The sequence below is a fragment of the Thermicanus aegyptius DSM 12793 genome (assembly GCF_000510645.1).
Lineage (GTDB): Bacteria > Bacillota > Bacilli > Thermicanales > Thermicanaceae > Thermicanus > Thermicanus aegyptius.
Window position 1 is genome coordinate 1,951,763 of sequence record NZ_KI783301.1, and the last position, 57,671, is coordinate 2,009,433.

At 40.2% G+C, this 57,671-nt stretch carries 48 protein-coding genes (2 of these 48 running past the window's edge); 4 read left to right on the top strand and 44 right to left on the bottom strand.

Translation table 11 applies throughout. The annotated features are described in order from the left end of the window. A protein-coding gene (locus THEAE_RS0110355) for a hypothetical protein (protein ID WP_028987410.1) crosses the window boundary here: on the bottom strand, positions 1 to 530 show its 5' portion. The gene continues 385 nt to the left of window position 1, outside the view; the window shows 530 of its 915 coding nt (coding positions 1-530); it begins with the start codon at positions 528 to 530; its stop codon lies beyond the left edge, outside the window. Between the two features lie 435 nt (positions 531 to 965). After that, entirely contained in the window at positions 966 to 1,868 is a 903-nt protein-coding gene (locus THEAE_RS22045) for a stalk domain-containing protein (protein ID WP_028987411.1), read from the bottom strand. Between the two features lie 280 nt (positions 1,869 to 2,148). Here THEAE_RS22045 and THEAE_RS22615 point away from each other — a divergent pair, with 280 nt between their 5' ends. Next, positions 2,149 to 2,397 (top strand): helix-turn-helix domain-containing protein, encoded by a 249-nt coding sequence (locus THEAE_RS22615; protein ID WP_039944426.1) that lies wholly within the window; start codon positions 2,149 to 2,151, stop codon positions 2,395 to 2,397. Between the two features lie 64 nt (positions 2,398 to 2,461). Next, complete coding sequence (locus THEAE_RS23005) at positions 2,462 to 2,671, top strand: hypothetical protein (RefSeq protein WP_156920598.1); 210 nt, start codon at positions 2,462 to 2,464, stop codon at positions 2,669 to 2,671. A gap of 363 nt (positions 2,672 to 3,034) precedes the next feature. Here THEAE_RS23005 and THEAE_RS0110375 read toward each other — a convergent pair whose 3' ends face one another. The 10 genes from THEAE_RS0110375 to THEAE_RS0110420 form a co-directional block, all read right to left on the bottom strand. Beyond that, the gene (locus THEAE_RS0110375) at positions 3,035 to 4,066 is read right to left on the bottom strand and encodes a DUF262 domain-containing protein (protein ID WP_028987414.1); all 1,032 of its coding nucleotides are present in this window, start codon (positions 4,064 to 4,066) and stop codon (positions 3,035 to 3,037) included. A gap of 110 nt (positions 4,067 to 4,176) precedes the next feature. Then, positions 4,177 to 4,497 carry a hypothetical protein gene (locus THEAE_RS0110380; RefSeq protein ID WP_028987415.1) on the bottom strand — a complete coding sequence of 107 codons (321 nt, stop codon included), beginning with the start codon at positions 4,495 to 4,497 and terminating at the stop codon, positions 4,177 to 4,179. 16 nt (positions 4,498 to 4,513) lie between these two features. Then, positions 4,514 to 4,882, bottom strand: a complete 369-nt coding sequence (locus THEAE_RS0110385) for a hypothetical protein (protein WP_028987416.1) — start codon at positions 4,880 to 4,882, stop codon at positions 4,514 to 4,516. Between the two features lie 165 nt (positions 4,883 to 5,047). Further along, positions 5,048 to 5,410 (bottom strand): hypothetical protein, encoded by a 363-nt coding sequence (locus tag THEAE_RS0110390; RefSeq protein WP_028987417.1) that lies wholly within the window; start codon positions 5,408 to 5,410, stop codon positions 5,048 to 5,050. Between the two features lie 183 nt (positions 5,411 to 5,593). Continuing rightward, positions 5,594 to 6,430, bottom strand: a complete 837-nt coding sequence (locus tag THEAE_RS0110395) for a hypothetical protein (RefSeq protein WP_028987418.1) — start codon at positions 6,428 to 6,430, stop codon at positions 5,594 to 5,596. Positions 6,431 to 6,617: 187 nt separating this feature from the next. After that, complete coding sequence (locus THEAE_RS0110400; RefSeq protein WP_028987419.1) at positions 6,618 to 7,223, bottom strand: hypothetical protein; 606 nt, start codon at positions 7,221 to 7,223, stop codon at positions 6,618 to 6,620. A gap of 180 nt (positions 7,224 to 7,403) precedes the next feature. Continuing rightward, on the bottom strand, positions 7,404 to 8,579 hold the full coding sequence (locus tag THEAE_RS0110405; RefSeq protein ID WP_028987420.1) for a restriction endonuclease subunit S: 1,176 nt from the start codon (positions 8,577 to 8,579) through the stop codon (positions 7,404 to 7,406). Positions 8,580 to 8,582: 3 nt separating this feature from the next. After that, entirely contained in the window at positions 8,583 to 10,136 is a 1,554-nt protein-coding gene (locus THEAE_RS0110410; protein ID WP_028987421.1) for a type I restriction-modification system subunit M, read from the bottom strand. Then, positions 10,133 to 10,723 (bottom strand): restriction endonuclease subunit S domain-containing protein, encoded by a 591-nt coding sequence (locus THEAE_RS0110415; protein ID WP_028987422.1) that lies wholly within the window; start codon positions 10,721 to 10,723, stop codon positions 10,133 to 10,135. The genes THEAE_RS0110410 and THEAE_RS0110415 overlap by 4 nt, the downstream gene beginning before the upstream one ends. 110 nt (positions 10,724 to 10,833) lie before the next feature. Continuing rightward, positions 10,834 to 13,587, bottom strand: a complete 2,754-nt coding sequence (locus THEAE_RS0110420) for a type I restriction endonuclease subunit R (RefSeq protein WP_028987423.1) — start codon at positions 13,585 to 13,587, stop codon at positions 10,834 to 10,836. A 225-nt stretch (positions 13,588 to 13,812) separates the two neighbouring features. Here THEAE_RS0110420 and THEAE_RS0110425 point away from each other — a divergent pair, with 225 nt between their 5' ends. Both THEAE_RS0110425 and THEAE_RS23550 read left to right on the top strand, forming a co-directional pair. After that, the gene (locus THEAE_RS0110425; RefSeq protein ID WP_028987424.1) at positions 13,813 to 15,996 is read left to right on the top strand and encodes a hypothetical protein; all 2,184 of its coding nucleotides are present in this window, start codon (positions 13,813 to 13,815) and stop codon (positions 15,994 to 15,996) included. A 239-nt stretch (positions 15,997 to 16,235) separates the two neighbouring features. Continuing rightward, complete coding sequence (locus tag THEAE_RS23550) at positions 16,236 to 16,442, top strand: hypothetical protein (RefSeq protein ID WP_245605549.1); 207 nt, start codon at positions 16,236 to 16,238, stop codon at positions 16,440 to 16,442. On the opposite strand, the gene THEAE_RS23890 is transcribed toward THEAE_RS23550, so the two are convergent. The 32 genes from THEAE_RS23890 to THEAE_RS0110610 form a co-directional block, all read right to left on the bottom strand. Beyond that, on the bottom strand, positions 16,428 to 16,715 hold the full coding sequence (locus tag THEAE_RS23890; RefSeq protein ID WP_425426428.1) for a WG repeat-containing protein: 288 nt from the start codon (positions 16,713 to 16,715) through the stop codon (positions 16,428 to 16,430). The two genes, THEAE_RS23550 and THEAE_RS23890, sit on opposite strands and share 15 nt — an antisense overlap. Before the next feature lie 265 nt (positions 16,716 to 16,980). Next, entirely contained in the window at positions 16,981 to 17,562 is a 582-nt protein-coding gene (locus THEAE_RS0110435; RefSeq protein ID WP_028987425.1) for a hypothetical protein, read from the bottom strand. 131 nt (positions 17,563 to 17,693) lie between these two features. Beyond that, positions 17,694 to 18,278, bottom strand: coding sequence for a hypothetical protein (locus THEAE_RS0110440; protein ID WP_028987426.1), 585 nt, complete (start codon positions 18,276 to 18,278; stop codon positions 17,694 to 17,696). Positions 18,279 to 18,621: 343 nt separating this feature from the next. Further along, entirely contained in the window at positions 18,622 to 19,299 is a 678-nt protein-coding gene (locus tag THEAE_RS0110450; RefSeq protein ID WP_028987427.1) for an EAL domain-containing protein, read from the bottom strand. Positions 19,300 to 19,804: 505 nt separating this feature from the next. Beyond that, on the bottom strand, positions 19,805 to 20,308 hold the full coding sequence (locus THEAE_RS0110455) for a hypothetical protein (RefSeq protein WP_028987428.1): 504 nt from the start codon (positions 20,306 to 20,308) through the stop codon (positions 19,805 to 19,807). Positions 20,309 to 20,320: 12 nt separating this feature from the next. Continuing rightward, positions 20,321 to 20,644, bottom strand: a complete 324-nt coding sequence (locus THEAE_RS0110460; RefSeq protein ID WP_028987429.1) for a hypothetical protein — start codon at positions 20,642 to 20,644, stop codon at positions 20,321 to 20,323. Positions 20,645 to 20,690: 46 nt separating this feature from the next. Next, positions 20,691 to 21,011, bottom strand: coding sequence for a hypothetical protein (locus THEAE_RS0110465; protein ID WP_028987430.1), 321 nt, complete (start codon positions 21,009 to 21,011; stop codon positions 20,691 to 20,693). A gap of 33 nt (positions 21,012 to 21,044) precedes the next feature. Continuing rightward, positions 21,045 to 21,632, bottom strand: coding sequence for a recombinase family protein (locus tag THEAE_RS0110470; protein ID WP_028987431.1), 588 nt, complete (start codon positions 21,630 to 21,632; stop codon positions 21,045 to 21,047). A 1,221-nt stretch (positions 21,633 to 22,853) separates the two neighbouring features. Further along, positions 22,854 to 23,258, bottom strand: coding sequence for a hypothetical protein (locus tag THEAE_RS0110480; RefSeq protein WP_039944428.1), 405 nt, complete (start codon positions 23,256 to 23,258; stop codon positions 22,854 to 22,856). A gap of 405 nt (positions 23,259 to 23,663) precedes the next feature. Continuing rightward, the gene (locus THEAE_RS0110485) at positions 23,664 to 25,160 is read right to left on the bottom strand and encodes a CAP domain-containing protein (protein WP_028987434.1); all 1,497 of its coding nucleotides are present in this window, start codon (positions 25,158 to 25,160) and stop codon (positions 23,664 to 23,666) included. A gap of 383 nt (positions 25,161 to 25,543) precedes the next feature. After that, a complete protein-coding gene (locus THEAE_RS0110490; protein ID WP_028987435.1) occupies positions 25,544 to 26,209 on the bottom strand; it encodes a hypothetical protein in 666 nt (221 codons plus the stop codon). A 42-nt stretch (positions 26,210 to 26,251) separates the two neighbouring features. Next, entirely contained in the window at positions 26,252 to 27,295 is a 1,044-nt protein-coding gene (locus THEAE_RS0110495; RefSeq protein ID WP_028987436.1) for a Kiwa anti-phage protein KwaB-like domain-containing protein, read from the bottom strand. 104 nt (positions 27,296 to 27,399) lie between these two features. Beyond that, positions 27,400 to 28,389: a hypothetical protein gene (locus tag THEAE_RS0110500; RefSeq protein ID WP_028987437.1), complete on the bottom strand. Its 990-nt coding sequence runs from the start codon at positions 28,387 to 28,389 to the stop codon at positions 27,400 to 27,402. A gap of 392 nt (positions 28,390 to 28,781) precedes the next feature. Further along, positions 28,782 to 32,744 (bottom strand): InlB B-repeat-containing protein, encoded by a 3,963-nt coding sequence (locus tag THEAE_RS22055; RefSeq protein WP_084213525.1) that lies wholly within the window; start codon positions 32,742 to 32,744, stop codon positions 28,782 to 28,784. A gap of 275 nt (positions 32,745 to 33,019) precedes the next feature. Then, positions 33,020 to 33,211: a hypothetical protein gene (locus tag THEAE_RS0110510; RefSeq protein WP_028987438.1), complete on the bottom strand. Its 192-nt coding sequence runs from the start codon at positions 33,209 to 33,211 to the stop codon at positions 33,020 to 33,022. Positions 33,212 to 33,234: 23 nt separating this feature from the next. Beyond that, positions 33,235 to 33,507 carry a hypothetical protein gene (locus tag THEAE_RS0110515; protein ID WP_028987439.1) on the bottom strand — a complete coding sequence of 91 codons (273 nt, stop codon included), beginning with the start codon at positions 33,505 to 33,507 and terminating at the stop codon, positions 33,235 to 33,237. A gap of 146 nt (positions 33,508 to 33,653) precedes the next feature. Further along, a complete protein-coding gene (locus THEAE_RS0110520) occupies positions 33,654 to 34,142 on the bottom strand; it encodes a gamma-glutamylcyclotransferase family protein (protein ID WP_052329921.1) in 489 nt (162 codons plus the stop codon). Positions 34,143 to 34,209: 67 nt separating this feature from the next. Continuing rightward, complete coding sequence (locus THEAE_RS0110525) at positions 34,210 to 35,172, bottom strand: amidoligase family protein (RefSeq protein WP_028987441.1); 963 nt, start codon at positions 35,170 to 35,172, stop codon at positions 34,210 to 34,212. A 342-nt stretch (positions 35,173 to 35,514) separates the two neighbouring features. Next, entirely contained in the window at positions 35,515 to 41,046 is a 5,532-nt protein-coding gene (locus THEAE_RS0110530) for a hypothetical protein (protein ID WP_028987442.1), read from the bottom strand. Positions 41,047 to 41,088: 42 nt separating this feature from the next. Continuing rightward, the gene (locus THEAE_RS0110535) at positions 41,089 to 41,490 is read right to left on the bottom strand and encodes a hypothetical protein (protein WP_028987443.1); all 402 of its coding nucleotides are present in this window, start codon (positions 41,488 to 41,490) and stop codon (positions 41,089 to 41,091) included. A 1,013-nt stretch (positions 41,491 to 42,503) separates the two neighbouring features. Next, positions 42,504 to 43,214 carry a hypothetical protein gene (locus THEAE_RS0110545; RefSeq protein ID WP_028987444.1) on the bottom strand — a complete coding sequence of 237 codons (711 nt, stop codon included), beginning with the start codon at positions 43,212 to 43,214 and terminating at the stop codon, positions 42,504 to 42,506. Continuing rightward, the gene (locus THEAE_RS0110550; protein WP_028987445.1) at positions 43,195 to 43,968 is read right to left on the bottom strand and encodes a hypothetical protein; all 774 of its coding nucleotides are present in this window, start codon (positions 43,966 to 43,968) and stop codon (positions 43,195 to 43,197) included. Before THEAE_RS0110550 ends, THEAE_RS0110545 begins: the two co-directional genes overlap by 20 nt. A gap of 16 nt (positions 43,969 to 43,984) precedes the next feature. Next, positions 43,985 to 44,434, bottom strand: coding sequence for a hypothetical protein (locus tag THEAE_RS0110555; RefSeq protein ID WP_028987446.1), 450 nt, complete (start codon positions 44,432 to 44,434; stop codon positions 43,985 to 43,987). Between the two features lie 1,343 nt (positions 44,435 to 45,777). Next, positions 45,778 to 46,521 carry an HNH endonuclease gene (locus tag THEAE_RS0110560; RefSeq protein WP_028987447.1) on the bottom strand — a complete coding sequence of 248 codons (744 nt, stop codon included), beginning with the start codon at positions 46,519 to 46,521 and terminating at the stop codon, positions 45,778 to 45,780. A gap of 29 nt (positions 46,522 to 46,550) precedes the next feature. Next, entirely contained in the window at positions 46,551 to 47,243 is a 693-nt protein-coding gene (locus tag THEAE_RS0110565; RefSeq protein ID WP_028987448.1) for a hypothetical protein, read from the bottom strand. A 29-nt stretch (positions 47,244 to 47,272) separates the two neighbouring features. Continuing rightward, entirely contained in the window at positions 47,273 to 47,827 is a 555-nt protein-coding gene (locus tag THEAE_RS0110570; protein WP_028987449.1) for a recombinase family protein, read from the bottom strand. Between the two features lie 16 nt (positions 47,828 to 47,843). Continuing rightward, positions 47,844 to 48,050 carry a DUF5348 domain-containing protein gene (locus tag THEAE_RS23275; RefSeq protein ID WP_039945062.1) on the bottom strand — a complete coding sequence of 69 codons (207 nt, stop codon included), beginning with the start codon at positions 48,048 to 48,050 and terminating at the stop codon, positions 47,844 to 47,846. Positions 48,051 to 48,135: 85 nt separating this feature from the next. After that, positions 48,136 to 48,327 carry a hypothetical protein gene (locus THEAE_RS0110580; protein ID WP_028987451.1) on the bottom strand — a complete coding sequence of 64 codons (192 nt, stop codon included), beginning with the start codon at positions 48,325 to 48,327 and terminating at the stop codon, positions 48,136 to 48,138. Between the two features lie 1,482 nt (positions 48,328 to 49,809). After that, on the bottom strand, positions 49,810 to 50,832 hold the full coding sequence (locus THEAE_RS0110595) for a DNA adenine methylase (protein ID WP_028987452.1): 1,023 nt from the start codon (positions 50,830 to 50,832) through the stop codon (positions 49,810 to 49,812). Then, a complete protein-coding gene (locus tag THEAE_RS0110600) occupies positions 50,825 to 51,778 on the bottom strand; it encodes a hypothetical protein (protein ID WP_028987453.1) in 954 nt (317 codons plus the stop codon). Before THEAE_RS0110600 ends, THEAE_RS0110595 begins: the two co-directional genes overlap by 8 nt. Before the next feature lie 738 nt (positions 51,779 to 52,516). Further along, entirely contained in the window at positions 52,517 to 52,855 is a 339-nt protein-coding gene (locus tag THEAE_RS0110605) for a hypothetical protein (protein ID WP_028987454.1), read from the bottom strand. 166 nt (positions 52,856 to 53,021) lie between these two features. Further along, positions 53,022 to 57,671, bottom strand: partial view of a hypothetical protein gene (locus THEAE_RS0110610; protein ID WP_028987455.1) — the 3' portion only. Its footprint extends 297 nt past the window's final position; 4,650 of the gene's 4,947 nt are visible here — the last part of the coding sequence; its start codon lies beyond the right edge, outside the window; it ends in the stop codon at positions 53,022 to 53,024.

Here is a 57,671-nt window from a genome sequence, read left to right on the forward strand (position 1 = left end):
AATAGCCCCGCATATTCGTCCCTTATGATAAGAAATAGAAACTCATACAAGGACAAACTAAAGTATTCGTTGGCTTTTATTTCTCTACTGCCAACATCTCTCTTTGGATCAATATATGTAGGGGGCTCATCTGATCTTTTCTTTCTCATTAATTCTTTTACCAGTTCCATTTTAATTACTGGAACAGTTATGTCCACATCGGATATTAACTCAATTCCAACAGGTGTTGATACCTCTTGATCACGATCATTGTTGTCACCATCAATCTTATACCCTTTAAGTGATCTGTAACTCTTTTTAGATGCCAAACCTAATAAACGAACAAAATGTAAGGTGCCTGACATATTACCAAGCTTTTCCCGCTCGACATCGGTTAGATTATTATAAATCTCTGTTCCGAATGCAGTAATTACTTTATTAGCTTCGGTTTCACCATAATATCTTCCTTGTGATCTTCCGTATTTATCTTTTTTGATCTTTATTGAGGTTGACTTCCCAAGACTAATAGGCTTTTTTTCAATTTCGGTCAATCTTTTCACGCTCCTCGTATACCTTAAATGCATTTCATTCAATTTAAAACTTGTTTGATCGCAATAAATATTGTTCGATTATTAATCCTAATAATCCTTTTTTCTATAATCTAGCAGTTTTGAAATCATCCAAAGTGCCTATTTGAGCTTCATTAATAACCTTTATGACCCTCAACGGAACTGCTACTTCAAAGAGCAACAGAAATCGGCGTTGTTACGCTTCCAAGCGATATAAAGAAAACAACCCCAAGAGTTAAGGACTCCTACCAAAGCACACTAATGCCGAAAAATTTGACGATACCTACTGACGGTGCCAGTTTTTTACCGCAGGGTTATTCATAACTGTGATTTTTTAATCAATCTTTTACTGACTCAACCATCTCAAAAAGAAAATCCTCAAAGGAAAAACCCTCGCGGCTCTTCAATACCACCTGATTACTCTTCAACATATCCAGACGAGGAATCAATCCCAACGGTGTTAGTAACTCCATCCCACGTTACTCCAAAATTGATGACCGCCGCTACATCACGCAACTTGAAATAATTGTTACCGTTGATCAGATAAGCTGTCAGTTTGACTTCCTTACCATCAAGATAAATGGTCGAAGTGGAAAGTTTCGCTTCCGCCGTTGCAGGTTTTTCGGTAACTACCAACTCGCCTCCAACTGCCGTATACGCTTTACCCGATTCGAGAGAGATCGCATTCTTCTTCCCGTCCCATCCCACTTCAAAGCTTTTTTCGGTTCCATTCAGAACCATTGCAAGGTCACGAAGTTTGAAGTAGTTGTTACCATTGATGTTGTAGGCTTGGAAGGAAATTTCCTTGCCATTGACCAGCACTTTGGAATTGGTTGGTTTTGCAGTCGCAGTCGCCGGGATTTTCTCAGATGAAGAAGCCGGTTTATCTGCCGATCCTCCAACTACTTGAATAACGAAGGTTGCAGTACTGGAAAAAGAGAAGTCACCACCAAAGTAAACAAATCCGGAATAATATCCTGGCTCAGTTAAGGTAACACTGTTGCCGGTTATCTCAACAGATTTTCTTTCGCCTGCAGGTACGAAGAAACCATCCTTTATTTCCGCATCTGCATAATAATTAATAGTAGGATGCGGGTCATCACCTACGATTTTTAAGGTGACTGCACCATCAGAAATATAAGCCTTATCACTTCCTTCAGGATCTTCTCTAATCAGTTCAACTTCTTTAACAATATTAGATAAAGTCACATATCCACCTTGTTCAGTTTCAATCTTGGTCTCACTTGCTGCAAAAGCAGATACCGATGCGAATAAAGAAATCATCAAGGTGAAAACTAGAATAATAGAAATTCTCTTCATCTTTTATCGACTCCTTTTCTCCATTGTTAACAACAGTCCTGATTTTCAAAAATACTTCAAATTATTATTGAAACAACTAAACTACACCCCCCCCCCAATGGATACATGACTTTTGAACCACACTCTCACGACAAAATTCTCAACCCGTATTTTAATGATTACCGATACATTTGTCTATTGACTTTAAGTCACATTATCAACTGAAATTGTACAATTTTTGACTCCTTATTCCGATAAAATTAAATAGATATGTTTTTGTAAGGTAGGAGGTTATATTTAAGTGGACATTCGAACAGAATTTGGTCAAAGGGTTAGGGAACTTCGAGCCAGATGCGGAATGTCACAAGAAATGCTGGCTCATCGAGCGGGGCTGGATCGAACATACATCAGCGGGGTGGAACGCGGGGAACGAAATATCAGTATCGTCAATATCGAGAAGATCGCGTCAGCACTCTGTGTATCAGTCGAATATCTGTTCTTCAACGAAAGATTTTCGACAACCTCTACATATCAACCCAAGGATTTTTGATATACGGTTCAAACAAAGATTTAAATATCATATTGACAGCGAAAAGAAACTACTTGCATTTCAGGTGAAAGGGTTATTTTCAGATCAACGTGATGTTGATTATCTATCTTCAGTTATCATCGGTGTTTGCACTGCGTTTGAGACAGAAGAATTGAACTTCTTAGTCGATCATCGGGATATGAAAACACCTGACGGTGAAATTGCCGTTTATTCTCCAGAGATTGCAGAACGTGCAGTTGTATTCCAACAGGAACTTTTAAAAAACAGTAAATGAGTCGTTGCTTTATGCAATTCGGGATACATGGTTCAGGGTTTGAACCATGTAGCTACACAAAGTGGGATTATCTATAAAGCTACTCATCTCTATGGGCAAGATAAAGAAATGGTCGATACGGCTTATGAGCTTCTGGGTATCCACGATAATGAATTAATCAAAACCAAAGCTCAACGAGTTACCCCCAAGAAGGGCTTGCAAATCCAAACGAAAAAATACCACTTCTTGATTCAACAGAGGTTTACCAATCGCCTTGCATCTGGGTAACTCCAAATAAAAAAGGGATATTGCTGACCTCCAGTCGCAATGTCCCTTTAGCAAATATGGTCAAACCGTTCCCATACTGTCGTATGACTCAAAAAATCATTTTCCTTGCGCTAAGGAATTGGCAAAGGCTTCTAAATCTTGAACCATAAGATCCGTTCGTCTTTGTATAACTTCTTTGTTAGCCGTTTTTCTGCTTAAGGTCTCACCAAATTCAGAATCCTTGTCGTATTCATCAATCAGGAATTTTTGCGCCCACTGTCCGAACTCTGCCGCTGATAAATTCTTTTCCTGCGCTTTTCGTGCTGCAACAAAGAGGGAGGGAACAACCGATTTCTTTAGTCTTTTGAACATTTGCAATGTCCAATCTTGGAAGCCCTCAATCATGTATTCAGCACTTTTTTCAATCTCGCTAACAATCACTGGATCAATTGGCGTCTTCCCAATCTCACGCATATACAACTTCATATCCTTGCCGGAAAAAGACATATCTCGTCCAGAAAGAAGGGCGATAACTTGGACAACCGTTTTCCGATCAACATACCTCTCGATATCGGCTTTGGTAAAATTGATTCTTTGGAAAAGCTCGGATTCCGTGATGCGTTTCAGAATTGAACGGTTATCCTCACCAAGTAGGACTTGAGACTGTTCAATATCCGATAACGGCTTGGTTTGATTAACGCGGTAGAAAATCTCCTCTACTTCCTCAAGGGAATACGATTCATCGAAAATCGTTACGGAGAAGCTATACCCCATCACTGCTTGCTTGAGGTCTTCAGGCAACTCGCTAAACTTCAAACCTGAAACGGATATGTCTCCGACCATCGGAGTGTCATCGGACAAAGCAAAACCGTCATCAACGAATAAAAACAAAGTGTTCAAACGTTGGAGACAATCAACTACATAATAGATGTAATCGGGCTTACTTGCATTGCTATCCAGAACGTCACCGTTTTTCCAAACCAATAAGTTCGGAATGTAACCATCGGTCAAGACCGTGTGCATTAAGAGGCTTTGCCAACTGCGATCCTTTCGACGAACGTATCGACGCTGAAACGGAAGATCAAAATTAATTCGATCTTTCAATTTGAGTAAATTATACGTAGTCCACTGAACTGTTGATCTTGCCAAAATTATCCCACCTTTGAGAGGAACTTTAATTAAAAAAACTACTTATTATTTTACCACTTATCCGAGCAATCGTATATTGCGTTTAGCCATCCAAACAGGAAATCGAAAAATTAAGTAGAATGATACGCTTTGTAGAAGCTGATCCCTTGCTTGACCCCGCTAAAAAACATAAACTCCTTAACGAATAATGACTTCCTGTCCATCACTTCCTGCAGGGCAGTTACCAGTTCAAGCTGGTCATCAAACAAGGATTTTTTCAGATCTGCTATAAGCTGCTGCTCACGATGTTGATCTTCCTCAGGTACATCTTTATCCCGATTGTCTAAAACGATCAATCTCATCTCATTTAAAAGTGCAGTTCCAATACAAGCAGGTAAACCAATGTCCTCCGTCAAGGTCTTTTGAGATACATTCCGATAGTGACAGTTCAAGAAGAATACCCTCCTTTTAACTAATGCTTTCGCATTGTTTGGCAAACTTGATCCCGATCCTGGCTCCAGCCAGATAGATCCCTTCATACCTTCGAGACATGTTGTCTTGGTTCACTTTACACCAGATCTGCAACTGCTCGTATTGGGAAACGGTCAGGCTATCCTTCAGCTGCTTCATGATCTTCGAAAACTGGTCTTCCAAAAGCGAAAAATCATCGGTGGATTTTGCATCAAGCTCAATAACCCGACTATCCTCGAGAGACTGCCTTATTAAAGCAGGTAATTCGTCCTGATTTTGAGCTTCTTTAGATGGTGACCAAGGCAATGGCTTAAAGCTGTCCAAAGCCAAAATCTTGCCGGCATGTGAGACACCATTTCCTTGCAATTTCATCCCTCCTTTGCAAATTGTGCTTGTACTTTACCGTAAATATTTAGTAATTGCAAGGAGTTTTATGATTGATGGATAGGGGAGGGGAATAGAAAAAGCCGTTCGATACCCCTGAAGGGAGGGAACGGCTTTAAATTGGGATTAGCGGTTTACCAAAGATGCTCAAGATGCTTGCTCGTTGATGTAATTAATAAACGCGGCAGGCGGTTGCTTCATCATCCCAAGAAGCTCTTTCAATTTAGATAGGGAAGTCGGATTAGCCCACTTCAATTGCTCGCCAACAAGATCATTTAGAATAGTGACTTTAAACAGCCCACCTTCATCTTCATCATCGTAATCGATGTAGACATCAAGGTCATCCTTTTGAAATCGAATGCTCTTGTAGAATCCAGAACTCTGCGTGTAGCTGCCGTATTGACCATTGTGATACCCTTTGAAAACAGGCGTAATATGGTTCTCCCTAGCCAAGTCAGATACCCACTTGTTTACCAACAAAATCATATCTTCCGTTGAAAGCTGAAGCATTAGATCGCCTCCTGATTTTTGCTATGCCTATGTAAATCTGATGGCGATCCGGCTCCAAAAAGTAAAAAGGTCAACCCCTAAATACGAAGTCGACCCCATATGGGGGATAAGACATGAAGAACCTTGGTTACTCTTCAATTACTAACCAATCCAACAGAATCAAGTTGTACTGATTTTAGCGAGCTACTCCATAAACTCTTCCTCTCGCTCTTCCGCCATTGATACCCCATAACGACGATATTCATCATAAATAACGGTTCCCTCTAGATCAATAATACCAAGGTTCGTTTGACCATTCACTTGATTTTCGAGAGCCGTTAAACTCGGGTGGAAAATAACCCCTTGCTCCACCCAATAATTCAAGATTGCTGTGACCTCTTTATCAAAATTATAAGAGGACTTCACCCCAAGGACTCGAACATCGAGGTTTTCCCTATACGTGTAGGGAATTACATAAAGATACACGTAGTTCCCGTTTTGTAAGGCTAACTTACAACCCTTAAAATAAACTCTACGCTTATTTGGAGTTAAAATTAAGGCACACATGTTTAGACGGTAAACATATTTTCTCGGAAGAATATAGATGTACTTACGTCCAAAACTGGTATCAACGTAATCCACGTACTTAAACCCCTCGGAGGGCTTATGCTCCCTTCCATCCACAAATCTTCTCAAACCAATCGAAATCTTACTGACCACCGCTACACAATCATGACTAACTGGAATTTGATCATAAACATAATTACCCGAACTATCCCGACGAAATGATCCATCCGAAAGAACTTGACGCTTCTTCAGAGTCGTTCGACCCACTAACTGAACTTCTTGCTCATTCAAACGATCAAAAAACATCTCCGTTACCCCTTTAACGAGAGCCATACGACCCTTCGGAATGCCGTTAATCATAGTATCCAATCGAGGTAATGGCAAATCCGTAATCTTAAATGAATGTGCCATACTTCTACGACCATTCATCATATCTCTAAACTCTTTCGCAAAGACTGCATCGTTTGTCTGCATAAAACTCCCACCTCTTTATAAAAGAAGGACTTTAATCACTAAATATATTAATTTATGAAGAAAAATATAATAGGCTCCGTTCAAAGCTTTGTGGGTATACCCCCAAAAGAATGTAAATTTGAGGACGCATTGTGATCACCAACTCAATTACCTTCGAAAAGAGTTACCTCATAAAGGTATTTACGAGCTATTTTATAAATACGATATAGACCTTGTCCAACGTCAGCGGCTGATCTTTCTCGTAAATCGTTACCGTGTCTTTCAAGTCTGCAGGTAAATTCTTAATTAAGTGCTGCGCGGCGGATAAAGTATGGTCGCCAAAGTCATAGATCACCAAAAATTTATAAGCTTCGGTCGGATCAAGCGACTTCATTTTGGTTTTGCCTGTAAGCAACCCCTTAATATCATCAATGATACCCCTTTTCTGGTTGGAACCAAATACGTAACCGTTATTAATCGGTTTATTACATTTGATCTCGGCTACGATCTTTATATCTCCGATGACCATTAGATCATAACCATTATTGCTTGGCTTGGTGTTAAGCACCTGATCCAAGTAAACCTGATATTTCTCCTTAACGAAAGGGAATCCGTCGCTAAGCCAGTCAAGGAAGCGAATCGTTGTCTTGTAAGTAAGGATGTTATGTATGTCTTTCAGAGTGGTCTTGATGTCCTCGAAATCCTCAACTGATAGCCTGGAATAGTAATCGTTGTTACTGCCGGTTATTTTGTCCGCGATGAATCGGTTGAAGCCTTCTTTCAGTTCGGTTTCCCGATTATATGGCTGGCTCATGAATAACAACCCCCAATGATCAAATTAAGACCATTATACAAGAGAAGCAAATTTCCTGTAAGTAATTGGGGTTTGTGACTGGAGTGTTGTGAGTCGTAGTATAGTTAAAAAAGATCGACCCCTATTGAGATCGATCTTTCTTTAAAAACGTTTGACTTCCACCAATACCGTTTCCTGATATCAAACGAACATCTGCTGCAACAAACCATTTTTCAACTGTATGAGGGATTCGAATTTCGATTCTTCCTTGGAGATTTTTTCTTCTAAGGTAAACAGAAACGAAGCAATCTTCTTCTGTTCCTCAATCGAAGGCAGAGGGATCTCAAGACTTCTGATGGAATCCCACTCAGTTCTCGGCATCTTGGAACCTGACGATATATTCGCTGCCTGTTGAAAAGTATCACTTTGAATTATAAAATACAAAAATTCATTAGTAATTCTAGGACTTTTTGATGTCAAAACCCAAATTTCTGATGAGCAAATCCCATCAAATGTTGCATACCAATACTTCTTAAGGTACGGTCGTAATTTCCCAAATAAAACGGAGCCTTTAGCAAACTCATTTTTAGTACTTTGTTGCTCCTGTGATAAGTAAAAACCGTTGATTCGCCCCCTATTACCGACAATATTCTCCAGTTCAATACATGGCGCGTTCGTCTTACTTTGTGGAATGATCTTATTAGAATTGTTTGTGGCAACTTGCTCGAACAATTCACTGTCCCATTCAGGAAAATCCTGTCCATTCTCATCTTTGAACCGAATTTCCTGCGAGAAAATCTTCTGGAGCATACCTTTCTTGAACAACTCCAACTGCTCGATCTTCTCCTGTTGCTTCTCGATCTTTTGATCGAGGAGGGAGAAGAAAGAAGCGATTTTTTGTTGTTCTTCGATGCTTGGTAAATGTATTTTTGTATCCAACAAATCTTTGTTATACAACCTCTTAACAGTTCCGCCTTCCAATTTACTCCAAACAATCGTCTGGTAGTAATAATAGAGATATTTGTTTAATAATCTATCACTTGTAACGTTTAACCAAACAATATTTGAATCTTGGTAATAGGCATCCTCACCCTTATATTCAACAATTCTCCCGATTGTTCCAGCTGCCGATATCAGAATATCCCCTTTTTTGGGATAAGGATACTTTTCTTTGTACTCAGAAAATAACTTTCTAGAAATAAAAGCGTCCGGAGTTCTACCAAACGTCCCTATTTTATAAAATGGAACCTCTCCAGTACTACTTGTTTGGTGTTCAAATATCCGTCTACACATTAAAACCGTCCCTAGATCTCCAAGTGTAGCATTATCCCATTCATCTTCAAACCCTTTAAATCTTAACTTTGGAACACAAGCCATCCTCTATTCCCCCAATTCCCTGAGGTACTTTTCAAGCTCAATATCGATTTTAGTAATCTCGGCGTCGATTTCTTTTAGACGAGCCTGAATCAAATCCAGATCAACTGGCTCTTCTTTTTCGAAGGTATCTACATAACGTGGGATATTGAGGTTATAATTGTTTTGTCGAATATCCGCTAGCGATACTGCATTGGAGTACTTTTCAATGGTCTGACGTGTCTTATAGGTTTCTACAATCTTCTCAACATCTTCGTCACGCAAGCGGTTCTGGTTCTTCCCTTTCTCAAAATCGTTGGAAGCATCAATGAACAGAATATTATCATTCGCTTCTCGGCATTTTTTGAACACCAAAATGCATGTTGGAATCGTTGTCCCGAAGAAGATATTGGCAGGTAAACCAATCACCGCATCCAAGTAGTTCTTCTCTTCAATCAAGTATTTGCGAATAACCCCTTCAGCCGCGCCGCGAAACAATACCCCGTGAGGAAGGACAACTGCCATTGTTCCATTATCGTCAAGGTGGTGAATCATATGTTGAACAAAGGCGAAATCAGCTTTGGACTTGGGAGCTAGCTTACCATAAGCACTGAAACGCTCGTCTTGCAGGAACTTCTCATCCGCACTCCATTTAGCAGAGTAGGGGGGATTCGCTACTACAGCTTCGAAGCGCATACCAAGATGTCGCGGCTCCTCTAAACTATCAGCATTCTGGATGTCAAAATTATGGTAAGACACACCATGCAAAAGCATGTTCATTCGAGCCAAGTTATAAGTAGTTGAGGTTTTCTCTTGCCCGTAAAACTTCCGTACATTCGCTTCTTTGGCAACCCTCAAGAGCAATGACCCCGAACCACAAGTCGGGTCATACACATTTCTCAAATCCTTCTTCCCCAATGTCACTATCTTGGCAATGATTTTTGAAACCTGTGGTGGAGTATAGAACTCACCAGCTTTTTTACCCGCATTAGCTGCAAATTGCCCAATCAAATACTCATATGCGTCTCCCAAAACATCTATGTCCGCATCATTATGCATGAAAGGAATGTCATTAATATTAACCATGACCTTAGCGATCAGCTTGGAACGAGACTTAACATCACGACCCAATTTTGAGGAACTCAAATCCATATCATCGAACAGATTTTGGAAGTCTTCCTGACTCGCCGCTCCAAGGGTTGATTCGGTTACTTTGTTAATTGCTTTCTGTAACATTTCAATGTCAAACTTACCTTGCTCACCTTTACGAATTTCTTCAATCATACTCGAAAACAGGTAATCGGGCTCGATGACGTAACCTATTTCCTGAATGAGTTGATCTTTTAAGGCGTCACGGTAAGTTTGATCCTTCCAAGCATCCCTGAAAGAAATATTATCTTTTTCAAGCAGCATGTTAACCCGATCCTCAGTTTTGTCCGATAAGTAACGATAAAAGATCAACCCGAGAATATAGTTTTTGAACTCATAAGCTTCAAGTTGACCTCGAAGATCATTCGCCATATCCCAAAGCTTCTTATGTAATTCGGCTTGTTGATGACGCTGCAACTCAGTCGTTGTCATCTGCTTTCCTCCTCTAGATACCCCATTAGTAACTGTTTGATATACTGCTGTTCCCATACCATTCTCTCCTGAAGTAGTCGATTTTTTCGGTGTAATAATCTGTGGATAATACCAATCTTCATTTGAACGTCCATAGGTGGCAAAATAATATCTAAAGTCCTAAGCATTTGAATTGATAAGGCTGTTACACTCGAGCCTTGCGTGGCGATCTTTAATTGCCTGCGACAATCTGGATGCTCGTTAATAAACCACTCCAGATAATCAGGGTGCAACTCGCTTGAAGGTTCAATAATCGCAAAGTTTGATGGAATCAGTTTGCCAACATGCTCCTGTTGTAACGCCACTGCCCTTTGTCCAGTCAAACTGATTAAGACTAACCCCTCTTTGGCAAGCGGTAAAGACCCTAAACGATCCTTAGCAACATGAATATCTTGCTGGTATTCTGACGATATTGGATCAGGACTCAACCACTCATTCATTTCCTTCAACGTGTAGACTGGAAGCTTGACTGCTTCCATTGAAGGCGATGTCTGGATACGAGATAGAAACACCCCTTGCACTACCGATGCACATTGTTCTAAATTCAAACCAGCCCTCCCCTTTGCTATTTAAGTAAATAGCATCAATTCAAACATCTCCATTATAATAAAAAACAGTAGAAAAGGCAATTCCTTTTCTGCTATTTCTCCAAATAGCATCATGAAAATCGTTTGGTATGTTCAGTGATGAATTCAATAATCCGTTGAATCATCGCTCGCTTTTGAAGGAAGGGGAGCTTGACTGCATCACTGATCTCTTGTTGATTCACAATCCCACAATACTCATATTCCTGCACAAAGCCTTGGATCTCTTCAGGTGATAACCCCACTTCATCAGCGAATGCCTCAATTTCCTTCATACGTTCTTCCTGCTCAAAAGCATTATAGTTATCATCGACTGAATCAGCATTGGTTAAGGTCGGTACAACTTTCCTCAAGAAGTCCTTCAGCAAGTTTGCCTTGAGACGGAGTTGCTCATTATCCGCCCGATCAATCTCAGCCTCAATGTCCTTTATCGACTTGTCTCGCTCTTCCTGATTATCGAAATCGATATTGCGGATCAAATTCATAATATAGCTTACATTGATCCGGTCGGTATGCATCAACTCGATCAGGAAGTCCACATTCGCTAAGATTGATTCTTTACCCCCGCCGCGCTTAACTTCGTCATAAATACGAAGATACTTGCTCCTGTAGTCCTGGTACTCCTGTTCGGTAATACCCAGTCGCGCTGGATCGAATTCAAACTCGGTAAACGTTTGTAATCGGGTCAACAGTTTGGTTAGATCTCGAAAGCTAATAACAAACTCCTGTTTTTCTTCCTCTCGCTCCAAAGTATCTACTATTGCAGGTGTAGAAGCGAGAGCTTTTACTTTCGCCAACGCTGCTCTAAACATTTGAAGGTACTCTTCATAACTTTTCATTAAAACGTCATCAACATTGTCTGTCTTCGAGAATAATTTAATCGCTTCATCCGTATCTTCCTTCAAGTTACGGAAACAGACGATATTACCATAAGGCTTAGTCGCTTTCTCCGTCCGATTGGTACGGGAGAAGGCTTGAATCAAATTATGATACTTCAAGAAACGATCAATGTAGAGAATATTCAAGGTTTTGCTGTCGAATCCTGTCAAAAAGATGTTGACCACCAACAGAATATCGATTTGAGCAGTTTTGACTCGCTTCGAAACATCGGCAAAATACCCCTGAAACTTATCTGTAGAGAAATTGGTACCGAACATAGCATTGTAGTCCTTGATAATACGTTCAAGACTATCCCGCGAATGCTCGTCTTGTCCGTCACCCTCACTATCTTCATTCTGACCATAAGTGAAAATAGCAGCAATCTTGAAATTATGAGACAACGATTTGAAAGTGTCGTAATACTTGATCAGCATTGGAATGCTGTCAACAGTAAATAACCCCGTATACCCCTTACTTCGAGACTTCCGATCATGGTGGGTGATGATATGTTCGGCAATCATACGGATACGATCATCGTGCATCCAAACTTCATCGGTCAAAATGCCTTTTACACGGGTTTGATCCCTTTCATCAATCGAGACATCAACCGTTTGGATATACTCCACCGAAAACCCCAAGACATTACCATCATGAATAGCATCCTTAATCAAATACGTATGTAAGCACTTCTCGAAAATATCGGCAGTTACCCGACCATCTTGACTTTTATTCACTTCGAACAGAGGTGTCCCCGTGAAACCAAAGTATTGAGCTTCTTTGAAATGCTTATTGATCAAAGTATGCATCTTACCGAATTGACTACGGTGACATTCATCAATGATAAAAACAACCCGTTCATGCTGATACGGCTTCATGATGTGCTCATAACGTGGATTTTTAATAGCGTTCGCCATCTTTTGAATCGTAGTAACGATCAACGGCTTCGTTAAGTCCGAAATTTGTGCCACCAGTTTGTCCGTATCATCCGTCATATCTACTGAACCGGGTTCAAACTTGTTAAATTCAGCAAGGGTTTGGCTGTCCAAGTCCTTGCGGTCAACGAGGAAGAAAACCTTCTTGATATGCGGTTCATTAGCAAGAATCTGACTCGCCTTAAATGAAGTTAACGTCTTACCGCTACCAGTGGTGTGCCAGATATAACCGTTGTTCTTGGTTTCTAAAGCCCGCTTAATAAGTGCTTCAACAGCATAAACCTGGTAGGGGCGCATAACCATTAACAACTTTTCGGTCTCATTCAATACCATGTATCGAGCGATCATCTTCGCGATGTGACATCTTTCCAAAAAGCTGGCTGCAAAATCACTTAGATTCGTGATGCGATTGTTTTCTGCATCCGACCAAAAGAAGGTATGCGAAAACAGGATGTCACCATCCGAGTTGGCAAAATATTTTGTATCAACCCCATTACTGACAACAAATATCTGGAGATAACGATATAACCCCTTAAAGGAATGTTTTCGATACCGTTGGATCTGATTGAACGCTTCTTTAAAGTCTAAGCCGCGGCGCTTTAATTCAATTTGAACCACAGGTAAGCCGTTTATAAGGATAGTCACATCATAACGATTTTTATATTTGCCTTCAACAGTGGTCTGATTAGTGACCTGAAAAATATTCTTACACCATTCACGAGTATTCATTAACTCGAGATAAACTTCAGTTCCATCATCTCTTTGGAATACTTGCTTATCCCTAAGAATCTTCGCGGACTCAAAAATACTCTTACCGTCAATCTGTGTTAGGAACCGGCTAAACTCCGAGTCGGTTAACGGTTGTCCATTCAGTTTTTTCTCATTGAACCTGTTCAATTGCTGTTTAAAGTTTTCGAGAATCGAATCATAGTCATTTAGGGTCACTCGCTCGTATCCTTGACGAACAAGTTGCTCAATTAAATTCTTCTCCAGTTGGGCTTCCGATTGATAGGACAATTACAGAACCTCCTTATATGATCTATGTCCCTCTTACACAGGTTTCTTACATTATTCTACAAACGCTTCCCGGTATCCTTCAAAAGCCCAAGATTAAAGGTTATATCAGTATCCTCGCAAGCAAAAAATCGCGTTCAAATCGACCTTTCATGACACCAGTCTCCACTTTTCTGAAAATGTGATACAATGGTCTTACTATTCAAAGTTATTTTGAGGGTGATAACAATGTCTGATAAACATGCGGATAAACTACTTCATGTTCAAAACGGGGCAATTCGCCATCTGCTATATTCTAAAGTAGACGAAAAAGACTTGATCAATCGCTACCGCACAGTTGTAAAGCGGGAAGTTAAAAAAGATCTGAAAGCTGCCATTGAGCGATTAGATAAACAAAAACTGGTGGAGCTCATAAACATCTCCCCTGAAATATCTGCATCAGATATCGAAACCTGTTTTGAAGATAATAGATATAGCCGTCGACCAAATTTTCGGCTGTTTATTCTGCGTCCGCATAACCCTCAAGTAAACTCAGCATCTTTTATCTCCGATCATAAAAATAATTTAGGCGTTTCCAAAATGAATGAATTGCTTAAGCCAATCGTATATCCCAATGATAACGTATTTGGACTTGTCGCGATTGATCAAAACGTTATCAATCATGAAACCCTGGAAATCGCATTACAATATCAAGAGAGATACAATTATATCAACCCCGAAACAGAACAGTCCGATTTTATTTACGAATTGAAGTTCGGTTTCTTCTGGATTAACTTTGACCAACGCTTTGTAAGCATAAGTATACCTACCGAATCCCTAGTTGGGATAATATCCAGAACCATTCAAGAAGCTTTTAACTGCTATGTATCAGCAGTGAATATTACCAAAAAGATTGTCGACAGTGTATTTAGTAAAGAAGCTATGAAACGAACCACTTTAAGCAACCCTAACCCCGATTCAAGTAAGCCAAGCAAAGTTACCTTGGCAGATAGTAATCTGGGCATTAAAGTTAGGCAATTGACTGAATTTGACGGGTATGATTCACCAAGTTCAGTTTATCAGGAAGCCATCAACAAAGACGGTGACTTCTTCTCAACTCTTGGGGTCAATAACGACAAAGGTAAAATTTATTTAACCCGTCATTTGAAAGCCTCCGAAATGAGACATTGGGGAATTTGGCGGATTGGTCAAATTATGAACCACCTTAACTCCATACAGGACAATGGTGAGATCGACGAAAAGTTTGAATCTTTTGATCTTAATGAAGACCCGGATCTTGTCGCCTTCACCACCTCAAATGACGAGAAAAAAGTCATTTTGGAAGTGATTAAGGCAGTCGTTACCTGTAAGGTCAAAAAGATCGAGAGCTTCAAACTCCACGACTTAAATGTAGATAAAATCGTAGGCTCTCTGAAGAAACATACTATTGCTCGGTTTTACCCCTATTGCGAAAGCTGCGACCACTATGCAGATATTACCTGTAATCACTGCGGAAACACCGATTTGTTAATGGTTTCTGTAAAGAGAGGACAAGCTCCGCAGGTCGTATGTTCATTCTGTTACACTGAACTTCAAAAAGATAACGTCCGCTGCATTATGAATCATAAGATTAGAATCGATTCCTGGTATGATGGAGTAGTGATCAACCCAAAATTAGCATTAGTCGCGCTAGCTGAAAAGATAATTAACAAATATTTTCCGGATGAAGGATTTTCACATGAAGAAGAATCCTTCTATCTTCAAAACAATGTCGTTCACTATTCTTCCAAAGTCGCATCAAAAGTCATGTTCAAAGTTAGAGAACTGCAACAGTTTAAGCCAGTTTGGGATCGGAGAATTACCCAAAAGCGCCGCGAAGAACTACATGAAGTACTTAGTCTGCTTACTGAAAAATGTTCTAGACATAGTGTGGATGCTTGCCAAGCCTGTCAGCACGAAAAAAGTGTCCGCTGCATCATGAAGCCATTTGTAACTTTTACAGATCATAAGTTACATCCACATCATGGACAAGAATATGGCGATATCAGCTTTACAATTCAAATGCTTGGTATGGACGATGCAGTCTTTGTTGGCATCGCCAAAAGTTTTGAGAAAAGACCGATAAAGTCAACAGATAATAAAGGTCATGAAATACTTCAACAGTTTGTTTATAAGTGCAAAGATTCTACGGTCAATGTTTTAGGAATTGTGGTAGCAGGGGAACTCGAGCAGGACTTTTCCGCCATATTGCAAGATCTTGCCGGAAGGTACAGAAAGAAAATCGTAATGTGGACTTACGAGGAATTGATGTTAGTGGTCGATTTCGCAATAAGGAGCTACAGTCTATCAATCTCAGAAGTTGTAGAAGACTTGAAGGCTGATCTTGAAAAAAGGAAAAAGAAATCTTCAGAAAAGCGTAAATCTGCAAGTTAGAAACTCTGTACAATGGAATTGGGTCTGCAAAAGAGGATTATTTGCAGACCCAAAGTTTAAAGCCCTAACCCCCCAATACTATCAATGAAAAATATTACATTCTCATAAATCTCTTTGTCGGCTCCAGCCTAACATACTCTCTGTATCCCGTACCAAATACTCTTTTATTTCTAACCAGTACATAACCACTCTTTCTCAAATCCGTTATCTCCTCACCATACTTGAAGGGAGTCAATTGCTTGCCCGTTCGGTCAATGAACCCCCCACTTTCCATCGAAATTCTGCACCGCCGCTATACCATTACGAAAGTAACCTGCATTGACGTACTGGAGTGGGATGACCTCGTTCCCTTGGCGGTCGATGAAGCCATATCTCAACGGCAGGTATGCCCCTCTGACCAATGCACGACCGTCTTGGAAAAAGCTAATCGATTAATACCCCCTTGAGAAGGGAACAACGAGATTACCAGCTTGATCGAGGATACCGACTAAACCGAACTTGTTCTCGGTACGAATTAGACCATGTTCGATTGGGATGAAGTACTGACACTCGCAGGGGGCGATCTCTTTTCCTTGATCATCGATCAGTCCGAAGAAATCCTGACCAAATCCGAACTCGTTGATCTGGAGTTGCTTGATGACCGTTAAGCCTTCCCTAAACTGAACAGTCGAATTGGAAAAATACTGCTGATTAGTCTTACTGTTCTTCCTCCCCGAAATGAATTATTGGATTGAGGTGCTATTTCTATTGCTATATCGATTAATTCAAGTCCCTCAATTGCATCAACTTCGCGTGAATGTCTCAAATTCCATCAAAACAACCAAATCCGGTTACACCTTAGTCAACAATCACACCTCAGAATAGTGTGTGATTGTTGACTTCGATCAATTTCTACTCACGTTATTTACCGATATTTTCTTGTTTAAGCTTTACCGACAATTAGACAATGATAACAAAGTAAGTTAGGTGCTAAATTTCCGTCATTTAACGCTTGGAGTCTTTAAGGAAATCCATCAAATTTGAACTCATCACTGAATGTTTAAGGATCTTACCCTTGCAAGCATCGGTTAGGATCTTATAAAAGTAAGCGATGATTTGCTGACTATTTATCCGAAACTTACCTTTCGGATTTTCAAACTGCATAATGTTGGTCGGAAGGTAATAATAGGTCAACATATCGAAATAGACATCATTAATCTGGAAAAGAGTGCTGCTGGAAACAAAGTATACCCGACAACCTGATTTTGAAAATTTCTCAACCACCATTTTATCTTGTTCAGAAAGAAAGTCATGATCAACCCCATATTCATCAACATGCAATTTGCCCGGCATACCTTTCTTAAAACCTTCAACGAAAAAGTCATCCAGACCCATGACCTTCATAATGCCTACTGCCAGTTCTTTACTAAGATTTTCTCCAATTTTCTTTAACTGTGCCTTGGACGGGTATTGTGGTACAGTGTCCAGATAGTCGATCAGATTAAGTAACACTTGATACATCCGCTTGTACTCTGGCTGTAACTTCTCGGCATTGATATTTCTCAAATCGTTAAAAATAGCTTCCATTTGTTTTCCTCCTCGGGATAGTAGTTGCCGTTACAGGCACATCTTTATATCTCGACCTCTTAAAACAACTCAATCCGGCACTTTCAGGTGAGCTAACTGCCTCGAAAAAGGCAGTTAGCCCCTAACCCTAGTTACTTGCCAAGCGTTACCTCCAGTCCAATCTTCAAGGAAGGCGGCTTTGCATACATACCCCACATTTCCGGTAGGGGAGGGAGGATGTTCATGGCAATAGCCTTCGCTCCATCAAACTCAGCCATCGTCCAAGGCTTGACGTTTGCAAGAACTTTTAGATAGTCCTTAAAACCATACCGAACTGAATTCTTGGCTTCATAGGCTGCTGCAATATCGGTTCCTTCATCGAGTAATATTACCGGGATGTACAGGTGGCTTGCTAAACCTTCAAAGAAATCTTTTCCGATACCCCCTTCTGCATGGTAATTCAACCATGATTCTAAATAAGAATTGCGTCCAATCTTCACCATCAGGGAAAAGAGATACACATCATTCAGGGCAAAGGTAGCTACTCGAATACCGATTTGTGGGTTTGAACCAAAGCTGTCACGCATGCTCTTCGTAGTCTTAACAAAGGCGGCTGGTCTCCAATTGATGCCTCCATCAGTCGATACCATGTCCAACCCCATTGAGCCGGGCGGCACTTGCTTGTACAAGTCAATCATGTTAGTACCTTCGCCTTGCATAACCTCAATCTTTACCATTGTCATACCTCCAATTTGAAATTTTCCTATATCGCCGCGCCTCTTCGTTCTACTGATTTTTCATACTGATCTTCCTCCTTGAAATTGGTTGTTGTATTTTGAATCTACATATATTTTTCAGCATCTCTTAATTCAGATCCGTAAGTGGTTTTCAACTCCATCACGGTTCAAAAATCTGCCGTTCATTTCAAATAAACAGACCATAAACAATGAACCGATCATGAAATAATCATCCGATCTTCTGTAAGTGCAAAAAATATTTCCATCTCCAATCGATACCCCGAATGAAGGCAAATAAAAAGATGGTGCCATTGGACACCATCTCCTTTGATAAAAAACCTCATTATTTAAGCTTAGAGGTCGCCAATCTCCTTGGGTGAGCAATCCAATACCCCTGGAAGGCATCGGCAATGGACTGCATCTGTTCAAACTGTTCCCCGGTTTCGATACCTTCTGCGATGATATTAACACCCATCTCCCTGAATGGTTCGGTGAGTCTTTTCAACACATCCAAGGATTTCTCATTATTGCAGGAATGAACAATTTCTTTAGCCAGTTTAATATAGGTTGGTTGAATGTTAAGGATAAATGGTAAGGAGAAATGGCCAAATCCAAAATCATCAATGGCGAAATGGACACCTCTGGCTACTAGTTGTTCGACATGGATCGACAAACTCGGTTCATCGTGCAGAAAAGCTTGCTCGGTAATTTCAATGACCAGATCATGCTGTTTTGGGAATGGCAATGTAGGTGGGAACGGATTAACTGAGTACGGGTGCGAATTGAGAAACAGGGGAGTATCGCTCGTGTATTGCTCTAATGCCAACTGCTTACATAGCGTGTCCATTGAAACGATCTGATTCATCTTATCCAATGAAGGAGAAGTGAAGCCTTCTAACACCTGTTTTGCATCGTTACCTCTGATAAAGGACTCGTATCCAATCACTGATAAATCTCGATCCACGATTGGTTGGTAAACTGGAAATAGGTTGGGAGTTGATAGAAGTGAAGATGTCTCCATTATTCAAAACCTCCGTAACCGATAAGTTTGATTACTGCAGTCGACCACTTGAGAGTGGGATGAGTGGGTAGAGTGGTCGGGGGTGGAAAAATCTCGATGGGGTGACTTCATATCAAAATTGGTCACAGAGCCACATTACTGCAACTACCTGATTGATTTCGTCTATCCGTTAACTATATATGAGTACTAGATGTTATCGTCAGTGATTAGACTTCTTCTCCTTTATTATGTATTTGCTCTTTTACCTACTCCAAAAATGATTTCTTATTCACCCTTAGAGCAAAAATATCTATTTGACCATCAGCAGTTCAATCCCGAGCTAAACAGAAACACCTAAGCTGGATACAGAACTCCAACTTAGGTGTTTCATGTTGGCTGCAAAACATAAATTCAACTCCCAATTGACCTAATAGAAATAACGTTTTTCGCCGTTGCAACCGGTAAATTGTCCATCCAATGAAAATTAACTGTAAATTACTTAATCTTGTAAAAAGAATCAGAGTGCTCAGCGACCCCAAACACTTTTTAAGAACCGTCCTAACTCGATAGGAACATAATGATTGGGTGAAGTAATACGCTTTATATCGAACTTACGTTCAAATTCCGATAGCTGACACTTTATTTTTAACGCCTCCCATCTAATCCGATGATAGACGTCTGCATACTTCAATTTACCGTATTCGTTAATACGGGTGTAGGTCTCACAGAGTTGGTACAGATCAAAAAAGATCGACTCCATATTGATGATGATCTTTTCATCTACACAGAAGTTGTAAAACTGTTTGAAATCTTTCAATGTCCTTAAGCAATTTTGCAAAAATACCAACCGATGTCCGCCTAAATCCATATAGTTCTGAGCTATATTCCTTGGATCTAATGTATTGATTTCAGGAAGAAGCTCACTATAATGACCAACAAGCGTTCGAATATGCACCTTATTCCGAAGATCAATGATAAGTGCCACCAAGAAATGATCAGGACTGCGCAGAGTTGTTGATGCAGTCGACATAATACTCATCTCCTATTCATCATCATTTAGAAAAGCTTCTTCATACTCCAAAATCGGGCATGAGCTACATTGAAAAAACATCATCAGCGAATTGGGCTGAACAACCTTCTTACAACAAATTGAGCCACAGGAACGCATTAGTTCCGATAATTTATGAAAATGACCGTTAGCTTTGAAGGTCATAAGATCAAGTGATTTATGAATCTTATCGATCTCTGTTTTAAGCTCCGATAAATCCTGGGGAGCGCATAAGCCATGCTCAACCCCGATGGCTTGTAATGACTCCACTTTCGCTAATGCCTTTTGAAAGGATTGCCTTACTTCCTTAATTTCCATGTTACCCCTTGCCAATGTCTACACCACCCTTAAGGACACATCTACTTCACCGCCTAACATCGATGAGTAGTAACCCCTTACTTCGGAGATCAATTGATGACTCCAGATCTCCGTAATGCATCACCCCTTGAAAACGACCTGAATCAGCGTCATGAATTAGGTGACCCCATTCTAATCTTGATCCGGCTCGGTCAATATAGGAATCGATGATTACGATGTTACTTGTGGAGTACTTGAACTCGAACACCTTGTTGAGCATCATCGCGATTTCTCGGTCAGAATCAGCTTTATTGGTTGAAGCAGAACACAGATAGACCGCCGCGGCGAAGATATCTCCGTATTTTTCAAGTTCCTCGTAAACATCCACTTCAATCAACTCCGATTTATCAGACTTGCTCCCTTATGAACTTCCGTATCTTCTCTTGCGAATCTCGCGTTTAATGGTACTTTCACTGATGCGAGTAATACTTACGACTTCCTTCATACTGTGGGTTTGGAGCAAGCTAATCGCATGATCCAGTTGTAACTTTGTAAACTTAGGTGGGCGTCCTTCTCGAAAACCGGATTTCTGCTTAGCGATGGCTTTACCTTCAGCGGTACGCTCAATAATCAAATCGCGCTCGAACTCCGCAAAGGCAAAGAAAATATTTCTGATCAATTTGCTCGTTGGTGTGTTATCCAAAATACCGATGTTCAAGATATGAATCCGAACACCACGTTCGATTAACTGATTGACGATCTTTACTCCCTCGATCATCGAACGAGCAAACCGATCCAGCTTCGTTACGACCAAGGTATCGCCAGCTTTCAGCAAACGAAACAGTTTGGAGAATTCAGGGCGATCCATTTTTGAACCAGTGAAACTATCGACAAATATAAAGGATTGGTCAACCCCTTCAGCGAGCAGTAAATTGACCTGATGTTCAAGGCTATTACCGTGCTTAGACTGTCCAACCGTACTTACTCGGGCATAGCCATATTTAGGCATTTATTAGACCACCACCTACAATTTTCGGATTCACTTATGACCCCCAGTTTTGACACTGGGCAAACCCGCATTCTACCGTTCCGAAATCGAACGGACTTGAGAGGGGCAATACTTAAGAGATATGAACCCTTGGACAACCGTTTCAGAACCGACTCAGCTGAAAAGAAGGATAAGTGTGCTTTACACCTCCTGTTTGCAGATGCTTCAATCGTGTTGCCATGTGGGGATGCAGTATGGTTCTAATATCGAAAGGAGAAGGAGATTGATTTGAAAGCTATACCCCCAATAAGGGGGATTATTACCAGCCACCATACCGCATCCTTACTTGGTGTATTATTAATCCAAAACTGACTGCCAAAGTAGAATAAGATCACCTACATTCGAGTAACTATTTTTCAAAATAATAAATAATCGGGATAAAAAAAGCGGGTAGTAAAGAACTCGATCAGCGAATTCGATACTGCCAAAATTAAGCTGCTATTTGATCAGGCAAATTATTCTTGAAACCACCCTCCAAAAAAGGATATTTGAGATCAATCGCAGACCCCATAAAGGCGAAGATATAATCTATTGTGCGTAATCTTGCTTCTGCAACCTCTAAGTCATATCGGTCATAAAGGGTTTCAATGGTTTTATATCGTTCTCTTCTTTCAGCATGACAATGATTTAAACACCTCTGTAATTTGAAAAAGAACCTCATTTGATCAAATGCGTTCACGCTACCAATTTGAAAAGGATACGGTATGCTTACTTCATTTAGAAGGGATGATGAAGAAGTATTACCCCCGATGGGGATGAACATCAGGCGTATACTGTTACAGCAATACCGTATCCTTATTTATGTATTCTTTGTCTAAAACCGACTGCCAAATTTGATATGAACTTAGTCGATTGAGTAATTATGAAGCCCAGAGAAATCACAAAGAAAAAAAGGCGACCCATCGCGGCTTTCGGTGGTATCGCCTAAAACGAGTTTCTACTAATGTAAGCAAAATAGCCAGCATTGGAAGTGTGCTTTTAACGCGCCAATGGGGAGTTTTTGGGACACGTTACCGGCAGAGCATTTTCGTTCAAGATGAAAGAGAGCTTACCCCATTTAAGTGTGAAACGGCTTGTAATCGATTTTTCCCTGCAGACCGAACAACTGATACAATAAAATCGATTGTAGAGCCACGTAAGAGCGAAAAGGATGGGGGAGTGGGTGGGGCAGGCAAACCCCCGTCACCCCCGAAATGTTTCTCTCGCCTGTACTCTTCGTAATTTCGGAATTTCAATACCAGATACATAAACCCCATCTTGGCGAATACGATAAATGTATTCCGCTCCAATTCTAAACTGATCCCACAAAGCCTTGATTCCGGATTTCTTAGCAACTTCGACTTGCTCGGGTGTAAGGATACCAAACTTATTGTTCATATTCGGCATCGGATAACCCGTCTGTGCTACAAGTTGACGGGTACGCTCTGTCCGCATTTGGACAAGTTCATTAAAGATCTGCTCAATGCTCTTGTCTTTAGAGAATAAATTCCTCAAGGTTACCCCAAGATCAGCAGGATAACCATCTTCATAAACCCAAAATCCTTTACCATCAACTCTACTATCGATGACAACTGCTCTTGTACTCATGCGGTTCGCCTCACTTTTGGAGAATAAAATCTTACAATAAAGGTGTTTTTTCTCACCTACAAAGTGCAATAGTAAAATCAACTCTGGTTATGGAGAATATATCCCCTATCGGTTTAGACAATCTACCATTCGGAAAATTAATCAAGATAATCGACCTCGGCAACTGCAAATCATTGTGTATTGAAACGATGAATAATTTCAATTTCAAACATTAAAGGCAGTATAAAAACTCGATGCACAAGTTCTATACTGCCGATTTTTAGGATATCTCTGCTGATTCCAGTTACCTTGCATTTTCAGGTTTCACTTCTCAATGGCTCCAACTCTCCTCGGGTAGCCCAAAGTGCCTGACTCTTCTAAGAAACAAAAAAGCCGGATGCCTAAACACCCGGCTTAATACCCCATTTACATACCAAATTTGTTTTTCAAGTAATTATCATAGTTGCGCATGAAGGTTACAACATGCTCCCTCAAAAGAATATTTTTTGTACCATATGACTCATAAGTCTTCGGCGTGTTACCATTAGCATCGGGGTATCCATTGGATAGCCCCATATCGTACATCATTTGGACAGCTTCACGCTCATTTAAGGCTTTTCCACCATTATACTTAATATTATAGTAGGAAGCCAAGATAACCGCCATCTCGCCCCTTGTCATAGGAGCATTAGCTTTATTTTTATCCTTCAAAGAACCCTTGGTTGGAACCCCCAATTTCTCTGCAATCTGATAAGGAACTGAAGCCCACCATTTCGGATCTTTAGGCGTAGTAATCAACATTTCGCTTGACTCACTATATCGAAACAAGATCGTTAAAAATTGCGCCTCGCTGAGTTGTCCTTGCGGTTTCAACAACTTCTCGACCTTGCCCGTCTTAGGGTTCTTCTCCTCATACCCCGCAATTAACCCCTCTTTGATTGCCCAAGCCATATTCTCCGACCAGTACTTATTTTCTTGGAAATCAGCATACCCCTTAGCTATAGTTAAATCAACGGGATCATTCTTAGGGTTATCAGGATTGGAACCTACAGGAGCTTTCTTAGTGGTGAAAGACCACGTAAGACTACGACCCTTCGTATACTTAACATTTACCGTGTACGTTTCACCATATTTCAAAGGTTCCTTTGGAATAATATATGCATACTTATTAAAATAAAAAGGTACAGCATTACCCTTACTATCAACCAATGAAGGCTCCATATCCTCAGAATCTATATAAGGTTCGCCCAACTCTTGATCAGGATTAAAAGTAATAATAAAACCTGAAGTCTTTAGACCAAACTCTTCCACAGGATTCGGAATTTCACGACCCCAATAGGATATATCAACGTCAGTCTGACCATCATAAGGATAAGTGTATGCTGGAGGATCAGTTGGCTTAAATATATAAGCTACATCAATTACAACAATATCACCTACAATAGCAAAACCTATTTTTTCTAAAGAATAATTTAACAATAAATTTCTATGCCCTGGGGCATTAATTAAATAATCTATACCATTCTTAATAGAAGATGCACCAAAATGTATTGCCTCCATAATAGAATGTTTCTTATCCAAACCAGCCGAATAAGCCCGATCCCAAGAACGCTCACCAGTAAATCCATCTCTTTTGGAGTCTTCAAAATGTCCATCTATTAATTTGTACTTACCCTTATTCTTATAAAGATAATTAGCATGATTCTCAGCCGCCTTAGTTAAGTAAGGATCAAGCTTGACCTCCTGAACCCCTACATTCCTGCGAATTTCATTGTAATACTCTAACGCCTCAAGATGCGTCTTCGGGTACTCAAATCCATCCACCATCACCTTATCCGACTCGGCACTTGCTTGGACTGGAACAAATGACATGCTCCCTAATACCAACGTGAGAGCGAAAGCAAAAAGAAAAAACTTACGCATCGAAATTCCTCCTATATCCCTCTACAGACTAAACCATCTTCAAATTAACTTAATATTAGCAAACAATTACTTTGATTGTCTATCGATTATCAGTCACATCGTTGGTATGCAGTTTTACCCGCAAAAGCAACACCTGACCTTTCATTCGATTATAAAAATTCGACAAAAACCTCATTAATCCTGCCTTTTCCAAAGGGTTGTTATTATTTTAGCGTAACTGAATAAGGAGTTCCAGTCCTGAGGTAATAAAAAAAGGCGACCCCCAAGGGCTACAAGATAGGGGGAGCCTTACCGAGTTTCTACTATAGTATAGGGGAGATTTCATTCAAAAAACATTTGGTTGAATGGGTGAAACGTTCAAATGGTTGACGATTACCTAATTATTACTCGTCTATAGAGTCCTCATTTTTGCTGTTACTTGACAAATAATAAATGTTGCTTATTAGATTCACTGTCCTAAACTTATTGTTCAAATTTAGCGACTTCTCTCGGGTTATGATTATAACATCTTTCCTTATCGATGGATCAGTTGCTTCCGCCTCTTTACTCTGGTCTGAAATAGTTGCCTTATAAACTTGTCGACCAGACATAAAGAACACAGGACAAACACTTATAAAATCCGTCTTAACGTATATGACAATCACGATCACTACAATAGTCAATGTCACCATCAAATTTATCGCTGAAGCTTGATCTATAGATATCAATGGCAACAGCAAGGTCATTAAAAAAAATGAATAGTCATTTACACTTAAACGTTCATACTTCCTGACCGAGACACTCTTACCTATTTCCTTATCCTTTAATTGTCGATCATAGTCACTGAAAAACCACATGGCAACCAAGCGATAGATGAGCAGTGATAAGACGATTATCCCTGCAATAACGATTACGTCAAAGACCGTCTTATCAATATGCATGGCTAACCATTTCGCCCATTCAGCTTTCTTGAAAAAGTCGTTACTGTCAACAAATCTATAGACCATGATAAGGACTAAGGGAAGGTATGCTGTCGCCCATAAAATGACCTGTTCTCGCTTGCCCCACATTTTACTCTCCCTCCCAGAGAGGACAATCATACCCCCTAACAATTATTGTTCATAAGCAATCGCTACCTTGTAGTTCTCGGTCACGAAGGACTTTACGATCTTGTCCGCAAAGAAATGTATTAGCGGTTTGGGAGATGAATCCTCAGTAAAAATAATTTTTCGATTCTCCAAATCAATATATTCAAATAAACCCCACAGTGAACTGTACTTCGCCATGTACTGTTCTTTCGCATCTTGATCTTGTGGTTCATTAGCTTTAATTTGAGATAACTCATCACATCTTGCATCAAAATTATCCTGAATAGCCGCCATTGTTTCAGGTTTAATTTGCGCCAATGTTCTCGAATAAATATGCTTCTTACATGACTTTTCAAAAGCTTCTCTATTGGAATCTTTACCATGAAAGAACGGCATCGAAATAATTCGTGCAATGTTTTGATCTCGACGCTCGGTAATATGATCTTTATATTCAAATGCGTATTCAAAACTCCGAACATTGATGATAAAGATGCAGTTTTCAATTATAAAGAAATCAATGTTACCCCCAAGATCAATTACAGTATCCTCAGCAAACACAAATTGATTGGCATTCTTTATTACCATCAACTTCTTGGAGGATCGCATACTATTTTTCTTAACCCCTCGATAATAGCAGAAATATGCATTTTTTTCGCCCAAAGTTAACTTTACAATTTGAAACTTAGTATGCTTCTCTGGATACTCAGGATCAGGACTTCGCAAGGCTTTGATAAGTTTAGTCACTTTATCTATAAGACCTTGATCGTCATCATCTAAAGCAAACTTCGCAATGCGGTCATTTATTTTTATTTCATGATTATAGTCACCAACAAGAAACACTTGTCTTTCAGCATCATCAACTTCCTTCAACTCTCGCAAGGAATTAACAATACTTTTCTTGAGCCACTTAATAACATCAGGTGCAAGTTGAATACGTGTCGATTGGTAGTACGAATCAGATTCCTTTTGTATCCTTACAAGGTGAAATGATAAATCTACCTCGGTTAAAGCATCATCGGGCATATTACTAAGCTTATAAATTATATTTTCATGGTGGTTTATATCCATTCAATATCGCCTCCCACACATTAATAATTCGACAATAAGAAGGGTTTTCCTCTTTTAATTTATCGAATTACACATGCGGGCTGATAAAAGCTTACTTGAGCAATTCAATTATCTTTACCCCTGACTTCGGAGAAAATGTCATTATACAGGGTTACTATGATCTTCTTGATCGCCTCATAATGTTGTATCGCCATCTCGTAGGGTGAAAGACCAGAGTCGGAATAATGCGCAATTATGATGTAAATACCTACTGTGGCAACAGTACTGATTAAAACGAATTTCAGTAAACTGCCGATGAAGCCAATGAAGTTAACTATCCCGTTATGCAAGGCTCGGAATAACCCCTTCACTGGCGAAACGATGAAGGTATCGGTCAACCAATTGACTGCTTTACCGGCTCGGTCGGCTGCTGTTACCTTATCGACTTCAACTGTAACGATCTTCTCTTTGACTGGCGTGGCAAGGTCTCGGTACTGCTCATCCAACTTGTCCGCATCATCGATTATTGGAATGTCTGCTTCGACATCAGGTAAGGTCAATAAACCAGACTTCTGACTCTGAGGATGAGTATTGAAATTGATCTCCGGCAGGTTTACTTGGTGATTCTTCATCCAAGATTTTGTTTCCTCGAGTAGCTTAGCACTTCTTTCGATTATGTCAGCATCTATATTGTCAGTGAGCGGAGGTTCAGGTTCAGTATTGGATTGACCATCCTCGATTTGAAGCATCGGTTCTGAGAGAGGAATATCGAGGTTGGTATCCTCCTTATTTGTTTCGGAATCGGTATTGTCCTCATCAGAAAAAATCCCTGAATCAATAGCAATATCAGGCTCATCGGTACAATCGGCTTCAATCGGCTCATCATCTGCAACGGGTTCAAGTGGTGCAACTGGCTCAGGTTGCTCCTGGTCATCATTGTGTGCTGCTGAGGACTCAATCACGACACTTGGGCTAATCTCCGTGCCGATGCCAATATTAATGGTGTCGCCATTACCATCATTGAAGAAGGAAATGGAGATATCATCAACTTCTAGTGATTGACTAGGTACGTTCGTTTCTCTCTTTTTTGTTACAGGTTTAGCTGTTGTACTCATTAACTCTTCACCCACCTCTCTTGGTATATGTATTAAATCTCAAATTCAAACTGCAAAAGAATTTCCAACTCCCTAACGACAGTAAAAATTATCCCTTCTTAGCTAAAATCAAAAAAGCACAATTACCCTGATTAAAGGTAATTGTGCTTAATACATCATACAAAAGATATTGAAACTCTCGACTCCTACTCTGATATTCATAAATTCGACATCATTCAACAGAATCCTTCGTACTCCAAAAAATACTTCATCAAAATTTTAGAGCCAAGAAAAACTCATCATTGGAAGTTTAAAGTGCCATTTTATCGAACTTCTCATTAACATATCCAGTATTAACCTCATGACAGAAGCACCTCGTAATGTACGAGATGCTTCTTAGTCTTTATTTTTCATTATAATTCAAATTCGATATGACTTTGACCATCCTGCATTTTAACAGGTGTTAAATCATCCCTGTGTTTGACAAACAACTTCACTTCTCTGAAGGGGGCTGGATTTTTGAACTGGATGATAAAGGTTGATGCTTCTAAGCTCGTAAGATCAATGACAGTTTCCGGCTTGGCTTTCAATCTTAACTTCTTAATTACGAGTCCATCTTCATTCATAATCACAACGTTCTTCCGTCTAAAATATACGATCACTGCAACGATGAAAGGTAAGCTCGTAACTGCTATCGGGATGATTGGCAACTTACTTTTCGGTTCAATCGGCTCTGGTTGTTGAGGGATTTGTGGAACAGAGTCTTCTGATTTGATAGGTTCAATAATAAAGTCGACCCGTCTCGTATTTTCCAATTCATTTAATTCAATTACCGTTCTTATCTCGCTTGCATCCTTTAACGATACGGTCCGGGAATTCTTTTGTTCAATGTCCTGATAAACAACAATTTCCACTTTTCCAATTTCTTCTTTGGTGAAAGGATTCTTCAAGATGACGGTATGCTGACCAAGTTCCACATTCTCAAATTTATACTCCCCATTGGCATTCGTATACGTGACACGCGGGTCAGAATGCAGTTCAACTTGAATACCTTCCATTGGATTGCCGTCTTTGTCCAAAACAACCCCATAAACCGTTCCAAACTGATTCAACTTATGATACCTGAACTCGACAACCAACTGGCGACCTTGAGCTTCAACTGTTACATTTTGCATTGAAGGATCTAGAGCTTCATACCCCTCTACAGCTGGAGCAGAAATCTCATGCTTGCCGAGTGGTAAATCCCGCAGAATCTCTTCTGTCAAGACTTCATCCGTTTCAACGTCAATCGCAACAATACGAACCTGATCCAATTCTGGAGCCTTTTCTACAGGTTGGTCAGCAACTGGAGCTTCGACAACCGGCTTTTCATTGCCAATAGGTTCCTTCAGCTGCTTAACAACAGGAGGTTCTTCAACCACTGGTGGTGTAGGTGGTTCCTGAACTACGGGCGGATCAGCAGGTTTTTTAACCACTGGTGGTGTAGGTGGTTCCTGAACTACGGGCGGATCAGCAGGTTTTTCAACCACTGGTGGTGTAGGTGGTTCCTGAACTGCAGGTGGTTCAACTGGATCATCATCTGCAGGTGGAGTAATAACCTTTTCTTTGTAGAAGTAAGTAATCTTTTGGATTGGCTCGGCTACGGTCAGCACAACCTTTTTCAAAGCTTCACCCACAAGTTCGTATACCCCGATTTGTGTTTCGGCAATATACGAATGCTCGCCAAGATCTAAATCAGTTAAGACTTCATCTTCCTTAATCTTCTCATTGGTTACCGAATCTCTGAACTCGACCGTTATTTTGCCCTTAATAACTGGTGGTGGTGTTACCTTTTCAAAATAAGCGGTCGCGGTTTTATCCTTGTCCATTTTAATGGTGATTTCAGCGTCCGTATATTCTTGACCATCAACAACCCACTTCACAAATTGATATCCATCAGCCGGTTCAGCGTTTAACACAACTTTCTCGTTTTCTTTATACACCAATTTTCCATCACTCGAACTTGGTGTGATCGTCCCTTCTCCGACCTGGTTTACTGTCAACGTAAACAGGCGAGGTTCTTTCGGAGGTAGCGGTTCAAAATAAGCAATCGCCGTAGTATCCTCCACCATCGTGAGAGTAAAGTTAGCGTTCAAAACATCTTTCCCATTAACGACCCATTTTACGAATTTATATCCGTCCGCAGGGTTAGCAGTCAACTCAACTGTTTCAAACTCATAAAATTTTGATACCCCTGCGGGGGAGACGTTTCCTTCACCGACCTGATTAACACTTAAGGTGAGCTGAGTCAGCAGCTCGAAGTAAGCAGTTGCAACCGTATCGGTATTCATGGTAATCGTCAGTACTGGATTGTAGAACTCAACACCATTGACCACCCATTTAACAAATTTGTTACCGGCTGCAGGATTGGCTGTTAATGTTACCAGATCAGCAGGGTTATGATAAGATACCCCTGTAGGAGAGACATTACCATTTCCGATCTGATTAACAGTCAGCGTATACTGAGCAGTTAAAATCGGCTTAAAAACCGCTTGAGCCACATGGTCACGATCCATCACAACATCTGGATTAGGATAAAATACATCCTCTCCATCAATGACCCATTTTTCAAATGCGTATCCTGGAACGGAATCGATGGCTGAATTGATGGCTGATAACGAAACTGTCTCTCCGGCAAGATATTCATGTGTGCCAACAGTTGGAAAGACGGAGCCTTGTCCAAGTGGCTCAAGAATGGTCAATCTATATTTTGAATCAGGCTCTTCCGGTGTAGGAACTGTTGGAAAACTAACTAACTCGCCATCTGGTTCTGGGAAGTCTGTTATAGGTACAGGTGTTATCGGTGTTAATGGAAGATCATATTTATCACTTGGATCTGAATCATTCGGCATCCTATTAATAAAAAAGTGGGCTTCTGCATATGCCCCTCTATCCCTGAACTCGTAATAAACATCAGGATATGGTTGAGCAATATACGCACCCGGTAAAACAATTCGATCACCTTCAACAAGCTGGATTGATGTATCAACAGGATAATCAACCCCGTTGACTGTAAAATGATCTGCGCCAACGACCATTTCTATCCTTACTTTCATCTCCGATTCCTGACCTGGGTTTGCAAGACGATCAATTGTCGCTTTTTTACTGTCCTGATCCCACCAAACTTCTGCACCCAATTTTTCATTAACAAACCTGATTGGGATCATGGCTCTTCCTGTTGTACTTAAGAAGGGTTGTACATCTGGAAATTCAACCAACTCATAATTCACATAAACCTTTATTTCCCTTGGAGGAAGTGCGACAAACGAATAGTTGTATAGATTGGCATGACGCTCTGCCCACGTTCCTTTATAACCGTAGATGGTTAGGTCACTTGGATTTACCTGATTTCCAAGAAACGGGCTATAAAATGGATCAGTTTTAGGATCAAAGTACTCCTCTATATAGACAACAGTTTCAGGTATTGTAACGCTGACTAGCTTGTTATTTTGAAAAACGCCCATCTTAAGCATATCGACCCCAAAAGGAATATCTATTTCGGTTAACTCATTGTCAGCAAACGCCCAATTTCCTATATCCAAACTTATATTAGGTAAATCAATACTTGTTATTTGATTACGTGCAAATGAACTCTCTCCAATATGAAGGTAGTCCGCATTTTGTGGAAAACTCACAGATGTCAGCTGGTTATCTGAAAATGCTGATTTTCCTATTTCTGTACTGATATCAGGAAAAGAAACGGTCGTAATTCGATTTCGCGTAAAAGCGTAGTCACCTATACGAAAGGCATAATCAGAGGAGTTTATACTGGGTAAGCTGATGGCAGTTAACTGATTATCAGCAAATGCCCATTCTCCAATATACTCTACGCTGTCTGGAATCACAACGGTTGTTAACATATTATCAGCAAACGCATAGTTACCAATATAAGTAATGCTATTCGGAATAATTACACTCGTAATTCCTTTGCCACCAAAAGCACTATCGAGACTTATAATGGTATCCCCACTAATTGTTGCACTTCCATCTTCTATAGCTGTTACTTGATACCCGTCAATGGAATCTGGAATAATTACATCTCCACCTGGACCTGTATATCCGGTAATGGTAGCACCGGAACCAGAAATGCGATATGTGAAATGACTCGGATCGGAATCGTATACTGCGCTGGTGACCGAAACTCCTCCATAGACACTATCGGTGACACTACTATCACCATATACAGCATCCGCCACGCTGCTGTCGCCATATACAGCATCCGTTACGGTTGCTCCATCAGCGAATACCCCAAGCGGGAATAAAGATGTCATTAAAGCAATGACTAGTAGTATTGCAATACCGCTAAACAACTTCCTCTTTTTTGACACTTCAATCATCCCCCTCACGATAGAATAAACATTTCACTGGTCTATAAAGGTGTGAAATTTATCAGTTAATAACTGCAAAAAACGTTCTTATTCTCTGGTATAGCTCGGAGCATCAAGGGGATCTTTCGATGAGGTTTAGACAATAAAAAAGTGCTGCAACTCCAATAAGAAGTACAGCACATTACTATTATTTTTACTTTTCATGATAATATGAGATGCTTACAATCGAAGTCGATCTTTTGTAACATTATAAAGGGATGTATTGTTAGACTAGGTTGTCCATGCTACTCAACTTCAACGTATTCCATGATGATCCGTAATGCTTCATCGTAACTGCGTGCTTCGGTAAAGACCTTTTTCTGCATCTCGATTGCTTGCTCATCTAGTCCGGCACTTCTTAAAGCTTTAGAAGCGATACCGAGTAAGTTGTAGATGTTCCCATTCTCTCCAATTAAACGAGCAACAGGTTTTGTCAAATTCATTACCCCCACATAAAGATTTAATACTCACTCGGAAGCATGATGGTGAAGTATTTGGTCTTCCCATCGTCACCGTAGATCGCCCATACTTTCTCAGAAAATAATTGCTTGTTATCGACAGTAACCAAATGGTTGTCGTCCCCATCTGTGATGACCGTGTTGCCATCAACATTTTTGAAAGAGATGAATTCATTACCTTGCTTATATAATTGAAAAATAAGAAATATCACCAAGTCCCAATCGTTACACCCGATTTCGTTGACCCCTTGGGTCATAAAGATTCTAAAACTCAACTTCTTATCTCCTCTCATACTGAACATATCCAAGATGAGTATTATACTGCACCATACAACTCATAAATTTAGACATTTGTAATATTCGGAAAAGAAAAGTAATCCATCCGAAACATATAAACTCAAAAATTTCTCTCAAATGGACACTAGGTACTAGGATTTGCTTCATCGATGAATTTAGCTCCCGACAAGATCGCTGCAACTGCAAGTGGACGAGGATGTATTCCGTGATGCATGTAACCTTCTCGGATGACCTCGTAGTAAAATGGACTCGGTGGTGCGATGGGTCTCGATTCATCAACATTCATGATATAAACCATCGCCGCTACTTTCTTAAACTGTTGACTTGACCCTTTCTTTCCAAGTTCCTTAATCACCTCAAGCGTCTCTTTCCGATATAAACCGCTGGCAACCCCTTCATAGCGATCCAATGCTACTTCGTCCTTTTGGGAGATACTCCATAAAACTACCGGAACTTTTTGACCTGGGCTAGGTTTAATGGTGGCAAAGTCTCGAAATTCCAACTCATAATCATCAATGTAACCTTGTCCGATAACGTAAGCATCGGGACATCTCCGCCTCATTTGATGGATATGTAAATTCGAACCGTAAGCTGCATAGATCTTCCTTCTCATTTCCAACACCCTTTCTGGCTTGATATGTTACTTTACCGTACTCTTCGCAAAAAAGTATAGTCCCAATTCAGGTTAAACTCGCCTCTAATTCCGGATCTTCTAATTCCGCACGTCTTAATGGATCTCTCCAAGCCGAATCACCTTGGAGGAACTTAAGTAGATGGAGCCGCATGGTTTTGAACTCATCCGATATCGCTCCCATCCGCAATAACCAAACTCTCATGGTATACTTGTCATTCCCATAACCTGAAACAGTCACTCGACTGGTAGCCTTTCTTTGATTCAAGGCTTGATTAACAATAAGCAAACTCAATTGGATATAGGACTTGACTTTACCGGCATGCAATGTACTGTTGAAAAGTCTAAATTCTACGGTCTTGAGTCTTCCGCTTAACAATTGGTGTAAATTCAATACTTTATACCGGCTTTGGTTATAGCGGTCAGATCTGCTTCCGCTAACCCCGTGATACCAACAATCGGAGAGATGATTCATCGTCTTTGGCTTCTTCTTATTTAGCCTTCGAATGAAATCTTCAGATAGTTTCTGGCAATACCGCTGACGTTCACTTCTGACTTGTAAGGCTTTGATCAATAAATCTTGCTTAGCGTATACGATATTGCATAAGATTCGAAGTTGATTCGGTGTGAACATCTCCGCTCCAATATGAACATGCAATCCACATGATCGATTTACTCTGGCTCCAGCTGTTCTAAGTTGACGAATAAGCTCTTGAACCATTGGAAGATCAGAATAATTCAATATGGGTGAAACTAGCTCACATTGATAGTTGTCATCAGCGATAACAATTTCACCTCCGCTCGTTCTCTCGGGTTCAATTGAAGCATCACGAATGATTTTCCATATTCGTCCTGACCGATCTTGAATATCATAGACCTCATATCCCCACATCATTCGAGAGATCGGACTGGTGTCAAAAAAGTCCGCGATAACTCTAGCGGCAAAATATCTTTGGATACGAGTGAACTCGATCTCCAAGCCAAACGTAAGACTCGAGAGATCAACTGGCACATTTCAAAGCTCCTTTCATAGAAAATTCCTTCCTATATGTTGTAAAAAAGCTCTGATTTCATATGCCTTTTTTAAGCCATCTCAAGAGGATTTTGAAAAAATATCTGAAGAAATAGAGGATTCTTCGTTGAAACAGAATAGAGATCAAGTTAGAGAAATGGTAATGGCGGAAAAAAAAACAATAAAAAACCGCCCTAAATAAGGCGGTTAACCAACAAAATAATGATATTGACACAATCACTTATCCGATTTCTTTTCACTATCTTTTTACTGACAAGTTTACGCTTTTCGTTAGATTCCTTCACTACATCACCATAAAGTTTACTGACATATCTTATTCCTTTAACCCCGAGATTCAGTATCTAATCTTGATTTACTTCTCAATAACTTCGCCTTTTTATCATGTTCAGCCACTTTTTCAGCTAAACTACTAAAACGCAAATCATCCTTTTTGATACGTCTCTCAATCCGCTCACGTTGACGAGCAGACATAAATGGATTCTCCGCTAATTTCGCTCTCTCACGATCTGCACTTTCAGCCGCTTTCAAAGCAGAATGCTCTCTCCACTTAGAGATCCTGTCATTAATTCCATATTTGAGAGAGTTTGCCGTATCACGCGCACCCATTTTTACATTATCTACAGAAGTCTTTAAGCTCTCACTAACATATCTTCTAAGACCATCTTTGGAACGAATATATCCCATCGTGCTTTTTACGCTTCCACCAAACTCCGAAACAGAGTCTCTTACATCACGATACTTATTCCTTAACCCATACTTGAAATCAACTACACGTTCACCAATAGAACGCTTTTGTATTGAAGAAAAAGGTTTGCTCTCATTATAAACAGGTTTTGAAGCCAAAGCATCGATATCCTCTTGCCCGAAACCACCGGAAGATTTAGAAGGTTTCGTAGGTCGAGATTTGAAACCTCCTCCTGGACCTCCTGAACTACCTGCTCCACTCGAACTACCTGAACTACCCACAGTAGAAGAACTAGATACCCCTCCAGTACCTAGATTCTCTACTGCGTCCAACATCTGATTAAACTTACCTCTCTTATAACCAAATTTTGCGAGTCCAAACGCACCGTTACCTAAGGTTCCTAATACCCTTCCACTCATTTGCTTTAACATTGCTCCTGCACTTGTTAGCAAAGCCCATGAACTTACAAAAGTGGTACTCAAATGAGCCTTAAAGGAATCAAGTAAAAGCTTGACAATTCTCCAAAGAACATATAGGTAAACCCCATCTACTATAAGCATTAACGACATCATTATTGTCGGATCAGTCAACCCTAAACTTGGAACCCTTCCTCCAACATAGGCTGTCTGACCTTCCCCCATGAACAACGAAATTACAAAAGCAAAAATCGTGCTTGCTACCATAAACAATATCGATGGAAGCCCTAGATTCTTCAAAATAACACTTACTATCTTAGGTGGTGGGGATAATACACACGATACCACAATAACAAAGCTAAGTAATAACAACAGAAGTAATACCACAACCTTAAACGCTGGTATCACATAAACCGCCATTATATCATCAGCAAGTAACACCAAACCTGTAAAGAAAGACGTCTTATCCAAAATACGCACATACAAATCCTTATCCGCCATCAAAGGCTCCCCAGTTGCATTGAGCAAAAGCAGGCGCATGAAAGCATCATAGTTGAAATTCTTCAACTCGAAATTTTGCGGATAGAGAATTGAACTCTCACCCAAAAACTTATACTCCGAAAATTCCCTATTAAAATTAAATGTAGCTGCCATAGCCGCTGCCGTTACCAAGACCTCATCATCAAAATCTCGATAATTTGTTAAATAAAGAAGATCCTTATAGGTAGACTCCAAAGTAGCTTGAATTCTTCTCTCAACATCAGTCAAATCTCCATAGTTATAACTCTTAGCTATCATATCCGCAGGGGAAAAAATCATAGAACGACCCAAAAGCTCATAAGCACCGGGATTTAACGTATCATCCAGATATACCTTTTTACCCGCAATTTCAATCTCCTCCGAGACTGAATCTAAACCATATAACTGATCCACCCAAGGAGCATACAGATTCCAAACATTCTTAAGCGTTTGTTTCTTCTTCTGTTGAAACTGGAAATCCGAAGATTGCCCAAGAGAAGCACTATTATTTGCATTATCAAAATCAAACCCCTGAACATCCGCCCCATAACGAGTTGTCCATCCATCAACATACTCATTACCTTGATGTAAATACGGTATGACATACTTAAACAAACCTTCTAAATCCAAAAAATCTCTAAGCTTACCATCTACTCTTGGATCACCACTATTTTCTACCTTAAAAACCTCTCTCTTCAACAAAGCCGACTTAAAGTCAGGTACTCCCGATACCCCTGAAGAGTACCGCATCTTAAAGACATTATAGAAGTAATAAAATGGGCTCTCTGTAGATAAAACATACGCCTTATAAAAGGGATTACTCAAATCACCTGAAATACCGCTTACAGTTGGATCTAACGTAAACTCACTATTAAAGATTGCCTTTGTAACGTTCTCATTCCCTAAAGCCCAAAATCTGTATCTACTAAGCTTATCATCAAAGACCCCTGAGAACGAATAAGGAAACACTGAGGCTCGAGTTATTAACTCCTTTTGCTCATCACTGTAAGGCACTAACCCCTCGGGATTATTGAATAGCATAAAACGATAGCTTGGCAATCCTAATACCTTTTTAGAATGAGTTGAAATACTAGAAGATACCGTACTGAGTGAAATTACACTCTCATCAAATGCTTCCAAAGATTCATAAGAAGTTCTTGCTTCCTCCGCTATCGCATTATACGGTCTATAAAGATAAGTAGCCAAAGGATCATTATAGACATACTCCTGTTGATTTAAGAAAGAATTAAACAACCAACGGAATATTGTCAAATTAGAAGTCAAACTCGAAGTCGGACTTCCTTTAGTGAACAAACTATCAAATACCCCATCACGCTTGGGAGCCATCCATTTGACCCTAACACCTACATCTGTCGTATAAACATTTTCCAAACTCATAGCATTTTTGGCAATAATATAGTTCAATTCATCTCCACTGCTTTGAGCATTCAACAAAGTCTCAAAAGACTGCTGATGCTGAGTTATAGCCCAATAATCAAATCTCGAAGAATAGATCCTATCTCCAAATGAATTCGAAATATTTATAACATTACCTACAAGGAATTGAGGAAGAACTAGAATGAAAGCCATTAAGATCAGAATTAAAACGCCTTCTCTCAAAGACCTTATATGAGATATAAGCATCAAAATGACCATGATGAGAATAAGAAGATAGAAGAATAAATAAACATACATGTAATCATCCAACAGCCATGAAGTCAACGGTATATCATGTAAACTTGGAGAATTAATATAACCCACAATCGAAGCATAGGAGTTATTACCCCCTGCACTTACACTTAGGAAATTACCAACCCATGATCCTGTGATTGCTCTATGAGTTTGTATGATCCAACTGTCTTGGGTTGCTTTTACCAATTTATCACGGTAATTACTCGGTCCATCTGCTAATAACCCGTAAACCTTCTTGACAATGTCTTTCTGCATCTCTTCCAGTGTCTTCTCTTCAGATGCAACTACACCCGTAGAGCCATTCAAGGCTTCATTCAAATTAAAACTGCCTCCTAAATTGTTAATAGCCATATAAGGAAGCAAAGGATTCGAAAAAGGTTCAGTTTTCCAGACATCTCCGTCTTTACGGATGTTCAATAACTGTACCATATACCCCCAATAGATACCCGGGTAGTTATTGACTCCATTTACCACAGATGTCTTAACAGTATATTCACCTAATGCACCTGAGACTTTATCACCTGCATACAGTTTGTCACTATCAATTTGTGAAGCAAAAGCACTATTCATCCCAAAAATTCTGTAAACCATCGCACTGTAAAATAAAGTGGAAATGGCATTTTGTCCATGTTCACCAACCGTCTTGCCATTATCGTCATAACCGATGATTTTTCCGCCATTACCTGCACTAAACATACCTGTGCCTTCGAACTCAAAATAACCGCTGGTAGGGAAGCCCTTTGTGAACTTCTTCCAAAAGCTACTCTCTCGAATTGCCGATGATATATAAGCTAGACGATTATCAAATTCCAATAGTCCGAAACCAGCCGGAGCAACCTTGGTAGCTTTAAAAAAAGGAAAACCTGACTCTAAAGTGTTCAGATTGACCGATGTGGAAGAAGGTAAAATATTGTATACAAAGTTATGCTCATCAAACTTTAAGAGCTTCATCGCCTTGTTAATGACTTCTGGATTACCTGTTCCGAAATTTCCCGAATCAAGGAAGCTTTTCAATGCTTGAAACTCATCTGAAGTGGGATCAATGTCTTTGCTTAACGTATGATTTCTCAAATAATTAATTAAAAACTCAGTACCTTCTTGTGCCCCTTTACTGCTCTCTTCAAAGTAGCGCTTTAAGAAGCGATTAAACGGTGAAGAAAAGTAGGAGTTGTTATAAAAATGGAAGTTTCCATCAACCTCTTTAGAAAACAATTTTTGTCGTTTAATCAAATCATCATAATTGTCATCATTCCAATTTCCTTCATCTAAACCACTCGCCCCGTTAATGACATCAAAGTAATACATGTCATCTGCTAACTCAGATAAAGGGAAAATACTTCCATTAAATAGATATTCAAATAAGGTAGCTTTCTGTTCGACAGTTAATGATGATTCATCTTCAAAGTATTTCTTGCCATCAGTAAACTTACTGGCATCAATCGTCAATATGATCATTGAATTACTATCCCCAGAAGTGGACATGGTGTTCTCTGAAAGAAAACTCTTCACGTCTTCATAAGGGTTAGATAAAAGAGATTTACTTAATTCGATAATGACATCAGTAATCCCAATAGAAGCATTTGAGGAAGGGGATTGTAACCCAAAAATATTCAACATGTTCTTAGTATTCATAATTGCTGCACTTGTCGTTCCTGTCGTAAAGTAGTCCTTGATATTGTAATATGGGGTCATAAAATGCCTGTTAGCTAGAAAATCCTCAGTAATCTTCACGATACCCCCCATGACAAAAACATTGGCAACTGGAAACTTACCTCCATTCGTGGTTTTAGAAAATACAATTGGATTTAACGCGGCAGGAAGTATTAATACGTACTCTTCAACCGAAACGTTATCGTATGCACCCCAAATATTACCTAACCCATCAATATACAAAGAATGAAAAGCTCTAAGCCCTTTCTCCTTATCTAAAATGAGTTCTGGAGCGAAGGAAAACAAGACTTGCATCGATGCTCGTGTGGCGTTATCATTTAAATCCATTACGACCCTATCTGGAGATGAAATATTCCCATAGATCTTTCTATCCTCATCAACACCTGCAAGCTTATTATATAAATCCGTCCCTGACATCACCTTTGAATCTTCCGATGGGAGAGAAGCATACAAACTAAAGGAAGATCTTGACGTTTTCAATTCCTCAGTGATGGCTTTATACAGCTTATCGTTTATGGCAATGATCTGCTTATAGTTACCTGAAGAACCAAAAAACTTCGTGCTAATTTTCTTAGGTAAGGTATCTTCCTTATCTTCTGAAGGATCAACCAGATCTTTCAGTTTTGTCTTCCCTGGTATAAAGAAATTAGATAGAAAGACACCGTAAACCATAAAGTCATCTCTTGAGACTCGCTCAACGTCTATTTCAGTCTGTTCCTTCCGGAAGAACTCTATCATCGAACTGGTCATTGAATTGACTGAGTTGCCTGATTCAACTGCATGCACTTCTGGAGAAGGCACTACTGTTAAAAATATTAATAACATGAGCAGACCAATGATCATGCACTTTGTCCACTTTATTCGTTTCATTTTACCAACCCCTCTGAGTGATTCAGAAACAGTTATAGATTCTCAGTAACCATTTTTTCTTCTCTGTTGCTCCAATTTCTCATTTGCCCATGCCGCCATTTGTTCACATTTATCAGACCAAGAGTCTAATAACTCATTCAAGTAATCAATAATTCTAACTACACACTGTTGATATCTAGTCAATTCTTCGAATCTCATAACCCCTGATTTCTTTTGCCACCAAGTTAGTTCATTACTTGTTTTCAAAGTACCGAACTTAGTCTGATCATTGCTTGGTTTCAAAGCTTCGTACTCAGTCTGATCATTACTTGATTTAAAAGCATCGAACTTAAACTGATCATTACATAATTTCAAATCTTCGAACTCAGTCAGATCATTAGATGTATCATCTTGTTCATAGTTTACAATAATCGTCACAAACACTTCGACTTTCTCTTTAACCACTCATCCTCACCCCTCCTCAAAATTTATGACCTTTTACGTAACCTGAATGCGTGAATACCAGACTAATTCTTTTTGATACTTATAAATTCGATCCGCAAAAATGTCCAAAACTTAAATTGATATATAAAAATACATCAAGAACTAAAAGTGCCTTTTACTGAAAGTCGAAAATTTCCAAAAAGAAAGCCGCCCTAAATAAGGCGGTTAACCAACAAAATAATGACGTTTCACTTGCGATTGGAGTTAGGTCAACCGCAAGTGAAACGAATATAAAGGAGGGAGTAAAAAAGCAAGGGAGGAACAGCTTGCTTTTTACTCACACCTTATAAAATTTCTTAGTCATAAACTCAAAAAGTTAAAAAATATCCCCTGAACAAAAATTGTTACAGCAAATTGAAATCCGGTCACCCAAAAAAGACAAAGTGCCTTTACCCCCATTAAGGAAAAGCACTTTGCTGAAAACAATTTGCATTATCGAAAATTCGATACTTTAATGACAAGTCCTTAATTTTTAACAGAAACCGATTCATACGATTGTTACTGATGTGACCTAAACACCTGATAAGTACAAAATCCTAATAAAAATGACATGAATAGACTTCGCACTTGATTAAAACTCCTAATCAAAAATAATAGATTGAAAATTTCGGAACATCTTTAGAAGGTGAGTAAAAATCAATTTTTAAATTCAAAACTCATACCTCCTGTGCCCTAATTGATTGAAACCTGATAGTTTTTACTCATAAAAAAATCCACTCTCGCGGATTTAACTGCAAGAGTGGACAAGAGAAGAGAAAGGATGACACCTTCCCAAAGGAAGATGTATTATAATACGATAACTTCTCTCTATTCGTATCGAACCATCAAGTATTTTCCAATCTTTTATGAAAAACTCCATTAGAAAATCACCATTCTGTTCATCCAAGTTAGCGTCGGTTTCGACAACTGTTTCACCCCAATCCGTTTTACCAAGACTCTTGCATTATCAACCACTCTTACTCAACTTAGATCATCTACTTAAAGTGCTGTAAACTTACTGCCACTTTTGTGATTAACCTTAGCTCCTGACAGGGAACATCGTTCGGATTTAACTCACCAGAAATCATCTTCACAAAAGAGGTTGGGTCATAAACCCGAATTAACGCACTCACGGGACTACCACCATCTTTCATAAGAAATGGGGAAATATGCATGTTGACTAACATTAGCTGCCATCTGTTATCGGGTTCGATCAAACCGATAAACAGTCGCTTGTAAGGGTTACAAGACTCCAAACTATACTGGACAATTCGAGTCGCCACCATCAGCAATAATTCTTCACTATAGTCAAACTCCCATTGAATAGTATACATTCCATAACAACCAAGAAAGTACGTTCCTTTGACCCATTTCATTTCCCGTACTTGATAAAGAGGAGATTTTAGGCTTGTAAGTATGGTCAGGCAACGAATTGGTGTCTCGGTAACTGAACTCGTAAAGTTGCTTGAATCGTGTGGAATCTTCTTGATCAATTCAATAAAATCATCATCAATAAAATGACGAAGTGAGCGATACGAAACAGAATACGCCAATCTAATAAAATAATCATCTCTATAAGGAAGAGAAGCTAATTGAAGCATTTGATCAGAAGTTAAAGACTCGAACAATACCCCATCAAGAAAATACACCTCTTCAGGAGAAGGAAAACGGTATTTCAATAAATCGTTAATCCGCATCTGGCGCATTTACCTCATCCTCCTCATTCATATAAGGATTCTGATTTTCGAGCCATTTAAGCATATGGCTCACCTGTTGCTGGATGGTGCGTTGTTTTCCCGTTTCATTTTGGCTAAACTTACCGCTAAAGAAAAGTTTTAATGCCTCACGATCCAAGGCTGATCCGTTACGACTGCTTATTAAAGAGAGAATATGAGCGATTTTTTCTGGATTACAAAACTGGGTGAGCAAAATTTCTGCAAAATGAGCAAATACCCCAAGCCATGTTAACTCCTTCTCACAATCCCTAAGCTTATAAATTGAATTGTACTTAGGCGAAGGTAGAAAGCGCGAGAGTCCCGGTAAGAAGTATCCGTATGCGTCTGGTTGATCCGTTTTTACTCGAAACATTTGGACAGCTTTATTGATGGCATCTACAGTTTTGGCTTGCATCACATTGTCTAACGGCTGCTCAATGATTCGTCTAACCTTATCTGAAGCATTTTTGACTGTTTGCTCTACAGCATTTATATTTTCAATCCCAAGTCGGGCTGCAGTTGTTCGACAATTCAAACCCGTCTTGAAGTATTCCTCAAGTCTCTTCTTCGTATCCTTATGTTTGATATAAGAAAGGGATTTTATATACCGAATCAATTCATCCAATGCATCCAATCTACTCTTTTCCAACTCATACTGATCACTGTAAACATCTTCATTCAAACGACTGATTACATCTTGTCGAGCATCTCTTACTTTACGAAAGATATTGGGTTGGTGTGCCATTATGATACCCCCTCCTTTAATTCCGTGTGATAAAACGTCTTAATTGGACATTATCAAGAACATTTGCTTTATACCAATCGATAATCTCTTGAACCTCAGCAATGGAATTCGTCCGAATAAGTAGATTAATGATTCCAGTCTCCAAGACAGACGATGCCAACAAAGTCCGCAACTGATCCCTAACAAAACGCATATGACCGATACTGCGAAAGCCTAGTTTTTCCGCTTCTTCACTGCTGCATCTGCCATCAGTCAAACAAATCATTACTAGAGCCTTCAACTTGGGCGATTGATCCATGAGTGCCTTTAAAAATCCGGTAATCATCTTTATTACAGAGAGCTTTAGTAAATAGAGTTGGCGTTCATTGTCTGTCAGGTTCGATGAAGTCAACTTGGCACTAATCTGTGAAGAAACTTCAACTAACAAGTTGAAATCGGTCACAATCTGTGATCTCACATCAGTCATGTCCCAACATCCCTTCTGGTGTTTTTCAAATGGATCTCCAATTTTGCTCGATCAAGTCCTCTGAAAACAACAAAACCAACACTTTACATGTTGAATCGACCCCCAACTTAGGGAAATAATCGTTTTTTGCCGTACTTTTAGGCTTGTGGAGGTTTAGATTTTCGTGAAATTCCTAGACGCATAAAGGGAAAACCGCCCAAGGGGGGATGAGCTGAATAATTTTATACAAGTAGCCAACCCTCAGTAATATAAAATTACTCACTTTCAAACTGTCTAAATCGAACTAACATGCCCTTGAAAATAAAATTTATTGCTCGGGGAAAGTCGCAATCAAAAGCGGAGTGAAATATGACTAGATGTGACCAATCGAAGATAGGATTCTTGAGGAAGTAAGCAGAAAACAACACAATAAAGCGCATTTGTTCTTTGCTCCATGTAAAACACCTGAAAAATACTTGAACGAGATCTTAATCTCTGTTGATAGAAGGACTTCGTTTGTGGTAAATCGAGGAAACCGAGAAAAAGCAACATAAACGAAGGAACAACCATTTTTGAAGAAACATGCAATTCATACCCCAAATTGGAATGCAGTACTCAGCATGACCCATATTTGAAAACCAAAATTTTATAAAACATTCCTTCAAAATGAAGCATTACTTGGTCAAAAATAAGACATAACAAAATCTTTTATAAAACTACTCCGCAATTTTATTAGAGAACTCAGTCTTTTTATAATCGAAGTCGTGCTAATTCTAAAAAGTATTAACATATTATAAATCCACTCATTTGTTGTTATAATGGTAATCTGAATCATTCTAAAATACTCACACTTTTTCTAAAAGAAGTCTTTCTTTTTATAAAACCAGTCCTGATTTTTATACAGATACACATTTGTGAGCTAAAACCAGTCCTGATTTTTATACAGATACACATTTGTGAGCTAAAACCAGTCCTGATATTTAAATAGATACTCATTGTCGAGCTAAAACCACTCCAGTTTGTAATAAAAATGAATTACCGCCCGATAATTTCTACTTATACGAATCAAAGGAAAAACTCCGATTAACATTTAAAGAGTTAATATAATTGTCCCCGCGCTGTTTGTTAACTCCGAAAAATCATGTAAGTTATAATCATTTAGAACTAATGATCGATTTCTAACCAGTTCTCGGTTTGTTTACTAATCAAATCTTGTTTTGCCTTTGAGTTAAAAACCGTAACCTTACAGCTTTTCATTTATATTTATAAAGCGCAGAATCAACTACCATGATCCTGCGCTTCAAATACTACTCAATTTTACCATTCGCCATATACCTTACCTCTATTCTTTTGTTACTATTTAACTAACTTACAATAGATTGACTCTCATTACCATAAATTTGTTGAATTATACTCACCACTAATCTTGAAAATTCCAACTTTTTTGCTTCAAGAATTGGTTTCATAGTAAGGTAGTGCTCAGTATTTTCTTCATCTGTACAAAGCTCTAAGTTTTCAGGACGATTATCATGCTTATTTAGATTCCGATGGTTTACGACTAAACTATGAGACTCTTCAACAGCATATATCGCCTCTTGTCCGAAATATAGAACTGCAATTAGCTGATGATCCTTTATAAAAATTCTGTCTGCTCTAAAACCATTTTTCCCCCATTCTATTCCATAACGATGTGACCTACTTAATCTTGAACTACTTTTCATCAGCCATTTTTTCGGAGTAGGATAGAAGAACTCACCATCATACACAAGTTTGGTTTCACCCGTTATATAATCTCTTAAATAAATATGGTTATTTTGAATTACCAATTCGTACTTTTTATTATTGAAATAATAAACCCCTCCTGAATCAAAACAAACCAAAAGTGAATATTCATCGTAATAAGTGGTGTAAACCCTATTCATCAACCACGTCTTACGGCTTCTCATTAAAGCAAGTGCACGTTGTTTTATCGTAAAGTCATTGTCGATTTCAATATCTGTACTCTTTTCATCCGAAACTGGAATCCATTCTTTACGCCAATGCTCTTTAACCTCCCAATCTTCTATACGGGGAAGTGTAATTGTATTAATAACATTTATGATATTCATAGGATAACACACTCCTCAGGATTTATTTTTCAAACCACTCTCTTATCCCTCTCATCAACATCAACGATATACTTCCTCTGTCCTATCGTTTCATCCCCGGCTTCGTTTCGATCATCACCTCCTATGTCTGCCCTTAATTCATAGTCTTCATCCAATATGTCCAGTGCATCCATTAACTTTCTGCTATTAAGGACTGTCTCAAACAGTTCTTCTTTTTGATATTTTTTAATCAGAAAGATAATCTGATTGATGTATCTCTTATACCCCGTGGTCAAGGCATTTCTTAGCAGTGTTCGAATGTTCTTACCATCAACAATTGCCACTTCTGATGCAAATTCATTGAACTCAGCGATAATCATCGCCTTATCAAGTTGCTCAATTAAAAGATCCACTTCCGTTTTTTTGTTAAATCTTGAACCTTTACTAAAAGTCGATTCAATGATGCCTTTATATCCCTGTTCCCATTCATCATCATTAATAAAGTTAACCTCACGACTAAACTTTTGAAGGTTCGAATAGTGTTCGCATCTTACCGAATAACCTTCTACATTGACATAATCACTGCTATCAAGTCTTCTTTCAAGAAAGGCAAGAATGACCTCGCTTTGCCATTCCTTACCCCGCAAAGACCGATTTTCCCGATTGTCACCAAGGGCAATCATTGATGCTTCAAATACTTCTTTATCAGTCTTATTGATAGAAAAGCTAATCACCGAACGCATTCACCCTTCCCCTCTCTATAAAGCAGAACTTAAACCTTTAATTCGAAAATCTTGACCAACTCGCGGAACTTATTGTAGCTGATCGACAATTTCTTTGCGGCTTCCGGTCCCGATAATCCTTTTACTGATTTTGATCCATTAACATTCTTGGTGCGGTAGGCTTCATATACCTCCAGAAAATTTGGTGGATAAGGCTTGGAAGGTCGACCAGCTTTCATTTGTTTCAATTGTTGACCCTTAGCCTTGTCCTTTTGAAATTCTACAATCATAGAAAGTGTTTCATACCCTTGTGGCGTCAAGATACTCAAATCATTCGACTCAAGCATTACCAAAGCTACATCCATATCCCTCAAAGTGACTATAAATTTACGTAATTCGATAACATCATCTGCAACATCGCATAAATTACGAATTACGACAGTATCCTGAAATTCAAGCTGCTCCAACATTGATTTCAAAGAATCACCATTCGTGAATCCGAACTCGTCCGTCAAGTCTATAAAAATTTTGTCCACTTTGGCTTTGTTCTCAAATTCTTCAATTTCCTGTTTCCGTCTTACACGAAGATAACCAACTCTTGCCATATTCTCGACCTCACTTTTATTTCATGTTCACCAGATATCTATTCGATTTCCGAAGGTTAAAACTAACCCCATTAATGATCAGATACCAGTCTCGATCCATCTCAATCCGGCAAGGAATGGCACTCTCGCCCAAGTAGATCTCGAAACATTCACCACAATGGAGTCCATAACTATCTCCATCTTGTCCAACACACCAGCGATCTGAATCTGGATCGTAGAACATCGGAACCTTTCTCTGCACCGAACTGCTCACCTCCCTTCAAACCAACTTGCGTTCTTTAACAACAAAGTGCGTTCACTGTTGCAAATCAACCAATGAGAAATTTGGTAACAATCATAATAATGAAGAACCCAAATGCCAACACAGCTGAAACGCGTCCTTTAACAGTCTCACCTAAATCATCCATCGCAACGGTGAAGAAATGAAACCCAAGGAAAAAGCTCAGTAAACCCAAAAACATAATCAACAATTGCTCCATCATTTCAATCATTTCAATCATCCTTTCATCTCTCAATTTTTTACTTTTTTATTATTTTTTACCTATTCCATTTCTATTACGAGTATAACTCTGATTTAACCACTAAGCAAGTAGTTTTTTAACTAATTTTATATTTTTTTTGACTAAACCAAAGAGCCGAACCCCCTTGATACGACTGGATTTTGGGCGACCGACCATCGACCGAGAAGTGATAACCGCACGTGACGAGCCTGAACGCCCCTATGAGCGATTTTCAGAGGGCGGGTAATAGGAGGATAGCCATAAGCGGGGGCAGAGGGGGCAGAGGGCAAATATGGAGGGCAAAGCAAAAGGCGAACAAGAAGCGAACATGGGCGACCCCCTAATGGAGGGGGCTGAGATACCATTTTATACCATCGCGGAAAAAAACGAGTTTAGCGTCTGACGAACATTCAAATATCGATTTGGTTTAAGTTAACTCTCGAAATTTTTATCATCTCAAGTTGATCAGAGTACCTTTTCCTTGTAGTTCGCAGATCTTACTCCACGAAATGGCATTTAACCCTCTGTCCATACCTGCTTTCGCAACGACAGGTTGTGCAAAAATCATTTGTCATGGCAACCCCTCCATCAAGAAGTGTGCTTTTAGAACCTGACGTCGTTACTGTGTCCTGAACTATCGAATACCGTATTGGCGAAAACTGTGCTTTTACCATAGGTTTGCGACAACATGCTGTCAGTAAGATTCAGACTTGGCAGCTCATCTTTTTTCAATACGACCTATGTGGCTTTAACGACCTTTGAAGCGTTTTTATAAAACCATTTCTGGTCGTTCTAAAAATCTGCAAACCCCCATAAGCATTCCGAGTCCTCGACATTCCCTCAACCTGATTGAAGCAAACTGCCTTAGAAAGAGCATGTTCAAACCTTTCAAAATAGAGCAGATGTAAAACGAACAGCCGACTACGCATTGAGCCGCCATTCAAACGAACGGTATGAGCCACCTGTCTGCCGTTTTGTAACGCTTTTGAAGGCAGGATAGACCTATGACAGCCGAGGGGGTTGTAAGGGCGATTTTGGAGCCTTTGTGAAGGGCGTGGACGACCCCCGATATGGGGAGAAAAATCACCCTGACCTAATACGAAAAAATTCGGTTTACGAAAATGCGAATAATAATAACCTCGTTGCAGTGATCCTTAACTCGCATTCTTCGACAAATATCAACAGTGCTCCGCAAGATCACTGACAATTTACCTCCGAATATGTTAATTAACCCCGATTTCAAGACGAATTTGCGACAACATGCCGTCAGAATGAGTCCAAGTATACCGGCAGTAGTGTGCTTTTAGCACAGATTGTAGTTCCTGTTGTCCAACTGTCATCCTCAAAAGTGTGCTTTTAGCGATGCTTATTTAATCTGTCGATCAAGCTCTTATCAAAAGAAATCAACCCCAACTCGACAAAAACAGCCGAATTGGGATTGATACCTTTGGGTACAGATGACCGGCGCTCCTAAAATCAACCTTACCTTTCAGACTCAATCAGCGCATACATCTCGGGCGATAACTTGAAGTTGATGTAAATGTATTCATCTTGATGGTAACCACTCGCAGAAGATGAGACATGCTTGGATTTTAAGAACACTCTCTGCCATCTTTCAGGGTACTTCTCAACCAAAACGTCATAAAGCTCACTTCTATAACCACAAATGATTAAATACGCCTCACAGTCCTTGATTAGTTCTCGAAATTTGATATGATCCCGCTTGTCCCAAGAATAGTCGTAATGCTTTTTAATCAAACATTCATCGGTGTCGTAAGGAACATCACAGAAAATGATCGTTCGCTTAGGATCATAACCGTTTTGTCTTGATTCCACTTCCCTGATCAGTTTCCGGCAGTCCATCCGAAAGACTTTCACTCCCGATAGGATTGAGTTGAACTGATGAAGTTTAAGGACATCTTGATAATACTTATCCCTCTTCTTTACGACAGTTAACCAATTGATGGACTTCAGGTTGGCGGCATAACTCATCTTGGCTAAGATATACATGTTTGCCGCGGCGGTCACATAGTCGGAAGCTTCCTCAAACTTACCCAATCTGGCTAGTCGATCATCTGCCCATCGAGCTTTTTGAGCTGCCTTAAAAACATACTCGGTGTAATCCAAATAGGTTAATCGAAGAATCAATTTTCTCGTCATAGATTCATCCGTTAAGACGTGGAACAAGCTCGCCAAAGAGTAATCAACATCCGAATAGACCCTGCGCGTAAAAATCAATCTATCGGGATCAAGATTCAGTAAAACCCGACATGCCCCGCCTGTCGCTGTGATAAACGTATCAAGCCCGTATTCTCGACCAGCCCACTCGATCAAGGGGACGAGTTGCTTGACAAGAGCGCGTTTGCCACCCATATAACTGATTATTGAAAGGATCGCTCCTCTAATCAACATATCCCAAGAAATCGGCTTGTTATTCGGGTTAAAAGGAGGGGCAACAATCCCCTCCAGACCCTCCTGACCCCCAATAAACATCGAATTACTCATTGCTCATACCTTCCTCCTTCATGTACTCATTCCATGCTTCATACAACTTTTTGCTCTTTACAATATAAAACCGACCAGTTGCTCCTTGACTATTAAGATCCGCAATCTTCTCATTAAAACGACCATACTCAGTCAGCTTAATCAAAAACCCTTCTTTTCTCCATGCCGCAAAAACCGAATTGAGAACCGCATTGTTTGCCTTAAGATCGAGTTCATCATCATCAGTATCATCAATATCATTAAAACCAGCAAAAAGCTTCAGCATAGTCTCTCGACTTACCCCTACTGCATGCTCACCAAACCTACGTTTCATGCGTAGAGTATCAAGCAAAACTGCGCTATGAAATTTCTTATCGTAATTTTTCAACGCTAATGAAGCAACGCACTCAGGTTCCGCAACCAAACTATTCTCCAACCTAATGAACTGCGCGGCGGCTTCATTGCGATTTAAGCTGTTCGATAACAAAGCATTCAGTTCTTCTTCATCGATCTCGATGTACTCATCACGCTTCTTCATTTCAATGGCATAAGTGATAATGCTCTGAATAATCTCACGATTAATATCTTTTGAGATGGGCTTCAATTTATCCTCGATCTCTTTTTCGAGATGCGGATTGTCCGCCTCATGGAGATAAAATGTATGTCCTTTCAGAAGAGAACCACCTTTGCCAAAAGGTTTGATGACCCCCACAAATACTCCGTTCGGATAGCCGTAAATCAAACTTACACCGAAGAAAACTTCCACCTCAAAGAACTTCCCGAACACCTTCTTATAACGCTCAAGCTCTTTCTTTGTAGCAAATTCATATGCCGGACGCTTATACCTATCTTTCTGAGCCTGACTTACCGGGGACTTGTTGACAAATTCATGAGAATACATCGTAGCCAACTCATTTGGAGTCATTTCCGGTTGTTCCAAGGATTGTTCCTTTTTCGTATCTACCATTTCGCCTTCTCCTTCCCAGAAATATTGGAATGTGTTGGAAGCGGATCAAGTCTCTGCGCAGAGTAACCCGTCCGATATCTGGGTTTAATCTCTTAATCCAGAAGGAAAAGCGTAAAAAATAAACCCCTTCAACTTTTCAAACAACCCTCTCAGACTACAATTCACCTGCTCAAACTGTCTGAAAGGGTACTTTTATTTCAAAACAAGCAATCTAAACTGAAACACCCATCGAAAATATCAATGAAAGCTTACGAACTATCCAACATGGCGCACTCAACTCCCATATGGAATTTTTGAGTTACGCCCAACCTAATTTCTGATCCATCAAATTTTTGTTTCAAATGCATTTTTTCATTGTCGAGCGAAAAATTTATGTTGTTGCCAAGTAACACGTCTTATGAAACTAAAAAAGAGCCTCGGACTTGGTTAGTCCTAGCTCTGGGGACGGGAGTGGGAATTGTGGGATAAGTGGTCAGATGGGATGGGAGGGGAAGGATCTCAACAAATGGATAACCCCGATCAGGTACATACCCGTGTTTTACCTTTGTTTGAATTAACTCAACTAATCGGAATTGCAATCGACTTTAAATACTAACGTTTTATCGTCAGCCCTCTTCATTAAGAAATAAATGATATGAAAATTCAGGTGCAAAAGTTGATTTTTATGTTCCTGCACCACAGCTTGATTAAGCCACAAAAAAGGTGCCGCTATTCACGACACCCATCAATGAATTGCCTTTAATCTTCTTCTTCTGAAAATAAAACCCTCGATAGTCTTTGGTACTTCTTCACGATCCGATAGACTTTAGGATGAGGACTGTACATTTCAACCTGGAGTTCGCCAAATAATTCATGCATCCCGTAGATCGCAATTTCGACAGGCTGATTCTTTTTGGTGAAGTACGCCTCGATCTCTGTAAACATTTGCTCGATTAACCTTAAGACAGGTTCGTCAAAGTTCCAAGGCATCGGATCAGTGAAGTAACCCTCCAGCTTTTCCTTATCGGTTAAACACGGGACAACCGGCTTTGACCAAGGAAAACGATTATGCAAATCGGCTTCAGTTATGCTGGACATGACAACACCCCTCGCAAAATAATAGAAAAATTGGTGTTGTAGTACTATACCGTAAATCGAAACATCATCGCAAGAAAAGAAGGTGCCGATTTTTTCGACACCTTCATTTCAAGACTGCTATATCCAAATCAATGCCAAGCCTTTACAACCCCCGAACAGACAACCATTACGGACTGGAGAAACTATCTAAAACACTCGCGTTGCCGACCACAAACTGCGTGGATTTCTTGACCCCGAAATCACCCTTGGAGGAATCGGCAACCATTTCGACATCCGCCACCTTGTACTGGAGCAAAGTATGACCCGTTTTTCCTTTGGAGAAGAACTGGTTCTTATCTACCGGAACTTCCAAACCGTCAATCTCCATCGGAATTTTGTCCGTAGTCATGTAGGATGGCAGGTTGAAGGTCGTGGTGTACTCTCTTACGACCAAAATTGTCGAGTCTTCGTTGTAGAAGCCTTTACCGACAGCTAGATCGCTCGACCCCCTTATAGCATTACCAAGAGTCGCTACGATATCCTCGGTCAGTTTGGCTCCAGTGCCGCGCTCGAAAGTGTTAAAGACGTTGTCATCACCGAGGATGTGCATCCGAGTCAAGGCTTCCTTCAATTCGGTCGGCAGGTTGTTCAAGTTGCGATTGCCATTGACCCCCACCAGCTTACCACTGCGCACTTCCAAAACATAAGTTTTTACCGATTCATCCGATTGCTCCGCCACAACTTTTCCTTGTTTACCACCATACTCCTTACCGCCAATCACCGGCTTTCCATCCGCATCGAGCGTCACCTTCCACTTGCCCTTAGCTTCATCCTTAGTCGCATATTTGGATACGAAAGCTTCATTGATTGCATCGGTCGAGTAGGTTGTGTCCGGATTCCAAGTATTTTTCAATGCGGAGTTACCAATGTCCAAAGCGAAGGTCTTCAGTTCAAGCTGACCTTTAACATCGAAGCTCGTGGTTACCGCACTGCCTTTGTAAAGAACCTCTTTGTCTGCTGCATTAAGACTCTTTGCTAATTGCTTGGCGTTCGAATCAGTGGCGACCGACATACCTGTTACGGTCGGATTTACATCGACGTTGACGAATTGAGCAACATTGTACGAGACAGGTTTGATCGGGCGAAGTCTATCTCCTGCGACAAAAGCGACACTTGTGTTGCCGTTTTGATCGTCATACGCCATCAAGACTTCTGGATTGACCTTCAAAGTCTCCGTACTTTGATTCGTCTCCCAATGCTTGCCGTTGACTGACTCCGAAGCATTTTCAAAAGTCTTCGGAGCGGCACTATCTTTCGGAATGTAACGCTGGAAGGTTACGGTCGTATCGTAGTCAGCCGTTGTATATTGGCTTGTAGCGTCAAATGTTCTTGGCTCCCATTTGTAATGCCAGTGACCCCCATCCTTGGTGTCATGATACCAATCCTTCACCCTGCGATCTTCGGTGTAACGGAACGGATCAACACCGCTATCGACCCCATATTGGAACAAGAAGCTCTTGGTTACCGTTGCTTGTCCGGCAGGGGAACCTGCGGTTGCCGAACCGATACGATTATTGAACAAGATCATGTTATTTACCCAAGATGCAAATTTATTGTTGCTGATTGTGCCGTTGTCCTTTAGAGCTAACAGGTCTCCGGCAAGGTTGAACTCGGCTGACGTGTTAAAAGGAGAAAAGCTGCGATACAGTGTATCATTGAACAACTTAGCTCTACTGATTGCCCAAGGAACTTGGCTCAGATTAGGATTGAGTAACTTAAAGGTCACATCTGATGGCGATACGCTTGGGTTTATGAACGTCTCAATCGGAAGTTGGAGACTGAACGTTGCCGGATTCTTAGCCGATGGAGAAATATCTTCCCAATACTTCGACAGTCGCCATTGCGGAACTTCAAGTTTGCTCTCGACCTTTTCATCTTTAGAAGTAGCTTCTTGTGCTTGAACGAATAAGGTGATTTGAGCATTGGAGAACTCACCAGTGCCTTCATATTTGTTTTCTACCGATGATGATCCCGATGATTCGTCTCCGCCCAAATACTTGTTCAGATCGAGCGGCAAGGGAGTATCATACCCCAATCGAATTTCCCAAGTACTCGCCCCCGGAGAAGGAACAGGAATGGTTAAATCTTCGCCTACAGCTTCCTTTGTTAATACCGCTTTATTAATATTCTCATTGTCCTTCTTATCAACTAATGTGAATCTTGCGTCTTCGTCAGGAAGAATTGTATAAGTCTTCCCTTTATAAGTTACTTCCATTCCACCCCGAATCACGGAATCCGAATCATTATTGATATCAAGAACACCTAAATATCTTTCACTATGTTCCGTCCATCCGTTTACTGGAACATTGAAAACCTCGTTCGTAGGATTGCCATCTTTATCGACTACTGTGACATTCAATTGAGCATCGATTGCTGGCGTATTGGCTTGCTCAGAATCCCCATACCCCCAAGGCTGGAAGCCCCAACCACCAAATGGATTTTTGGAAACCTCTTCCGACAACGGTACACTGTCGGTTACCGGCTTTAAGGTTCTGGCATAGTAATCTCTTGCATAGGGGCGGAAACTGAACTGCAGGTTACCATTTTCCTTGTACGGAGAAGAATCACTTCTTCCACCTTTTGGGGCTCCGCCTTTCACTACAGCTTCATACTCCCGATTTGCAGTCAACCCTTGAACAACCTTATCGGTCGGGCGAGCTTTTTGTCTTATCCAAAGATACCAATCGGTCGCTTGATGCATTGGGATGAAGGCATAATTTCGGTCATAGGCAGAGCGATTGTCCTTTACACTTACCCCCACCACAGTCTGAGCAAAAAAGATCAGCTCACCCTTATTAAATTTATCCAACATCATTTGTTCAAAAGCACTATATTCATCTCCAGTAAGGATGCCTCTGGATTTAATAAGATCTAGATACCCCCAAACCATTAAACCACCGATGATTTGGGCATCGATTTCACTTTTGTCTTTCCGATTGGTGATATAATCTTCGATCATGGTTTTCAAAGATTCACCGATAACCCGATCACTCCCTAGTCCAGATAACGATCTATTCGAATTTTTTGGATCTATGTTGTAGAGGGCATCACCAATAATCTGTTCGAAGTAGTTGTAGTTGTCAATATTACGAGCAAGGTCGGCATACTTTAAGGTACGTTTCATCAATTCTTCATGACTCTTCCCGACAGGACTATTCGGATAGAGTGGATTATTTCCGTAGAGGGTCTTCACCCCTTGCCCCCGTTTGAAAGTAATTAAGCCCGAGCCTTGCTTTCTCCACAGGGTATCCGATATCTTACTTGGAGCCATATAGAACATCAAGTCTTCATAATCAAACTTGAAGGGATCTTCAAGATCAGCAACCCCTGAGGAATTTGATAAGACCTTCTCGCCACTTGGCTTTACCTTGTTCGGAATGAAACCGAACTGAAGGACTGCAATTTGATTTGATGTCTGAAATTCTCCCGCTGGAGTCGGAGAAGTCGGTGTTCCTGGTGCAGGATCAGTTCCTCCGATACTCGCGATACTCGAATCTCCTGATGCGTAGACTGATACAGGCATTACTGCTGAAAAAAGTGAAGTTAAGAGTGTCGTAACCAATAAAAGACTCATCAATTTTGTTTTAGCTATCGATTTTTTGCGATTGTTCATATACCCCATGAGACCTCCAAATGCAATTATCACTGATACCCCAAACAAGATGACTAAATAAATGATTGGGTCGCCGGTATACGGCGTGCTTGCCGAACCTCCAAATACCACTCCAGCACCTAAAATGACTCTGGTAATCGGGGATTTGGCGTCAATAGCGACCGTCTCCACTTTGCCCGTATCGTTGTCCTTAATCATGTACGACTCGCCTGGTGCTACGGCAAAGGTTTTGGGTTTCGTTCCTTTGTACTGCTTGTCAGCGATCTTGGGGACGTTGATGACTGAGAAGCTGTAAGGGTTGCCATCCTTGCTGATTTCGAGAACATGTTTCGGCTGAATCGTGCCCTTGATGCCCCCTTTACCCCCTTGGACGGAGAGAGAAGCGGAAGCAAGCTTAATATCTGCATACTTGGCGTTGGAAACCTCGAGTTTGTACTGTCCGTCAGCTAATCCTTGGATGGTCGTGCTGTCAAGATTGAGCGTATGAGTGCTCGTCACCCCATTTGCATCCGTTAGGGTGAGGTCGAACTCCGACCAAGCTTTGCTCAAGTCAGTATTAGCATTGGTCGACAGAGAAACAGCAATCTTGCTATCGGATTTAGAAGTTGCTGATTTGAAAATGATGGGCAGGATGACCGCAGACTTCTGTATTCCTGCAACCACTGGTGCCGGTAGCTCGACCTCGGCTTTGTTGGAGCCATTTATTGCTGTCAACCCCTTTGAGGATACGAGGAACTTCCATGTCAACTTGTCGGTGTCGAGCCAGATCATACCGTTGTCGTCTGAAGTCGCTTGGAATGAGCCTTTGCCCTCCAACAGCTTGATCTCGACAGGTGTCTTCTTTAACGGAGTGCCGGACTCCGATTGAAGCGAAAGACCAACCTTCTTCGGGTTGGTTACCAAAGATGCTGTGAGCGGGTTGAGCTTGGTTGCGGTCAGGTCTCGGAAAGCTCGCTCATCGTTGTCGCCCTCAAAATAAGTGAACTGGTCGATGGTAAACTTGACGTGAGTGTTCAACTTGAGATGGTAGCCATTGAAGTTAATCTCCTCGATGATGCCATCCGTCTTTCGCAAGATTAAAGCCAATTCATCGCCAAATCGATACCCCGGATGATTAAAGATCAGGCGGTACTTCCCGTCTTGGTAATTCTGGCTGTTGCCTGT

What these genes read in the sequence shown, in the direction of transcription:
- THEAE_RS0110450 (WP_028987427.1), bottom strand. Translation starts at nt 19,299, where the DNA reads ATGGAGACATCTTCACTTCTATCAACTCCCAACCTATTTCCAGTTTAC.
- THEAE_RS0110605 (WP_028987454.1), bottom strand. Translation starts at nt 52,855, where the DNA reads ATGTCCAGCATAACTGAAGCCGATTTGCATAATCGTTTTCCTTGGTCA.
- THEAE_RS0110595 (WP_028987452.1), bottom strand. Translation starts at nt 50,832, where the DNA reads ATGAGTAATTCGATGTTTATTGGGGGTCAGGAGGGTCTGGAGGGGATT.
- THEAE_RS0110520 (WP_052329921.1), bottom strand. Translation starts at nt 34,142, where the DNA reads ATGAGAAGGAAGATCTATGCAGCTTACGGTTCGAATTTACATATCCAT.
- THEAE_RS22045 (WP_028987411.1), bottom strand. Translation starts at nt 1,868, where the DNA reads ATGAAGAGAATTTCTATTATTCTAGTTTTCACCTTGATGATTTCTTTA.
- THEAE_RS0110495 (WP_028987436.1), bottom strand. Translation starts at nt 27,295, where the DNA reads ATGGATATAAACCACCATGAAAATATAATTTATAAGCTTAGTAATATG.
- THEAE_RS0110400 (WP_028987419.1), bottom strand. Translation starts at nt 7,223, where the DNA reads ATGAGCCAGCCATATAATCGGGAAACCGAACTGAAAGAAGGCTTCAAC.
- THEAE_RS0110550 (WP_028987445.1), bottom strand. Translation starts at nt 43,968, where the DNA reads ATGGCACACCAACCCAATATCTTTCGTAAAGTAAGAGATGCTCGACAA.
- THEAE_RS0110410 (WP_028987421.1), bottom strand. Translation starts at nt 10,136, where the DNA reads ATGACAACGACTGAGTTGCAGCGTCATCAACAAGCCGAATTACATAAG.
- THEAE_RS0110455 (WP_028987428.1), bottom strand. Translation starts at nt 20,308, where the DNA reads ATGTCGACTGCATCAACAACTCTGCGCAGTCCTGATCATTTCTTGGTG.
- THEAE_RS0110460 (WP_028987429.1), bottom strand. Translation starts at nt 20,644, where the DNA reads ATGGAAATTAAGGAAGTAAGGCAATCCTTTCAAAAGGCATTAGCGAAA.
- THEAE_RS0110600 (WP_028987453.1), bottom strand. Translation starts at nt 51,778, where the DNA reads ATGGTAGATACGAAAAAGGAACAATCCTTGGAACAACCGGAAATGACT.
- THEAE_RS0110395 (WP_028987418.1), bottom strand. Translation starts at nt 6,430, where the DNA reads ATGCAGACAAACGATGCAGTCTTTGCGAAAGAGTTTAGAGATATGATG.
- THEAE_RS0110435 (WP_028987425.1), bottom strand. Translation starts at nt 17,562, where the DNA reads ATGGAAGCTATTTTTAACGATTTGAGAAATATCAATGCCGAGAAGTTA.
- THEAE_RS0110405 (WP_028987420.1), bottom strand. Translation starts at nt 8,579, where the DNA reads ATGGCTTGTGTTCCAAAGTTAAGATTTAAAGGGTTTGAAGATGAATGG.
- THEAE_RS0110530 (WP_028987442.1), bottom strand. Translation starts at nt 41,046, where the DNA reads ATGAAACGAATAAAGTGGACAAAGTGCATGATCATTGGTCTGCTCATG.
- THEAE_RS23275 (WP_039945062.1), bottom strand. Translation starts at nt 48,050, where the DNA reads ATGTTCTACGATCCAGATTCAGATCGCTGGTGTGTTGGACAAGATGGA.
- THEAE_RS0110560 (WP_028987447.1), bottom strand. Translation starts at nt 46,521, where the DNA reads ATGAATATCATAAATGTTATTAATACAATTACACTTCCCCGTATAGAA.
- THEAE_RS0110565 (WP_028987448.1), bottom strand. Translation starts at nt 47,243, where the DNA reads ATGCGTTCGGTGATTAGCTTTTCTATCAATAAGACTGATAAAGAAGTA.
- THEAE_RS0110390 (WP_028987417.1), bottom strand. Translation starts at nt 5,410, where the DNA reads ATGCTTCAGCTTTCAACGGAAGATATGATTTTGTTGGTAAACAAGTGG.
- THEAE_RS0110480 (WP_039944428.1), bottom strand. Translation starts at nt 23,258, where the DNA reads ATGAGTACAAGAGCAGTTGTCATCGATAGTAGAGTTGATGGTAAAGGA.
- THEAE_RS0110500 (WP_028987437.1), bottom strand. Translation starts at nt 28,389, where the DNA reads ATGAGTACAACAGCTAAACCTGTAACAAAAAAGAGAGAAACGAACGTA.
- THEAE_RS0110545 (WP_028987444.1), bottom strand. Translation starts at nt 43,214, where the DNA reads ATGCGCCAGATGCGGATTAACGATTTATTGAAATACCGTTTTCCTTCT.
- THEAE_RS0110570 (WP_028987449.1), bottom strand. Translation starts at nt 47,827, where the DNA reads ATGGCAAGAGTTGGTTATCTTCGTGTAAGACGGAAACAGGAAATTGAA.
- THEAE_RS22055 (WP_084213525.1), bottom strand. Translation starts at nt 32,744, where the DNA reads ATGATTGAAGTGTCAAAAAAGAGGAAGTTGTTTAGCGGTATTGCAATA.
- THEAE_RS0110485 (WP_028987434.1), bottom strand. Translation starts at nt 25,160, where the DNA reads ATGCGTAAGTTTTTTCTTTTTGCTTTCGCTCTCACGTTGGTATTAGGG.
- THEAE_RS0110490 (WP_028987435.1), bottom strand. Translation starts at nt 26,209, where the DNA reads ATGTGGGGCAAGCGAGAACAGGTCATTTTATGGGCGACAGCATACCTT.
- THEAE_RS0110555 (WP_028987446.1), bottom strand. Translation starts at nt 44,434, where the DNA reads ATGACTGATGTGAGATCACAGATTGTGACCGATTTCAACTTGTTAGTT.
- THEAE_RS0110580 (WP_028987451.1), bottom strand. Translation starts at nt 48,327, where the DNA reads ATGATTGAAATGATTGAAATGATGGAGCAATTGTTGATTATGTTTTTG.
- THEAE_RS0110440 (WP_028987426.1), bottom strand. Translation starts at nt 18,278, where the DNA reads ATGGTAAAGATTGAGGTTATGCAAGGCGAAGGTACTAACATGATTGAC.
- THEAE_RS0110425 (WP_028987424.1), top strand. Translation starts at nt 13,813, where the DNA reads ATGTCTGATAAACATGCGGATAAACTACTTCATGTTCAAAACGGGGCA.
- THEAE_RS0110470 (WP_028987431.1), bottom strand. Translation starts at nt 21,632, where the DNA reads ATGCCTAAATATGGCTATGCCCGAGTAAGTACGGTTGGACAGTCTAAG.